This is a genomic window from Megasphaera intestinihominis (assembly GCF_040096415.1).
GTDB classification, from domain to species: domain Bacteria; phylum Bacillota; class Negativicutes; order Veillonellales; family Megasphaeraceae; genus Megasphaera; species Megasphaera intestinihominis.
Genome location: NZ_JBBMEU010000008.1, coordinates 1 through 49,207, shown reverse-complemented (window position 1 = coordinate 49,207; position 49,207 = coordinate 1). Strand labels below are relative to the sequence as shown.

44 protein-coding genes and 1 pseudogene are annotated in these 49,207 nt (G+C 48.9%); 13 read left to right on the top strand and 32 right to left on the bottom strand.

The features are described from left to right. Nucleotides 1–44: 44 nt before the first annotated feature. From WMO23_RS02540 to WMO23_RS02515, 6 genes are read right to left on the bottom strand one after another with little or no spacing between them, the layout of a single operon-like run. Nucleotides 45–533 carry a cytidylate kinase-like family protein gene (locus WMO23_RS02540; protein ID WP_349173175.1) on the bottom strand — a complete coding sequence of 163 codons (489 nt, stop codon included), beginning with the start codon at nt 531–533 and terminating at the stop codon, nt 45–47. A 29-nt stretch (nt 534–562) separates the two neighbouring features. Then, on the bottom strand, nt 563–1,528 hold the full coding sequence (locus tag WMO23_RS02535) for a C-terminal binding protein (protein ID WP_302491245.1): 966 nt from the start codon (nt 1,526–1,528) through the stop codon (nt 563–565). 15 nt (nt 1,529–1,543) lie between these two features. Continuing rightward, a complete protein-coding gene (locus WMO23_RS02530; protein ID WP_302491246.1) occupies nt 1,544–2,326 on the bottom strand; it encodes a 5-deoxy-glucuronate isomerase in 783 nt (260 codons plus the stop codon). A 15-nt stretch (nt 2,327–2,341) separates the two neighbouring features. Next, nucleotides 2,342–3,616: a TRAP transporter large permease gene (locus WMO23_RS02525; protein ID WP_302491247.1), complete on the bottom strand. Its 1,275-nt coding sequence runs from the start codon at nt 3,614–3,616 to the stop codon at nt 2,342–2,344. A 1-nt stretch (nt 3,617) separates the two neighbouring features. Further along, the gene (locus tag WMO23_RS02520; RefSeq protein ID WP_302491248.1) at nt 3,618–4,133 is read right to left on the bottom strand and encodes a TRAP transporter small permease; all 516 of its coding nucleotides are present in this window, start codon (nt 4,131–4,133) and stop codon (nt 3,618–3,620) included. A 14-nt stretch (nt 4,134–4,147) separates the two neighbouring features. Then, nucleotides 4,148–5,167 (bottom strand): TRAP transporter substrate-binding protein, encoded by a 1,020-nt coding sequence (locus tag WMO23_RS02515; protein WP_302491249.1) that lies wholly within the window; start codon nt 5,165–5,167, stop codon nt 4,148–4,150. A 314-nt stretch (nt 5,168–5,481) separates the two neighbouring features. Between WMO23_RS02515 and WMO23_RS02510 the strand changes: the two genes are divergently transcribed. From WMO23_RS02510 to WMO23_RS02495, 4 genes are all read left to right on the top strand, one after another. Beyond that, the gene (locus tag WMO23_RS02510) at nt 5,482–6,249 is read left to right on the top strand and encodes an SDR family NAD(P)-dependent oxidoreductase (protein ID WP_302491250.1); all 768 of its coding nucleotides are present in this window, start codon (nt 5,482–5,484) and stop codon (nt 6,247–6,249) included. 24 nt (nt 6,250–6,273) lie between these two features. Next, nucleotides 6,274–7,212: a sugar kinase gene (locus WMO23_RS02505; RefSeq protein WP_036201170.1), complete on the top strand. Its 939-nt coding sequence runs from the start codon at nt 6,274–6,276 to the stop codon at nt 7,210–7,212. Nucleotides 7,213–7,221: 9 nt separating this feature from the next. Further along, on the top strand, nt 7,222–8,184 hold the full coding sequence (eda, locus tag WMO23_RS02500; protein ID WP_302491251.1) for a bifunctional 4-hydroxy-2-oxoglutarate aldolase/2-dehydro-3-deoxy-phosphogluconate aldolase: 963 nt from the start codon (nt 7,222–7,224) through the stop codon (nt 8,182–8,184). A gap of 242 nt (nt 8,185–8,426) precedes the next feature. Further along, on the top strand, nt 8,427–9,266 hold the full coding sequence (locus WMO23_RS02495) for a PD-(D/E)XK nuclease family transposase (protein WP_020311769.1): 840 nt from the start codon (nt 8,427–8,429) through the stop codon (nt 9,264–9,266). Between the two features lie 66 nt (nt 9,267–9,332). On the opposite strand, the gene WMO23_RS02490 is transcribed toward WMO23_RS02495, so the two are convergent. The 6 genes from WMO23_RS02490 to WMO23_RS02465 form a co-directional block, all read right to left on the bottom strand. After that, complete coding sequence (locus WMO23_RS02490; RefSeq protein WP_349173171.1) at nt 9,333–10,652, bottom strand: L-cysteine desulfidase family protein; 1,320 nt, start codon at nt 10,650–10,652, stop codon at nt 9,333–9,335. Between the two features lie 44 nt (nt 10,653–10,696). Further along, entirely contained in the window at nt 10,697–11,956 is a 1,260-nt protein-coding gene (locus WMO23_RS02485) for an SLC5/6 family protein (RefSeq protein WP_020311771.1), read from the bottom strand. Nucleotides 11,957–12,352: 396 nt separating this feature from the next. Next, on the bottom strand, nt 12,353–13,645 hold the full coding sequence (locus WMO23_RS02480; protein WP_303267872.1) for an ATP-binding protein: 1,293 nt from the start codon (nt 13,643–13,645) through the stop codon (nt 12,353–12,355). Nucleotides 13,646–13,901: 256 nt separating this feature from the next. After that, complete coding sequence (locus tag WMO23_RS02475) at nt 13,902–15,575, bottom strand: SWIM zinc finger family protein (protein ID WP_020309625.1); 1,674 nt, start codon at nt 15,573–15,575, stop codon at nt 13,902–13,904. A 5-nt stretch (nt 15,576–15,580) separates the two neighbouring features. Continuing rightward, nucleotides 15,581–16,273 (bottom strand): helix-turn-helix transcriptional regulator, encoded by a 693-nt coding sequence (locus WMO23_RS02470; RefSeq protein WP_349173169.1) that lies wholly within the window; start codon nt 16,271–16,273, stop codon nt 15,581–15,583. Nucleotides 16,274–16,563: 290 nt separating this feature from the next. Further along, nucleotides 16,564–16,932 (bottom strand): RidA family protein, encoded by a 369-nt coding sequence (locus tag WMO23_RS02465; protein WP_020309623.1) that lies wholly within the window; start codon nt 16,930–16,932, stop codon nt 16,564–16,566. 175 nt (nt 16,933–17,107) lie between these two features. On the opposite strand from WMO23_RS02465, the gene WMO23_RS02460 reads away from it, so the two are divergent. Further along, entirely contained in the window at nt 17,108–17,473 is a 366-nt protein-coding gene (locus tag WMO23_RS02460) for a DUF134 domain-containing protein (RefSeq protein WP_071601810.1), read from the top strand. Next, the gene (locus WMO23_RS02455; RefSeq protein ID WP_020724034.1) at nt 17,466–18,302 is read left to right on the top strand and encodes an Mrp/NBP35 family ATP-binding protein; all 837 of its coding nucleotides are present in this window, start codon (nt 17,466–17,468) and stop codon (nt 18,300–18,302) included. The genes WMO23_RS02460 and WMO23_RS02455 overlap by 8 nt, the downstream gene beginning before the upstream one ends. Before the next feature lie 243 nt (nt 18,303–18,545). Here the strand turns inward: WMO23_RS02455 and WMO23_RS02450 are convergent, their stop codons facing one another. Then, a complete protein-coding gene (locus WMO23_RS02450) occupies nt 18,546–20,390 on the bottom strand; it encodes an alkaline phosphatase (protein WP_296820524.1) in 1,845 nt (614 codons plus the stop codon). 117 nt (nt 20,391–20,507) lie between these two features. Between WMO23_RS02450 and WMO23_RS02445 the strand changes: the two genes are divergently transcribed. Then, nucleotides 20,508–21,395, top strand: coding sequence for an ROK family protein (locus tag WMO23_RS02445; protein ID WP_020309619.1), 888 nt, complete (start codon nt 20,508–20,510; stop codon nt 21,393–21,395). On the opposite strand, the gene nagZ is transcribed toward WMO23_RS02445, so the two are convergent. The 4 genes from nagZ to WMO23_RS02425 form a co-directional block, all read right to left on the bottom strand. Continuing rightward, nucleotides 21,389–22,540: a beta-N-acetylhexosaminidase gene (gene nagZ, locus WMO23_RS02440; RefSeq protein ID WP_020309618.1), complete on the bottom strand. Its 1,152-nt coding sequence runs from the start codon at nt 22,538–22,540 to the stop codon at nt 21,389–21,391. The genes WMO23_RS02445 and nagZ overlap by 7 nt on opposite strands. Then, nucleotides 22,527–23,681, bottom strand: a complete 1,155-nt coding sequence (nagA, locus tag WMO23_RS02435) for an N-acetylglucosamine-6-phosphate deacetylase (RefSeq protein ID WP_292282076.1) — start codon at nt 23,679–23,681, stop codon at nt 22,527–22,529. Before nagA ends, nagZ begins: the two co-directional genes overlap by 14 nt. A 461-nt stretch (nt 23,682–24,142) precedes the next feature. Continuing rightward, the gene (locus WMO23_RS02430) at nt 24,143–24,430 is read right to left on the bottom strand and encodes a hypothetical protein (RefSeq protein WP_020309616.1); all 288 of its coding nucleotides are present in this window, start codon (nt 24,428–24,430) and stop codon (nt 24,143–24,145) included. 25 nt (nt 24,431–24,455) lie between these two features. After that, complete coding sequence (locus WMO23_RS02425) at nt 24,456–25,631, bottom strand: DNA polymerase IV (protein ID WP_020309615.1); 1,176 nt, start codon at nt 25,629–25,631, stop codon at nt 24,456–24,458. A 230-nt stretch (nt 25,632–25,861) separates the two neighbouring features. Here WMO23_RS02425 and WMO23_RS02420 point away from each other — a divergent pair, with 230 nt between their 5' ends. Together WMO23_RS02420 and WMO23_RS02415 are read left to right on the top strand one after the other, a co-directional pair. Further along, nucleotides 25,862–26,803 carry a LysR substrate-binding domain-containing protein gene (locus tag WMO23_RS02420; RefSeq protein ID WP_036201079.1) on the top strand — a complete coding sequence of 314 codons (942 nt, stop codon included), beginning with the start codon at nt 25,862–25,864 and terminating at the stop codon, nt 26,801–26,803. A gap of 6 nt (nt 26,804–26,809) precedes the next feature. After that, nucleotides 26,810–27,583 (top strand): hypothetical protein, encoded by a 774-nt coding sequence (locus tag WMO23_RS02415; RefSeq protein ID WP_292282073.1) that lies wholly within the window; start codon nt 26,810–26,812, stop codon nt 27,581–27,583. Between the two features lie 113 nt (nt 27,584–27,696). Here WMO23_RS02415 and WMO23_RS02410 read toward each other — a convergent pair whose 3' ends face one another. The 8 genes from WMO23_RS02410 to WMO23_RS02375 all read right to left on the bottom strand — a co-directional run bounded on the left by WMO23_RS02410 (nt 27,697) and on the right by WMO23_RS02375 (nt 36,210). After that, nucleotides 27,697–28,317 (bottom strand): response regulator transcription factor, encoded by a 621-nt coding sequence (locus WMO23_RS02410; protein ID WP_020309612.1) that lies wholly within the window; start codon nt 28,315–28,317, stop codon nt 27,697–27,699. Then, nucleotides 28,298–29,740: a HAMP domain-containing sensor histidine kinase gene (locus WMO23_RS02405; RefSeq protein WP_020309611.1), complete on the bottom strand. Its 1,443-nt coding sequence runs from the start codon at nt 29,738–29,740 to the stop codon at nt 28,298–28,300. Before WMO23_RS02405 ends, WMO23_RS02410 begins: the two co-directional genes overlap by 20 nt. Nucleotide 29,741: 1 nt before the next feature. Then, nucleotides 29,742–30,662 (bottom strand): substrate-binding domain-containing protein, encoded by a 921-nt coding sequence (locus WMO23_RS02400; RefSeq protein ID WP_020309610.1) that lies wholly within the window; start codon nt 30,660–30,662, stop codon nt 29,742–29,744. Between the two features lie 99 nt (nt 30,663–30,761). Then, complete coding sequence (locus WMO23_RS02395) at nt 30,762–32,111, bottom strand: MFS transporter (RefSeq protein ID WP_020309609.1); 1,350 nt, start codon at nt 32,109–32,111, stop codon at nt 30,762–30,764. 129 nt (nt 32,112–32,240) lie between these two features. Then, nucleotides 32,241–33,179, bottom strand: a complete 939-nt coding sequence (locus WMO23_RS02390; RefSeq protein WP_292282070.1) for a C40 family peptidase — start codon at nt 33,177–33,179, stop codon at nt 32,241–32,243. Nucleotides 33,180–33,570: 391 nt separating this feature from the next. Further along, entirely contained in the window at nt 33,571–34,581 is a 1,011-nt protein-coding gene (locus WMO23_RS02385) for a GGGtGRT protein (RefSeq protein WP_020724030.1), read from the bottom strand. Nucleotides 34,582–34,593: 12 nt separating this feature from the next. Then, nucleotides 34,594–35,286 carry an iron-sulfur cluster assembly scaffold protein gene (locus WMO23_RS02380; RefSeq protein ID WP_349173168.1) on the bottom strand — a complete coding sequence of 231 codons (693 nt, stop codon included), beginning with the start codon at nt 35,284–35,286 and terminating at the stop codon, nt 34,594–34,596. Nucleotides 35,287–35,340: 54 nt separating this feature from the next. Beyond that, entirely contained in the window at nt 35,341–36,210 is an 870-nt protein-coding gene (locus WMO23_RS02375; RefSeq protein WP_020309606.1) for a LysR family transcriptional regulator, read from the bottom strand. 220 nt (nt 36,211–36,430) lie between these two features. On the opposite strand from WMO23_RS02375, the gene WMO23_RS02370 reads away from it, so the two are divergent. The 4 genes from WMO23_RS02370 (at nt 36,431) to WMO23_RS02355 (ending at nt 40,490) form a co-directional block, all read left to right on the top strand. After that, nucleotides 36,431–36,910 (top strand): hypothetical protein, encoded by a 480-nt coding sequence (locus WMO23_RS02370; RefSeq protein WP_020309605.1) that lies wholly within the window; start codon nt 36,431–36,433, stop codon nt 36,908–36,910. Between the two features lie 282 nt (nt 36,911–37,192). Then, nucleotides 37,193–37,990, top strand: coding sequence for a DUF4116 domain-containing protein (locus tag WMO23_RS02365; RefSeq protein ID WP_020309604.1), 798 nt, complete (start codon nt 37,193–37,195; stop codon nt 37,988–37,990). Nucleotides 37,991–38,000: 10 nt separating this feature from the next. Continuing rightward, nucleotides 38,001–39,077, top strand: coding sequence for an AAA family ATPase (locus tag WMO23_RS02360; RefSeq protein ID WP_303267881.1), 1,077 nt, complete (start codon nt 38,001–38,003; stop codon nt 39,075–39,077). 6 nt (nt 39,078–39,083) lie between these two features. Continuing rightward, a complete protein-coding gene (locus WMO23_RS02355) occupies nt 39,084–40,490 on the top strand; it encodes a vWA domain-containing protein (protein ID WP_020309602.1) in 1,407 nt (468 codons plus the stop codon). A 654-nt stretch (nt 40,491–41,144) separates the two neighbouring features. On the opposite strand, the gene WMO23_RS02350 is transcribed toward WMO23_RS02355, so the two are convergent. From WMO23_RS02350 to WMO23_RS02320, 7 genes and pseudogenes are all read right to left on the bottom strand, one after another. Further along, nucleotides 41,145–42,293, bottom strand: a complete 1,149-nt coding sequence (locus WMO23_RS02350) for an iron-containing alcohol dehydrogenase (protein ID WP_303267880.1) — start codon at nt 42,291–42,293, stop codon at nt 41,145–41,147. A gap of 181 nt (nt 42,294–42,474) precedes the next feature. Then, complete coding sequence (locus WMO23_RS02345; RefSeq protein ID WP_303267879.1) at nt 42,475–43,617, bottom strand: MFS transporter; 1,143 nt, start codon at nt 43,615–43,617, stop codon at nt 42,475–42,477. Between the two features lie 213 nt (nt 43,618–43,830). Beyond that, a pseudogene (locus WMO23_RS02340) lies at nt 43,831–44,807 on the bottom strand (hydroxyacid dehydrogenase). A gap of 22 nt (nt 44,808–44,829) precedes the next feature. After that, nucleotides 44,830–45,708, bottom strand: coding sequence for a 4-hydroxy-tetrahydrodipicolinate synthase (dapA, locus tag WMO23_RS02335; RefSeq protein ID WP_226885813.1), 879 nt, complete (start codon nt 45,706–45,708; stop codon nt 44,830–44,832). Between the two features lie 35 nt (nt 45,709–45,743). Next, nucleotides 45,744–46,727, bottom strand: a complete 984-nt coding sequence (gene pdxA, locus WMO23_RS02330; protein WP_292105721.1) for a 4-hydroxythreonine-4-phosphate dehydrogenase PdxA — start codon at nt 46,725–46,727, stop codon at nt 45,744–45,746. A gap of 278 nt (nt 46,728–47,005) precedes the next feature. Continuing rightward, on the bottom strand, nt 47,006–48,217 hold the full coding sequence (locus tag WMO23_RS02325; RefSeq protein WP_349173165.1) for a four-carbon acid sugar kinase family protein: 1,212 nt from the start codon (nt 48,215–48,217) through the stop codon (nt 47,006–47,008). Nucleotides 48,218–48,229: 12 nt separating this feature from the next. Continuing rightward, entirely contained in the window at nt 48,230–48,997 is a 768-nt protein-coding gene (locus tag WMO23_RS02320; protein WP_074786936.1) for a DeoR/GlpR family DNA-binding transcription regulator, read from the bottom strand. Between the last annotated feature and the right edge of the window lie 210 nt (nt 48,998–49,207).

The following is a 49,207-nucleotide window of genomic DNA, read 5'->3' as shown; positions in this document are numbered from 1 at the left end:
CCAATTTTCGTTACTTAATACTATATCATGCACTCTTAAAATTTTCAGTACTGGTCTGAATTCACAGGCCCATTATATTCATCCTTTAATTCCCTAAGGGATTTACCATCATACACCGTTTTTCCGCGCTGTGTACGATAAGCATCATCTGCACACACATAAAAAGAATAGGCTTCAGGAAAATTTTTTAAAACATAGTCTGCGCAGCGTCCTAAAATAATGCAAGACCCGTCTTTAGCTAATTGTCGAATAGCTTCGGATTCAGCTTCAAACATTTTATTGTTCAACGGCTTTTCACCTTGCATGCCAAAAATATAAAACGGCATAAATTTCAAGGAAAGGGGTGGAATTTCTTCTTCCAATTGTTTCAAATCCCCTTCTTTCATATCATCAATGCCAATTTTAGCAGCTGCAATATGAATCAATTGACGATCATACAGATGCAATCCTAACTTTTGAGACAAGATTTGAGCTAATTCTCGTCCCCCACTGCCGTACTGACGACTAATGACAATAACAGTTCCATCCTTCATTCTCTCATCCCCTTTTACATCAAATTCAACTAAAGAACGTCACGATTCACAAGATACTTAGCTTTTTTACCACTTAATACGTCAGCTACGCCTTGTGCCACTTTCGTTTTTAATTCCAGCTCTGCTTCTTCAGAATACCAAGCAACATGAGGCGTTATCATAACATTATCCAACGTTAATAAAGGATTATCTTCTTGAATGGGTTCCTGCACCGTAACATCTAACCCGGCATAGCCAATTTTTTTATCCTTCAGTGCATGGTACAGTGCATTTTCATCAATTAAAGGCCCGCGCGAAGTATTTATAATAATAGCTTCCGGTTTCATCCAAGAAAGTGTCTGTTCATTTAACAGGTTTTCGGTATCCTTTGTCAAGGGTACATGCACAGAAATAATATCTGCTTTTTGTAAAACATCTTTTAAGGGAAGTATCGTAACATCATATTGTAATCCAACCTCTGGTTCAACATAAGGATCATAAGCAATAATATTCAGGCCAAAAGCTTTGGCTTTCTGTGCCACCATTTTAGGAATACGTCCAAACCCCAAAAGTCCCAATGTCTGCCCCTGAAGGCGATGAATGGGTTTCGCAATCTTATAATCCCAGCCATGGTGATGTACTTGAGAATTTAATATATTTAACTTGCGATGGCAAGCCAGCATTAATGAAATAGCTTGATTAGATACTTCATCCATACAATAATCCGGTACATTTAATACTTGAATCCCTAATTCAGTCGCTGCGTCCACATCAATGGTATTTACGCCTACTCCATATCGGCCAACAACTTTTAAATCAGGCAAAGCCTCCATAACTTTACGTGTAATCGGAGCATACTGATCAATTAAACCATTTGCATCTTTACATTCACGAATTACATCCGCTTCGGTCTTACATTGCTTAGGAAACATTACAGCACCAATTTTATCTAATTCTCTTTTTTCAGGTTCTAATGTTGCATATTCATAATCAGTTACATAGACTTTTATTGACATTTTGAGACTCCTTTCCTATACTCGTGCAGGATCCAGCTCTGCTAAATCATATTTCCGTACAATAGGGTCAAAGGCGGCTAATACCCAAAGATAAGCATTACGGCTCCCCGGGCTGCCTGCCGTCGGATGATAACCATAAGGAGCTTGAACCATAGTTCCGGAATAAACAGTATGTACTACCATATCATCTACATCACCGCTATTTTTATAGCTGATGTGAAAACCAAATTTAGGTTTAGGCATATCAAAGTAACAATAGACCTCTTCTAAATATTTTTCATGCTGATGAGGAGGCCAACTAGTCCAAGTCCCTTCTCCACCCCAAGTAAGTCCACAAATCAACCTTGAAGCTTTATCCGTCGGAGCCAAAGTAAACATGACTTCCCGCCGGCCAGCGCCCTCACCATGAATTTGATGCATATCTCCTATGGGCAATGAAGAATCAAATTTCCGTACAAAAGCTTCTCCAATACCTTCATAAACAGCTCCGGCAATATAAAAGATGCATTCTTCTAATGCCTTAATCTGAACCGTGTTTTCAGAGGGGATATAAAAAGAGTCAAATTTATTCAATTCAACATTCCCCAATACAGGATGTTGAATCGTTGCTTTTCCTTGAATTAATACGGGATGCAATTCCAATTCATTAGATTGCAATGTATAAGAAGCTCCTTTAGGCAAATTCAAGCGAAAAATTTGTGCAACCTGACAAGCTGATTGATTCGAGGTAATGACCTTATGAAATCCCATTGTATTAGGAGATTGTACACGCCAAGTTTTCATATCATCCGTATCCATTTGAAACACCTCATTTTATAAAAATAATGTAGTGACCTTCGGGAATAGTACAACAGCAAAATATACAGCTACATACCCAATAAAGAAAGGAATTTCACCTTTTACAATATCGCCCATATCCAATTTAGTAACTGAAGCCGCTGCAAAAATATCAACCGCGACAGGCGGGGTCATTGTACCTACAACATTTGCAATACAAACAATCATCCCAAAATGAATAATATCAATGCCTAATACATGTGCTAATGGCCAAAGAATCGGCACTAATAAAACACAAGTAGCAATGCCTTCCAAGAAAGTACCGAATGCCAACAACAGTAAGGCAATCAATATACAGAATAATGTAGGATTTAAATTTAATCCTTTAATAAAAGCAACCATATCTCCTGAAATACCGGAGTAAGCAAAAATCCAAGAAAATGCTGTCGACGTAGCAATAATAAACAAAATCATAGCTGAACCTTTAGCAGAATCGAGGAAGATCTGCCATAAATCCTGTACCTTCATTTCTTTATAAACAAAAAGACTAACAACTAACGCCCAAACGACGGCAACAGCAGCAGATTCGGTTGGTGTCATAAGGCCCGAATAAATACCACCCAAAATAATAACTGGGAGTAAGATAGCCGGAATAGCATGTACAAAAGATGAACCAATTTCTTTCAAGCTTATGCGCTTAGCATTTTTAGGCCACTGTTCCTTATGCGCATAGAATAGGCAAACTGCCATCAAAATAACCATGATAATGATACCTATGCCCACCCCTGCTTTGAACATCTTACTAATGGAAGCTCCAGTAATCGTACCGTATACAATCATAATGATACTTGGTGGAATAATCGGTCCCATGCCACCAGATACAACCAAAAGGCCGGCAACACGTTTTTTAGGATAGCCTAACTTAACCATATCTGCATAAAGCATTACCCCAATAGCAACAACGGTAGCAGGAGCAGATCCAGATAAAGCGGCAAAGAAAGCACAAGCTAAGACCAATACCAATGACATGCCACCTCGGATATTGCCGATAATGGAATTACAGAATTCTACGATACAGCTAGAAATCCCACCTTTGGTCATGATATTGCCAGCCAGGACAAAGAAAGCAATGGCCATAATCGATGTCGATTCCAAACCACCAAAAATTCGTTGAGGGATAATACCGGGGCTAACCGTAAAATCCGGGGCTAAGAAAATAGTAGCCATAACAGCAGCTCCCAAGGTAAAAGAAATAGGTACACCAATGGCTAAAAATACAATCATACTGCCAAACAATAACGCTGTCACCATATCAATTCCCTCCTTTCTCATCAACTGTATGCGAATTGTTTAAATCATTGAAGTGGATAAGCATGGTAATAACAGTAATACCTTGAACGCAAGTAATAATGGCAAAGCTGATAACTAATGCCAAATATGGGATTGCCATCGGAATATGAAGTGCTGCAGTAAGCTGTCCAGAAGCCGCCTGCATAGCTGCCATATGACAACTGTAGTACAAAACAATGGCAGAAAAAATAGTAACAACTATTTTTGCAATAATTTCTAAAACAACTTTAGAGGCTCCGTGAAATTTATTTACAAGGGCTGTTACAGCAATTTGTGAACCATCCCTAAGACCTGCTTCCGTCCCCAAAAGTGCCATATAAATCATGGCAAACGTAGACAATTCATCAAACCAGGGAATTGATAATTTTATAAAATTCCGGTTTACCACGGAAAGAAAAGAACAAGTGACCATAATCGCAAAAGAAACTACAATGATCAAGTTCTCAATATATTGCAATTTTTTTAATGCTAATTTCATACTTACACCCCCTATTACATTGATTTTGCAGTTTCAATAGCTTGATCAACAGCTTGCTGCCATACAGGATCAAAAGTAAAGCCTTTAGCAGCTGCTTCTTTCTTATATAAAGCCTGCAATTGAGCAGTATCAATATCGTGGAAAGTAACGCCCTTTTCTTTTAGCTTTTGCGTTGCATCGGCATTCGCTTCTACTAAATAACCTCTTTCAGCATCGCAGCCTTCTTTAACACCTTCTAAAAACGGTTGGCGTAAATCATCTGGAATCATATTCCACGATTTATCCGACATACATAATAAAATATAAACAAAAGCATGATGGGTATTAGTAATATTTTTCGTAACTTCATAAAAACCATTTGTATAACAACCGCTTACACCATTTTCACAAGCATCGATTGTCCCTTGTTGCAGCGCTGTAAACTGTTCTCCAAATGGCAAGGCAACAGGCATAGCTCCAAAAGATTTAAAAGCTGCCATATGATAGCGATTTTGCATCGTACGAATTTTTACCCCTTTAAAATCTTCTACCTTTTCAATAGGTTTTACAGAAAAGACATCTCGGAACCCAGATTCCATATAGCCGATAACATGGACGCCCATTTTTTTCTGCGCTTCTTGTTCAATCAATTTTCCGACCGCTCCATCAACAGCTGCATGAGCTTCATTGCTGTTTTTCCAAAGGTAGGCTTGGTCTAAAATCGCCATCTGAGGAATCCAGTTAGTAAGAACAGAATTTGCCGAAGTAGCAATATCCAAATCACCATTCATGACCAATTCAACAGTACCACGTTCGCCGCCTAATGCTCCACCAGGAATAACATTAATTTTAATTCTTCCATCGGTCTTATCATAAACTCTTTTTGAAACTTCCTTGGCACCTTTATAGTAACAAGTCGCTTCACCATCAACCAATGCCATACGCAATACCAAAGGTTTTTCTTTGGTGTAGACACGTTGTTCTTTTTGCCCTGAACAACCACTTAATGTGATAATTAAAAGAACTGTCATACAAAGACATAAGAACTTTTTCAAAACAACCTCCTCCTTTTCATCCGATGTATTATTTTATGTCTTAATAATACATCGGATGAATATTCCCAGTCAAGAGAATATGTTAATTTTGATATATTGTAATTACCCTGGTTTTTTTATAACTTTTTATCATTTTTCGCAATTATTTCAGCTGGTTTCTGCAAAATAATTGCTTTAACGCGAATTTCCGCACTTTTATCTATTGAGTTTTCCATAATTATCGTTTAAAATAAAATTAATTCATTTGTAAATTCATATGATGAATATCTATTTAGTGAAATATTTCATCTTATCATTTTTAGGAGGCGTATCTTATGTCGATATTAAATGCTTTTAATTTAGCAGGGAAAAATGCAATCGTAACTGGTGGTGGCCGTGGCTTAGGACGCGGCATGGCTGAAGGACTAGCCGAAGCCGGGGCAAAAGTCTTAATCATTGGTTCCAGCGCCAGTGTTGAAAAGACAGCCTCAGAATGTCAAAAAAAAGGATTAGACATGATTGCTTTACGCGGAAACTTAATGAATCAAGAAAATGTCCCTGCCGTCTTTGAACAAGCGCTGAATATTTTAAATGGACGCGTCGATATTTTAATCAATAACGCGGGAGTACAACGTCGTCATCCTTGTGAAGAATTCCCCCTAACTGATTGGAATGATGTGTTAAACCTCAACTTAAATACGGTATTTCAGCTTTGCCAGCTTGCCGGACGAAATATGTTACCTCGAAAATCAGGAAAAATAATCAATCTAGCTTCCATGCTGAGTTTCTTTGGTGGATACACCGTCCCAGCTTATGCAGCAAGTAAAGGTGGTGTAGCTCAATTAACGAAAGCACTGGCTAACGAATGGGCTGGTAAGGGAATCAATGTAAATGCAATTGCGCCTGGATATATGGCAACAGAAATGAATACGAAACTAATCGAAGATCCAGTTCGCAGTAAAGAAATTTTAGACCGAATTCCGGCAAAACGATGGGGTACACCGGAAGATATGAAAGGAACGGCCGTTTTTCTTGCCAGTACTGCATCAGATTATTTAAATGGCGCCATCATCCCTGTAGACGGAGCTTATCTGGTTCGTTAAATCAGTTGGAAAGGATGAAGAACTATGAAATCTGGATTAATTCTTGCAGGTGAACCCATGGGCCTCTTGATTGCTCAAAGTGAAGGTTCCCTTGATAGTGTAAGTGGCTATGATTTGGCCGTTGCTGGCGCAGAATTCAATGTAGCTGTCGGTGTGGCCCGTCTGGGGCACCGTGTTACCTACATGACGAAACTGGGCAAAGATCCTTTTGGCCAGCGAATCATCCATGTACTGAATGAAAACAAAATCGGCAATGAATTCGTTGCCTGGAGTGATACGAAAAAGACAGGGTTCATGCTGAAAGGCCGTGTCAGCCAAGGCGATCCGGATATTTTTTATTTCCGCGCTGGCTCGGCTGCCTCTACGTTATCCGTCGAAGATGTTGAAAAAATCCGCTTCGATGAATACAGCCACATCCATTTGACAGGGATTTTACCGGCCCTCAGTGAATCGACGCGGGCTGCTGTCAACTTAATGTTCGATAAGGCTCGTCAGGCAGGTTTACTGATTACCTTCGATCCTAATTTACGGCCTCAGCTCTGGCCTAGTCAGGATGTCATGATTCAGTCTATTAATGACATGGCGTCCAAAGCTGACATCGTTCTCCCTGGGACAGCTGAAGGCAAAATTCTCATGGGCAGTGATGATCCGAAAAAAATCAACGCTTTCTATCGTAACCTGGGAGCCAAAGCCGTTATTACCAAAGTCGGCAGCCAAGGCGCTTACGTAACGACAGCTACCGAAGAATATCTCGTCCCTGGCTTTAAAGTCGATAAAGTCGTCGATACGGTCGGTGCCGGCGATGGTTTCGCAGCCGGGGTCATTACGGCATTGATGGAAGGACTTCCCTTGAAAGAAGCTGTACGCCGCGGCAATGCTATCGGCGCCATCCAGGTTACCAGCCGGGGAGACAACGAAGGCCTCCCCTATCCGGATCAGTTAAAAGCGTTTATGGAAAAATAGGAGGCAACCATGATTAGCAATAATATGAAGAAAATATTTGAAATCGGACTGGTTCCACTCATCGTCTTAGAAGATGCACAAGACGCAGTCCCCTTTGGTCAAGCTTTGGTCCGTGGGGGAATCCCGATTGCTGAAGTTACCTTCCGTACAGATGCCTGCCTGGACATCATCTGCGCTATGAAGACCATTCCCGGACTCATCGTCGGAGCTGGCACGGTACATAATGTAGCACAAGCGCAAGCCGCTGTAGAAGCAGGTGCTGAATTCATCATTACGCCGGCCTATAATCCTCAGGTCACCCAGTGGTGTATCGAAAATCATATCGATATCATGCCGGGAACCGTATCTCCAGCCGACATCGAAGCGGCCAATGGATTAGGACTGGAAGTTTGCAAGTTCTTCCCAGCCGGAGTCTATGGCGGTCCGAAAACTTTAAAAGCCCTTGCCGGTCCTTTTGCTACCATGAAATTCATTCCAACAGGCGGCGTAAATTACGACAACATGAATGAATATCTGGATTTACCGAATGTCGCAGCTGTCGGCGGCAGTTTCATCACCCCTTCGGATTTAGTCAAGGCCAAAGATTGGGATGCCATCGCAGCACACTGCCAAAAAATCATCCGTCACATGCTGGATTTCACACTCGGTCACGTAGGTCTGCATGTACCTGGCAGAACGGAAGCTGAAGCCGTAACCGACGGTCTGTGCCGATTAATGGCTCAGGACAAAATTCCCGGTGCCGACAATTTCTTTGCAGGACCTATCGCCGAAATCTGCGACCATGAAATGCCCGGTACAAACGGCCACATCTGTATTGATACACGCGATATGCCCCGCGCCTTAGCCTTCTATCAACGGCAGGGGATCGCTTTGGATGAAGACCATTGCTATCGCGACGAAAAAGGAAATATTAAAGTCGCCTTCTTAAAAGAAACAGTAGGCGGTTTCTCCATTCATCTGCGCAGAAAATAAGAAAATCCCCTGATACTATCCCTACATCATGACAGTATCAGGGAATTTTTTTGTACAAAACCAAATAACATTGGTTCGCGCGACTTTTCATTTATGCATATAAAACATTTGTTCAAATTATATATCCATGTTATAATGAACATATATTCGGTAGAACGCGCGTTTATCTACTTATTTTCTTTCAAATAATCTATTGTAGTAATTTTCTGAACTAAGTATAATGGAAATGAAAGGGATTGCTGATGAACGATAAATCAGATAATAAGCAACAGGCAAGACGCCATCAGCGAGCACTGAATCTTATCAAACGATGGCGTTTAATGGATGACGATTTCATGAAGCGGTGTTTGAAAGATAATATTCCTGCTGTTGAATGTATTCTTCGGATTATTATGGAACAGCCTGACCTAGAAGTGCAAACACTCCATGTGGAGGATACAATTCCTAATTTACAAGGACACGGCGTCAGGCTGGATGTCCATGCTACTGATGCTATGGGTATAGAATACGATATTGAGATACAGCGTTCAGATCAAGGTGCTGGAGCTCGACGGGCCCGTTTCAATGGCAGTGTGTTAGATCTCAACAATCTAAAAAAAGGGTTCGACTATGACCAGCTACCGGAAACCTACGTAATCTTCATTACGGAAAATGATATATTAGAGCATGGGCTATCCCGATACCATATTAACCGCATCATCGAAGAAACAAATCAACATTTCGAGGATGGGTCCCACATCATTTACGTCAACGGGGCTTATCGGGGCCAAGATGATATAGGTAAGCTAATGAATGATTTCCGTAGCACAACTGCTGAAGAAATGTTTTGGCCCCCTTTGAAAGAAGTTGTCAATCGTTACAAAAATAATCCTGTGGAGGTGGCTAAAATGTGCCGAGAATTAGAGAAATGGAGCATGGAAGAGCGTCAGGAAGGTCTTGTCGAAGGGCAGCGCAAGGGCGAAGATAATCTGGCAAAATTGCTGAAATTGTTGAAGGCTGATGGCCGCTTACATGATTTGGATTTAGCCATAGAAGACGAAGCAGCCCGAAAAGCATTATACAAGGAATATCACATTGACTAAAAAAATTCCCCCGATGCTATCGAAATAATGGATAGCATCAGGGGATTTTTTATTTTGTCATGGAAATTATGCCCCGGCAACTTCTTTATTTTTGTTCAACATGATGTGCAAGACTTCACAATCGGTCTGCTGCATCCCATTGGAGGCTAAAAGACCTACGTTACGGATACATTCATCAGCCGTATCAGCGACGAGTCCATCCGTACCTTCTACGCGGATACCGGCTAAGGCCATGAGGACTGAACGATAGGCGATTTCTACTGCCGAAGCGACTTTCATGGCACAGCTATCGGCAGCGCCATCGCAGACCATGCCGACGATGCCGCCATTCATGGACGAAATGGCTTTGCAAATAGTCTGATAGGGCGTCTTGCGGTCAAGGAGCCAGGCCATGCTGGCCGCTGCCCCCATGGCAGCCGTAACGGTCGCGCAGAAGGCAGACAACTTGGGCAAATAGCTGTGAGCATAGATAGCTACCATACTGGCCAAAGCCAGGGCCCGGACGCGTTCTTCGCCAGAGGCTTTGATATGGTCAGCGACAACCGTTACCGGCTCGGACACGGTAATCCCTTGGTTGCCAGAACCGGAATTGGTCATGGCCGGACAAGCAGCGCCACCCATGCGGGCATCCGAAGCGGCTACCGTGCGGACTTGGATTTCACGGGCCAAATCGCCTGCCAGCAAGCCTTCTTTAATGTGTTTTTCCATGGTGCAGCCAATGCGCAGGCCATATTTCCCAGTCACCCCTTCTTTAGACAAGGCATCATTCAAATTTTCTGCATTCTTGATGAACTGGATATTGGCAAGGGGAATATTTTCAGCAAATTCCAAAATATCTTTGATCGAGAGGGACTGCAAAAAAGCAATTTTATCGGCTTCGCCATTATCACAGCTCGCTTGTTTTTCAAAAATGACCTGCCCATCTTTTTCGATTAAGACGACGTTCGTATGGCTATCGACGATGACGGCGCGGACATGATGGCATTCCCCATAGACGTTGGCTTCCGAATAAAGGATATGTTTTGTCGTTTCATTGACACCAACGGTGACCTTGCCATCGGCTACCATTTGTTTCCCTTGGGCTACCACATCAGGCGTCAAGGATTTCAGGACCTGGAGGCCTGCATCAGCATCACCGCCCAAAGCCCCGACAGCAGCGGCAATAGCCAATCCTGGCATGCCGGTTCCAGGAACCATGACGCCCATCCCATTTTTCATCAAATTAGCGGAAACAAAGGCTTTGACAGATTGTACAGGTTCTCCCAATTCTTTCGCCGCCGTAGCCGCTGCAAAAGCCAGGGAAATCGGTTCCGTACATCCCGTAGCCGGTTTGATATCTTGCTTCATGATTTCAATCATTTTATTCCACATAGTACAGGTTTCCATTATTATCACTCCTAAAAAATCAATCTATGAAATCCGTTACAAGCTTACGAAAAAGCCAGGAATGGCGAGATAATCAGCAAGATGCCCGTTGCAATGATGAGATACAGCGAAACACCTTTCAGGTCATGCAGCCGCGGCACCCGATAGACGAGATAAGCCGGAATCAAGCAGCCAATCATGCCAAAAACAGGACTACAGATGGAAGTAAAGCTCAAAACGGGAGCATTGAGAATAATGGCGCCCCACGACACGAGAACCGCAAAGACCAAGATGCCCAACGAAACGGCACGTACATTAATCTTATCTTCCGGCATGATGCGTTTCAAACAGTTCATGGCAATGCCGCGGCAAGCTTCGCGGAAGCCCAGGAAGACGCCGAAGAAGGCCGTAACGACAGCAAAAATATTTAAAATCAAACTCATGATCTTAATGGAAGTGCCGGGAATACCCTGGGCAGCCAATGCTAAAGCAGAAATATTGTTTTCATAAGCCATAACAGCCTGGTCATGGCCCATAGCCAAGTTGAACGAAATAGCATAGAAAAATACGGTGACAAAGAGTACGCCAAAGGCGATATTCATGGCCCGCAAAGCCTTGTACCGGGCGACTTCAATCGACTTATTATGGGAACGATAAGAAATAACCATCGGGCTCAAACTCTGCAAGAACAAAATAGATGTCAGCGTGAAGGGCAGCATGATGATGGTCTGCTTAATGAGATAGCCAAAATCGGGGAAGCTGCCTACATTCGCTAAATTCCAGTGCTGAACCATGATGATACCCAATACAGCTACGACACACAACTTCGTCAAGACCATCAGCGTCGAAATTTTGAAGAGTACTTTTTCACCACGAGATGCAATGGCGACAAGAGCACAAATAATGGCCAGCCCGTATAACGGATTTTTAGCCAGCGAATGATCTGTCACACCAAAGGTGACTAAAAAAGACGCACTGTCATTATTGATGGCCGTTGAATAAACGAAGACCCAGATAATGAGCATCAGGAAGTAGAGAAGGCCTAAGAACAAGCCCCAGTTCTTGCCCAGGTAATTGCCAATGACACTGGGATAATCTTCGCATCGTTCAGATTTTGCCAATGTATTAATGAATAATCGCTGGAAAAGATACATAGCTGGATAACCGATAATAGAAGATAAGAGATAAATCCAAATTCCTGCCAAGCCTACCTGTACCGGTAAAAATACGATGCCGGCACCGATAGCCATGCCGATACTCATAATGACCCAGCCCCAGTCGGTACTATCAAATTTTACAGCTTCTTTCCACTGTGCTTTGGTCATACCCGCTTTTTCCCATCGGGTCAGCTTTTCCTTTCCCAAAGCGTGTCCTTTGTCAGGACACTGTACTGTCTGTTCCATTCTATCAATCTCCTTTTATAGTATAATCCCTTCATTCCACACAAGATACAGTCATTACGTATGGCTTGTATGCCCCTCTTTGTTGTTAATAAAATATTATCACAGTAATAATTATTTTGCAATATTTATCGTTTTGTCTTTTTGTAATAAACACATATTGATGGTTGTTCTTTTGTAATGCACTTATGAGGTCAAAAAAATATCCTGCCAAAAATAAAATATTTTAGCAGGATATTTATATTTTCGTTATATTTAGTTTCCTATAAAAGGACAATCTCAAAAAATCAATAAAAAAAGAAGCTGATTAGTGGCTAGTCGTTAGGTAAGCCAGCGAATTGCAAATAAGGGAATATTCGTTACCCATTCCTGTTCCTGATAATCACTCATAGAAAATCGGATAGCTTTTGCTGGATGGTATTTTTCAACATAGGCCTTTAAGCTCTTGGATTGTAAATTCTGTTCCGCTTTAACTTCCAGTGGAATGACCTCTCTCCCTTTCTGAATCATGAAATCGATTTCATACCGATTACTGGGAGACGTAAAGTAATAAGGATTATACGATGTTTCAGAAAGTAGTTGCTGGCAAACGTACTGTTCTGTCAAAGCCCCTTTAAACTCTACAAAAATATCGTTTCCATCCAGAAGGGAACGCACGTCCAATTCACTAATGGCCGCTAATAAGCCCACATCTAAGAAAAAAAGTTTATATGCGTTCTGTTCGGCATAGGCTTTGAGTGGCATGGCTGGTTTGGAAACACGATTCACCTTAGCAATCAATCCACAATCGACAAGCCATTCTATGGCAATTTCAAAATCTTTAGACCGTGCTCCTTTTTTTACCTGTCCAAAGAAAAATTTCTTATTTTCCTTTGCTAATTGAAGCGGGATGGCGTTCCATACCATTCGGACACGAGGAATCTCCGCTGTAATGATATGCTTACTAAAATCCGCTTCATACAGGGGAATCAAGTCATTTTGAATCTGCCGCACAACACTATAATCAGACGTTTCTGCAAAAGTGGCTACCGCTTCCGGCATACCCCCGATATAATAATAATTCTTGAGCCAGGTGACAAAACGGTCATGAAATACTTTCAGCATAGCCGGATCGCGCTGGTCCAATAAATCCGCTAATCGCTCTTCATGGACAGCCCGTAAAAATTCATAAAAAGATAGCGGATACAATTGCATTGTCGTCACTTTTCCAACAGGGAATGAAATACCTTTATGCAGAGCAATCCCTAATAAAGAGCCGGCAGCTATTACAGGGTACTCCGGTGCATTTTCACAAAAATACTTTAACGCAGAAATCGCTTGTGGCGCTTCCTGGACTTCATCTAAGATGATCAAAGTTTCTTGAGGCCGGATACTTTCACCAGTTTCTACCTGAAAAGCTAATAAAATGCGACGGATATCATAATCTTGTTCAAAAATCTGCTGCATCCGTGGATTATTATCGAAGTTGATGTACACTATATTCTGAAAATATCGGCGTCCGAACTCTTTCATGAGCCAAGTCTTGCCAACTTGGCGAGCGCCTTTCAAAATCAACGGTTTCCGACGAGGCGCCGTTTTCCACTTTACCAATGATTTCATTAATTCTCTTTCCAAGATTCCACCCCCTAAACAGAAAATCTTTTCCTTATTATAACATTTTTTCGCGCGACTTTTGCGTCTATCTCTACATTTTTATGCGCGACTTTCGCGGTATTCACCACATTTTTCCGCACGACTTTTCATTCTTGCATAAAAAAATTCCCCGATGCTATCGAAATAGTGGACAGCATCAGGGGATTTTATATGTTATCAAGGAAATCAACCTCTCAGACCGCCTCAGGCGGTCAGCTCTCCTATGAGGAGAGCCTTTTTAGAAGCCCGCTTTGGATAGTTCGTCTTTCATGGCCCGGCGGTTCCGGTAGGTTTCCCGCCATTCTTGGGCAATTTTGCGGGCCAGGTGCAGGCCTTCGGGATAGGTGCTGAGTTTTTTCAGGTAAAAGATGCAGTTCCGATATTGAGCGCGGCTATTCAGGCCAGGCATGGTCTTTTTCACATAGTCTGCATAGTAATCCCGGATTTCATTGCCGTATTTGTTCTTCAATACGTCTGCATATTGATCTACGTCATAGGGATTCAAATTTTCCTGCAAATCGGCCCAGAGTTCGTCGACCATTTTTTCTTCTGCCCAAAAGCGTTGACGCAGATATCGGCAAGACGGCAGCTGAAGGATTTTTGTTTTCAGTGTATTCCATTCGTCCGCATCGCAGCAGGCCTTCAAGGCTGAGACTTGCTCCAAATCATCCTGGTTGAAATGCTGAATATTTTCCCATAAAGCCTGTTTGTATCCCTCATCGTCTCCCAATGCTTGGTAGGCATGAATGAGCTTGGTGCTGTAATCCTGCTGGCAATAATCCTTATCGTCATCGATGGCCTGAGAATCACGGAGCAGTTTGACGGCTCTTTGGTAATCATTGTCTTTAAACGCATCGGAAATCAGCATGTTCCGTACCTGTCTGTTTTCATAATGGGCCTGGATATATTGCTCAATATCGGTTTGCGGATAGCCTAATTGCTGCATCGTATGAATCCGCATGACCAGATTGGTGCCATAGGTATAGCCGTAATTCCAGTCGTTGGGGTCGGATTTCGCCGATTCATGATGCTCGATTTCCGCATCCAGCCGTGCAAGCTTCCATTTCAAGGACGCCGGGTCATCAAAATCATTGTACAGCACCTCTTCGTAATAGCCGTATAGCTCATTGCCCTTGTTTTTGATTGCATCCATCTGCTGTATAAACCATTGATGCAGCTTCGGCACGTCTTCCGGTTTGGCATGACCAATGATATCGGCCCAGTAAGTTCGACATTCATCCAGACAGAGCTGCTGGTCATCTTCATCTTCAAAAGATATATCCGCCACATTGGCCGCCATGATATTGACCAGTTCCAACGCTTCCATCGTACAGGAGCGCTTAATCAGCGGCGGTATGGTGCTGCTCAAATAATCAAGGACCTTGTCCGCGAAAGCCTTACTGGCATTATATTCAATATATCCCAAGAGGTCGTAAGGAGCCAATACCCGATCTATTTCGCGTTCATATCGATGCATTTCCTGAGCAGACGGTTTGCCCCTGGAAAAATCCAGTACGATTTTCTTCTGCAAATCCCGATTGTCTTCGGCTAGCTGAAAGACGAAGTTGCGCAAATCCGATTCAGACAGCTTTTGTAAAATATCCTGCCACGACGCTTTTCCCTTGCCAGCAACAGTCGTTTCATCCAGCTCTTCATCTTCGGCGGCCAGCAGTACGGCGACCATATGCTTGCAATATTCTCCCTTTTCGGCATAGGGACAGGTGCAGTCCATTTCTTCGACCCGGCCGTCGTCCAAATCAATGGTAACTTCATATATATCACTGCCATAGACGTCGGCCGTTATCTGCTTCTCCGTGCACTTCAGATTGGAGACGTCGCCTTCTTCGTAATAGCGTTCGCCACGCTTATAGATTTTAGATGAAAAGAAGTCTCTCCAATTCCCTAAATCCATTTTTCTCACCCCTGCACGTTGTGATTTTCTTTCTTGATGCGGTTCAAATAGCGGTAAATTGTCGGTTCTGAAACGCCCAGGATCTGGGCCAGGGCATAGACGCTGCCTTTGAGGACGAAGAGGCCGTTCTTGTAGAGGTCTTCGACGACAGCCAGGCGTTCTGCCTGAGATAGGCGTTTGGCCTCGGTCCCGTAAGGGGCCAGGGTCCGCTGGATGAGATGCTGGATGGCATCGTCTACGGTCGGATACATGCTTTCTGAGATTTCGACGCTCAGGAAATGGTCATCTTCCTTCTTAGCGTTATCCTGAGGCATGCCGTCGATATGCTTCCCCGGGTCCATCAAGATGAAGGCATCCAGTTGTTTCCGCACGTCCAGATAGCGCTGGACATCGTAATTCAGACAGAGGGCCCCGATGATATTGTCTTCCTCATCATGAATAAAAAAGGTCGAAGACCGCAGGGTATGGCCGTTGACGCTCTTCCCGTAGTAATTGGTCATATATTCCTGGTCCCTTTTCTTACCGACCTGCATGAGTTTCAAAATAAAATCCGTCGCCGGCGCTCCCAGTTTACGGCTGCTGATGTCGCCATTGGCAATGGCGATGACCGATTCATCGGGATAACGCAGATCATGAAGGACGACTTCACAGTCCTTGCCCAAGGCAGCTCCCAAAAAAGGCACGATACGTTTATACATCTCTAAAATGGACATGACGTCACTTCCCCTATGTAGTATAAGAAAATTTTATCACAATGAGAATGTATAGGGCAAGAAAAAAGAGGCCGCCCCATAAAGACAGTCTCTTTTTACGTTAATCGTAGGTTGTTCATCGTTTGTCGTACGGGATTAAAAATATCACCCCATCGCAATGACCGATGAACTACGAACGCAAAACGTTTAAGCGGCTAGCAGTTAGTGGTTAGCCGCTGGTTTTAAATTTAAAGCCATTTTCTACAAACTACAAACTCCGAACTCCAAACTAATACTTACACTTCTGCAATGACTTCGATTTCGCAGAGGAAATGAGCCGGAAGTTCTTTGACGGCTACGCAGCTGCGGGCCGGTTTGCTGATGAAAGCTTTTTCGTAAATGGCGTTGAAAGCGGCAAAGTCTTTCATGTCATAGAGGAAGCACGTCGTCTTGACGACTTTCGAGAAGTCCGAGCCGGCTGCTTCGAGGATAGCGGCAATATTTTTGACAGCCTGTTCCGTCTGGGCTTCAATGCCTTCCTGGAGTTTGCCCGTCTGCGGATCGACACCAGCCGTCCCGGAAATATACAACATACCATTCGATACCATAGCCTGCGAATAAGGACCGATAGCTTTCGGTGCATTAGGGGAAACAATTACGTTCATGGAAATACCTCCTGTAAGATAGCTTTATTTTTACTAATAAAATATTATCGCGATAATAATTGATTTGCAAGCGTTATTTCGACATTTTTTATCCGAAAATGCGTCATAGCCCCCTTACAATGTTGACATATGTCATCTATAAATCTATAATAAAAGGCGTAAAGGAGGGGGTACTATGCCGAGACCACCGCGGTGCCGACGGGTCTGTTCGTTGCCTGTTTCGGCGGCTTTCGAGCCTATAGATGGCGCACAGTCAGACGATGTGATTGTCATGGGCATTGACGAATACGAAGTCATCCGCCTCATCGACTGGGTCGGCCTGACGCAGGAACAGTGTGCCGCTCAGATCAATGTGGCGCGCACGACGGTAACCGGCATTTATGATTCGGCCCGACACAAGTTGGCCGACGCCCTCATCCATGGCAAACGCCTCGTCATCGAAGGCGGCCATATCCAAGTTTGTGAACGTTCCGGCACGTGTTGTCATACCTGCTGCCGCGCCGGAAAAAAGAATACAAAGGAGAATGATCCCAATGAGTGAAAATTGTACACACGACTGTTCCAGCTGCGGCAGCTCCTGCGCTGAACGCACACAGCCCCAGAGCCTGCAGGCCGCCCCTCATGCCGGCTCGCACATCAAGCATGTCATCGCTGTCGTCAGCGGCAAAGGCGGCGTCGGTAAATCCCTGGTAACGTCCCTTATGGCCGTTGAAATGCAGCGCCGCGGCTTCAAGACGGCTATCCTCGACGCCGATATCACGGGCCCGTCGATTCCGAAAGTCTTCGGCCTGACCGACCACGCTACGGGCGATGAAAACGGTATCTATCCGGTAACGACCAAGACGGGCATCAAGGTCATGTCCATGAACCTCCTGCTCGAAGACGCAGCGGCTCCTGTCGTATGGCGCGGCCCGGTCATTTCCGGTGCGGTAAAGCAGTTCTGGACCGATGTCATCTGGGGCGATATCGACTACATGTTCGTCGACATGCCGCCGGGAACGGGCGACGTCCCGCTGACGGTCTTCCAGTCCCTGCCAATGGACGGCATCCTGGTCGTCACATCGCCGCAGGAACTCGTTTCCATGATTGTCGAAAAAGCACTGAACATGTCGGAAATGATGCACGTCCCAGTCCTGGGCCTCATCGAGAACATGAGCTATTTTGAATGTCCTCATTGTCATGAAAAACTGTCCATCTTCGGCAAGAGCCACGTCGAAGAATCGGCACAGAAATATGATATCCCCCATACGGCAAAACTGCCGATCGACCCGGAATTCGCAGCCCACTGCGATAAAGGCGATATCGAAGGCTATGAAGCCAGCTATATGGCAGATACCGCTTCCTTCCTGGAAGGCGTGTTAGGGAAATAATAAAAAGGCGCTGTCGCACGAAGACAGCGCCTTTTCTTGTAGGGGCGCCACGTGGGGCGCCCGCTCTGGGATATGTACGATTTCCTGCCCTGTTTGCTAGAAGAATCATCCAAATCCCTAACGGGTCGCCCACGTGGCGCCCCCTACATACTCCGAATTACAAACTATAAAAGAGCAACCTTTCAGTCAGCTTCGCTGACAGCTCTCCTATGAAGAGAGCCACTGCGGGCCACGAGCCACTAATTATTTCACATTTTTCGTAGCATCGATGCCGAGGGCTCTCATGATGCCAAAGAATACTTCGGTGTTGTCCATGACGCCCTGGAAGTATTCCGAGCCAGGACCTTCAGCGTTGAGCGGTACGTCGTCGGCAGCATGGCATTCGTCACCGATGGTATCGGGAATGTTGGCCGGTACGAGTTCCCAGGGATCGCCGTCGTGATGGCGGGACGGATTGGCTTTTTCGACGACTGTCGATACCTGATGGTATTCGGTCTTATCGCCAGCCTGCTGAGCTTCCTGTTTGGTAACGGTCTGAGAAACAGTCGGCAGCGTCGGTTTCTGCTGGAAGTGGAAGTTTTCGTAATATTCCGGATGGTTGGCATACTGGATGGCCAGGGTGACATCGGGATCCGGATTATCCGGGAAACCATCGTGGTTGGCATCTTTGAAGGTCGGGAAGATGGAGTCGGCATAAGTGCGGACAGCTGCCAGGCCCTTCTTGCCATCCCGTTCATGGTAGGTCCCGGTAATGGAAGCGCCGTGAGCATGGTCGGCGACGACGATGATCAGGGTGTTGTCCCCGTGTTCTTTATTCCATTTCTGGGCGTATTCGATGGCCTTGTCGAATTCGATGGTGTCATACGTTGCGCGCTGCCAATCCATGGCGTGGAGCTGTTTGTCGATGGAAGCGCCTTCAATCATGGCAAAGAAGCCTTTCGGGTTCTTGCTGAGGATATCCAGGGATTTCTTGGTCATGTTAATGAGGTTCGGCTGGTCCGTATATTTGCCGAGGACTTCCGGGTTCTTGAGTATTTCACGGTCGACATAGACATTCATCGTGCTCGGATGGAACAGGCCCAGGAGCGGTTTATTATCCGGAGCGGCCATCATTTCCTTAGAATTGCTGACAAAGGTATAGCCTTTATCCTTGAATTCCTGGATGACGTTCTGGTTGTCATGGCGCTTCGAGCCCTGTTCGGACTGCGGGATGTAACGGCGCGAACCGCCGCCCATGATGACGTCCGGGCGATGATAATCTTCGAGGTATTCCGAAGCGATGTAATCCTGGTTGGCACGGCGGCGCGTATGACCGACCATGGCTGCCGGCGTGGCGTCTGTCGATTCGGCCTGGGTGATGATACCGACAGACATGCCGCGGCTGCGTTTTACGATTTCCGAAATATTTTCGACGCGCGGATCATCGAAGGGGTCTTTCGTGGAGTCTTCATAGACGCCCAAGGCGTTGACGACGGATTTATGACCTGTTGCATAGGTAGACGCCGAGTTGGCACTGTCTGTCGTCAGGGAATCGTAACCGCTGGTCGTAATCAGGCAGTTATGGGGCATTTTTTCCATGGCCAGTAAGTCATTGTACTTGCCGTTAGTCATGCCTTTGGAAATAATACGGGCCATTTCGCGGGCCTGCAGGGACATGCCGTCGCCGACGAAGAGGATGACGTTCTTGGCCTGGCGCTGAGCTTTGTCCTGAACGACGGTATAGCGGGCATCGGCCGAATTAGCGCCATCGGCATCGGTAGCCGTCGCTTTTACCGTATAGGCACCGGCTTTGGGGAAATTGACCTGATTGGCACGATATGAAATGACGCCGTTGCCTAAATCTTTAGCATCTAATTTCTGACCAAAGAATTTATCAGCCTTCTGTCCATTGACCGTAATGTCGACATTCTTCAGATTCTTTGCTTTCGATACTTCGATGTCGAAATCGAATTTGGCACCAGCCAGGAATTTCGCATTATCGACGGGAAGGATGCGGACATCTGCCGCCTGTACTCCGGGAATGAATCCTGCTAATGAGCCGCAGGCTACCATGGAAAGAATTGCTCGTTTTAACCATTGTCGTTTCATATCGTGACCTCCTGAATTTTGTAACATATTCGACACGATAAGTATAAAGTCCCTATACATAGAAAAGGTCAAATCTATGTATAATTTATGTATAATCTCAGGAAGGAGTGTATACTCATGATTTACAGCTGCATAGATATCGGTGGTACAGCCATCAAATTCGGCCTCATCGACGAAACGGGCCGGTTCCATAAGAAAGGCAGCCTGCCGACAGAAGCGGCGACGGGCGGCGGTCCGGGCATTGTCCACAAAGTCCGCTCGCTCATCCAGCGCCAGCTGGCCGACCATCCCTTAGCGGGCATCGGCATCTCGACAGCCGGCATCATCGACACGGAAAGAGGGGCCGTCGACTACGCCCTGTCCATCCCGGACTATACGGGGACGGCCTGGAAATCGCTCTTGGAAAATGAATTCCAGCTCCCCTGTATCGTCGAAAACGACACGAACTGCGCCGCCCTGGGAGAATGGTGGCTCGGCGCCGGCCGGGACATGGACTCCCTCTTCGCCGTGACCGTCGGCACCAGTATCGGCGGGGCCTTCATCGAAAAGGGCCATATCCTTCACGGAGCCTGCCGGTCTGCCGGGGAAATCGCCTATATGCGCGTCCCTGCCGGCCGCCTCCACGACGTCGCTTCGGCGACATACCTCTGCCGGGAAATGGCATGCAAAAAAGCCGCCGACCCGGAAAAGGTCGACGGCCGTACTTGCTTTGCCTGGGTCCGTCAGGGAGATGCCACGGCAGCAGCTGTCCTCGATACATTCTGCCAGAATCTGGCCGATGGCCTGGCCAATATCGCCTGCCTGTGCAATCCCGATGGCATCGTCCTCGGCGGCGGCATCATGGCCCAAGAGGATATCCTGAGGCCGAAGCTGGAAACAGCCCTGGCGGCGCGATTGCCGGCCATGATGCTGCCGCCTAAGAGACTGGCCTTCGCCAAACGGCAGAACGACGCCGGTATGCTGGGCGCGTTGTATCTATTGCTGCATCGAAAAGGCAGCTATTGATGATTCAGTTTCGTGCGGACGATGCGGGTTACTTTTTCATCGACTAAGGCCCGGAATTCCGCGTTGCTCTTATATTCCTTCAAGAGGCCGTCATACGTTTCCCGTTCGTGGGCATATTCATGGCAGACCAGGACCATATCGGCACCGGCCTTGATGGCCATGACGCCCATGTCGGCAAAGGCATAGTGCTTGGCCATGGCGCCCATTTCCATATCGTCGGAAACGATGAGTCCCTGGTAGCCGAAAGTGTTGCGCAATAAATCGGTCATGATTGGCTTGGAGACACAGGCCGGAAGATTGGGGTCCAGCGCCGGGAAGGTGACGTTCGAGACCATGATGAACATTTTCTGATTGTCTTCGCTCTTGATGAGGTTTTCAAAAGGCTTCAAATCCTGCTTCATCAAGTCATCCTTGGAACTGTTGACGCTGTCGCCGTCGATATGGGGATCCGTCTTGACTTTGCCGATGCCCGGGAAATGCTTGAGGGAACACCAGATTCCCGTCTGTTCGTAGCCGGCAATGGCTTCATGGGCGAATTGGGTCACGACGCCAGGGTCGAGGCTGTACGACCGTTCAGCCTGAGAACCGAGGTCGACGACAGGCGCAAAGTTGACGTTGATGCCCAGCTTTTTCAGGGCATCGCCCGTCGTGACGGCCCACTGTTTCGCCTGGGCCGACTGGCCGCTCTGGCCGATGGACTGTTCAGACGGTACGGGCGGGAAGGCCTTGCGCATGCGCAGGACCTGGCCCCCTTCCTGATCGAGGGCAATGAAAGGCATGACGCCGCTCTTCTTGCGGATCGTCGTGTCTATTTTTTTTGTCAAATGCTGGACCTGTTCGGGTGTATCCATATTGCGGTCGAATAAGATAACATTCCCGGCATGGCAGTATTCCAGCTGGCGCTGGCCCTGGTCGTCGATGGTCGTCCCGGCCAGGCCGATCATCATGAGCTGGCCGATTTTTACTTCCGGTGACATCTTGGCGACGAGCCGCGATGCTTCATCTTCCTGAACAGCGCCTTTAGAGGGCCCTGCCGGGCCCGCTGGCGACGGCGAACGGTCCCAGAAGAACCAGGCGCCGATGGCTGCCAGCACCAGGATAGCCAGTGCCAGGAAAATGCCGCTCTTCGTATTAGGCTTCTTCATTATATGCCAGCTCCCCGGCGATGACCGTCTGTTTTACATGGAAATCGTTGCTGTCCAGGATGGTAATGTCCGCCTGCTTCCCTTCTTCCAGAGAACCGATGCGGTCGTAGACACCGAGGGCTTTGGCCGGGTTGACCGTAGCCATGGAGACGACATCGGGAATGGAGGCGCCGGAATTGATGAGGAAATGGAGGACCACTTCGTTCATGGGGGCAATACTGGCAGCCAGGGTCCCGTCAGCCAGGCGGGCTTCACCATTCTTGACGAAGACTTTCTGGCCACCCAAGCTGGATTCGCCATCGCCCTGCAGGCAGGCCCGCAACGAGTCGGTGACCAGGATGAGGCCGTCGCGGCCTTTCATCTGATAGGCCAGTTTCTGCGCTGCCGGATGGACGTGCAAATCGTCGCAGATCAATTCACAGCAGGCGCCCTTATGGAGCAGGGCCGCGCCGACGACACCGGGTCTGCGATGGTGGAACGGCGTCATAGCATTATATAAATGCGTAACATGGCAGCTGCCGAGGGCGTCCATGCAGTCCATGGCCTGGTCGAAATCGGCCGCCGTGTGCCCGATGGACACGATAATACCGTGGTCCTGGCAGTCCTTCAGGAATTTCTTGTTCTTCAATGTTTCCGGTGCCAAGGTGATGATCTTGATGACGTCGGCATATGGTTCGAGCCAGGAAAAATCGGCAGTCTGGATATTTTCTTCCGCCTGGGAGCCTTTGTAGGCCGGGCTGATGAAAGGCCCTTCCATATGAGCGCCCAATACCTGGGCGCCGCCCTGATAGTCGTCCCGGGCCTGACGGATCCGGCTGAGGGCTTTCTCGATGCGTCCCTGTTCCATAGTCATCGTCGTCGGTACGAAGGACGTAACGCCCGTCGCCGGCAGGGCCTGCTGCATGGTCTTCAGGGCCTGGTCATCGTCATCCATAGTGTCGGCACCGGCACAGCCGTGGATGTGTTCATTGATGAATCCCGGTACGACGAAGCCGCCATTGGCATCAATGAATTCCGAGCACATGCCGGCCCGGAACTGCTTGCGCGGTACGATGCGCCAGATATCCTTTTCATACATAATGACGTGACCGTTAATGATTTCGTTCGGCAGGACAATGAGTCCGTCGATGATAGCTTTCATGTTGATTTCCTCCTAATTGTGTTCATTGCCTCCAGTATACCACAAACGGCAAGGCTGTGGAAATTGTGGATAAATGAAGTGGATAAGTTGTGTACACACTGTCAGAATGGCTATTTTATGCTTTGTCCACCTGTGTATACCTTTCCACAATGTATCCACATATTGTGCATAACTTGCCGAGAACATTTATCCACATTTTCTCAGGAATTATGCACATTATCTGCGCCATTTGTTCGTCCATTATAAATCGCGTAATCATCCCGTTTTCAGGCTGTTTTCACCGGAGGTACACATTTATCCACGAAAGTTATCCACATTTCCCCTGCGAATCCCCAAAAAGTATGCACCTGAAAAAATCAGCATAACCGTGCGCTTCACAAAAAAAATATCCACATTTCTGTCACCCTTGTGCACATGAAATGTGGATAAATTGTTCATAGATTATGGTGGAGGCTTATCCCTTAATCGACAGGGCGGCTCCAGTCAATGTGGATGCCCGTAGCCCGCCAGATATAGCACAAGGCCAGTTTCAGCATTTCCAGGCTCGATGTCGGGACGGTGCTGATGGTCTTATACTGCGCTAAATCCGTATACTGGTGCAAGACTTTTTCTGTCGTCAAATACTGGCGGGCCCGTTCATTCATGACGTCGTCGTTCAAGTGGACGCCGAGTTCTTTCGTCTCTGTATCGTATTCGATGTACCCGTTGTTGTTATCACCCGTGTGGGCAGCTACTTTAAAAATTGCCATAACAAAAACTCCTTCTTTATCGTTCTTATGTATCTTTTTCATGGGACATTTCCCAAAGAAATCCTTTCATGATGGCCGTGCGGCCAAAGCGTTTCTGCAGCTTGTCGATGGCTTCCGTCACTTTCGCCTTCGTCTCTTCATCTTCCGAGAACAAGTCGCCCTGCACCTGATAGGCCTGGAGCTGGCTGACCGTCAGGCCCAGGAGGCGGATGGGCTCATGACCTCTGCTCTTATTATACAATTTTTTTGCCGAAAAATATAACTGTTCTTCCGAACAGGTCCCTATGCTGTGCAGCGTCAAAGAGCGGGTAATGGTCTTGAAAGAGGTATAGCGTATCTTGATGGTGATGATCCGTCCCATGAGCCGGTTCTGCCGCAGCCGCCACGACACTTCGTTGGCCAGGAGGCGGAACTGTTCATCCACTTCGGCGTCGCGCGTCAGGTCATGGCTGTACGTATGCTCATTGCCGACAGACTGGGGCCGCCGCCGTACTTCCAGCGGCCGGTTATCCTGGCCCAGGGACAAGCGGTAAATCCGCTGGGCCTGATTGCCTACGATGGGCTGGAGCGTTTCGGGACTGGCCGCGGCGATGTCGCCGATAGTATGATAGCCCGCTTTTTGCAGGGCCTCTTCGGTCACCTTGCCGACGCCCCACAGGCGGCTCAGCGGCAAGGGTGCCAATATCTGCCGCTCAGTCCCATAGGGAATCCAGACCAGGCCATCCGGTTTGCGAAGGTCCGATGCCAGTTTGGCCAGGAACTTATTCGGTGCTATCCCAGCCGATGCGACGAGGCCCGTCGTCCGCCGTATTTCTTCCTTTACGGCTTTACCCATGTCGACGATATCCGGATAATGGCGCTCCATGCCGGAGACGTCGAGGAAGGCCTCATCCAGGGCCAGCGGTTCGATGAAGGGCGAGTAATGGGACAGGATCAGGCGTATCTGATGGGAAATACGCCGGTAATGGGACATGCGCACAGGCAGGAAGACGCCATTCGGACAGAGCCTGCGGGCCAGTTTCATGCTCATGGCCGAATGGACGCCATAAGCCCTGGCTTCATAAGACGCCGTCGCGACGACGCCCCGCTCCATCAGGCCGCCGACGATGACCGGCAGGCCCTTCAGGGCCGGATTATCCCGTTGTTCTACAGAAGCATAAAACGCATCCATATCGACATGCATGATCCATCGCCGTGCCATAACCATCCCTCCTCCATTCTACTTTATATTATACAACGATTGGCCGCCCTAAATATAGAGGGGCGCATTAATTCGTACAAATTATTGTTAACAATTAGACAGTCTACAGAAACACAGATTGCTTTAAAATGGCTTAGTACCGCCATTTATAAAGAAGTATACATCATTGGATTTTCATTCCGTAATATGGTAAACTATAAGAATACTAAAGAGAGGTGAAACATTATATCATGGATTTATTCCAACTGACATACTTCATCGAAGTCGCTCACAAAAAAAGCTTTACCAAAGCTTCAAAATCGCTGCACATCAGCCAGCCGTCGATCAGCAAGGGGATCAAAGCCCTGGAAGAACACTGGGGTGTCCAGCTCTTCGACCGCAAGGGGAAAAATGTAGAGCTTACGGAAACGGGTTCCTATTTGCTTCCTAAAATCGAAGAACTCATCAAGGGATTCACCCAGCTGAATGAAGAAATGGAGTCGCCACAGCTGCTCAATGCCGGTAAATTGTCCGTCGGCGTACCGCCTATGATCGGCTCTTCCGTCATCGCGCCGTTCATCGCCCATTTCATCAACAAATATCCCAAAATCGAACTGGAAATGAAGGAAGTCGGTTCCCAAGACGTCGTATTCGCCATTGATGACGGCCTCATCCAGGTCGGGTTCGTCGCCCTGCCGATTACGACAGAAATTCCTTATGAATTTTTCATCTTCCACGAAGAACCTCTCGACGTCGTTCTCTGGCCGGATCACCCCCTGGCCTCCCAGCCATCGCTGACCTTGTCGGATATCAAAGACGAAACGTTCGTCTTCTACCCAAGCGGATTCTCCCTGAATCCCTACCTGCGTTCGGCTTTCCAGGAAATCATGGCCCATCCGAAGATCGTCTGCCGTTCCAGCAACTGGGACTTCCTGGCCCAGATGGTTGCCGGCCGCCTGGGGATTTCCCTAATGCCGCACACGATCTGTCAGCGGATTTCACCGGACCTTGCCGTCTCCGTCCCCCTCGTCCAGCCCCATCTCTATTGGACCCTGGCCCTGATCTGGAAAAGCAAGGGCTATTTATCGCACCCATCCCGGACATGGGTACAGTCGTTTAAAGATTATTTCAAGGATGCCAACGCGGCCATCCAGAGTGCCGCAGCCGAACATCCTTACCTTTCAGAGGAGTAGATCACGATGTCCACATCATTGCTATCGGCAGCAGAAAAAGACGAAATTTTTTCACATCAGCATGATAACGGTCCCTTCAGCGCCCTGGCCCTGGAAACGGCCTGCCTGAACTATCTGGACCGGCTGAACCGTACCTTCCGCAATCCCCTGGCAGCCCCGGCCGACCGCCGGGCAGCCCTTAAAAAGGGGATGGCCCTGGAAGAGAAACTGTTCGAGTATATCCGCCACGAGACGCCGATCAGCTATTTTGACAGCGATTTCCGCAAACAGACGAAACAGTATATCCGCATGCGGGAAATCTATGTCGACGCCGTGAACTTCACCTTCAAGCGCCACCGCTTCTGCTTCGTCCTGGACCTGCTGCGCCTGTACAGCGAAGATCCGTGCCAGATTCTCCCTGAACGGGATATCTTTAAGGCAAAATGGGAACAAGTCCTGCTCTACGACTACCTGCTCCTCGACATGGGCCAGAAGAACACGGAAGACATCGGCCGCGAAGCCGTATCCAACGGCTATCACGAATGTGACTATACCCTGGAAATCGAAGAAGTATGGAAACAGCCGATGAAAGCCGTTCCCCGCTCCCACTTCCGCTACGTCAAAGCCGCCTTGCCCTATAGCCAGGGCGCCCGGGCCATCGCAACGTGGATGAAAGACCACGCCGCCGAACTGGCACCGGCCCTCTGGGTCGTCGATACCCAGGCCATCGAAGCCCTGCGCCAAGGACCGGACCTGACCGTCACTGATGAAGATATCGCGATTATTGAGAAAACATTTTAAAAAAAGGCTTGTTGCATGTGCGACAAGCCTTTTTTTCGTAGGGGCCGTCCCAAAGGGCGGCCCGTTGTAGCTGGCTGTTAGCAGTCAGTGGATGGTTTCAAATTTAAAAGCCATCACATTAAATGGTGTTTCAAGGCGTAGTCTACTAGTTCGGCTTTGGTCTTGCAGTTCAATTTCTGCATGAGTCTCGTCTTATAAGTCGACACGGTCTTGACCGAGAGGTGCAGTGTGTCGCCAATGGCCGACAGGGAATGGCCATGGACCAGGGCCACGAGGACTTCCTGCTCCCGCGCCGACAGGGCCGGATGCTGGCCGGCACCATCGAGGACGCCATCGAGGAGGCTCCGGGCTTCGCGTTCACTCAGGTAGCGGTGTCCGGAAACGACAGAGCGCAACCCTTTGAAAAGTTCCGCATCGAGCGTGTCCTTGCAGAGATAGCCGTCTGCACCGAGCTGCATGAGTTCCGTGACGTACTGCTGCTCACTGTACATGGTCAGGACCAGGACTTTGACATCATAATGGCGGCGCCGGATTTCCCGCAGACAGTCGATGCCATTCATGACCGGCATGGAAAGGTCCAGCAGGACGACGTCGACAGGCGTGTCTTCCAGCCGCTCCAGGACTTCCTGTCCGTTCGAGGCTTCGGCGACGACATGGCAGTCGTCCTGAGAGGCCAGCAATAGTTTCAACCCCGTCCGCAAGATACGGTGGTCATCAGCCAAGAGAATGTTCATGTTCTTCCTCCTCACTCAAATACAACGGTAGAGAAATGGTCAGCGTCGTCCCTTTACCAGGATGGCTGTCGATGGCAAAGGTCCCGTTCAATACATCTGTCCGCTCGCGCATACTGACCAGTCCTAAATGGTTATCCAGGCGAGCCCGTTCGGCCCGGTCCGCACTGAAGCCGATGCCATCGTCGCGGACAGACAAGGTCAGCTTCGACGGCAGGACGTGGAGCCCGATGGTCACGGTATGGGCCTGGGCATGACGGGCAATGTTGGTCAGCCCCTCCTGGACCATGCGATAGCAAAACAAGGCCACTGGCCGGGACACGCGCGATATGTCGCCGTCATGATGGAAGATCACGGTCAGCCCCGGCTGTGTCTGGCGATACGTGTCCAGGTACTTTTCAATGGCTACGACCAGGCCCAGGTCATCCAGCAGGGGCGGATGGAGATTGACGGCGAGATGGCGCAGGCCTTCCAAAGTCTCGCGGGTCAAATCGCGGACACCGGCGACGAGTTCCCGGACCTTTGGCTCTTCTGTCTGGTCCATGATGAGCCGCAAATAGGCCAGCATCGATACCATGGACTGGCTCGTCTCATCGTGCAGTTCCCGCGAAATGCGGCGCCGTTCGTCTTCACGGGCAGAAAAGAGCTGGTCGATGAGCCAGATACGGGTCTTCTCCTTTTCCCGCAGGGCGGTCAGCAATTTCGAGTTCTCCCGGTCTTTTACAGCCAGGCGGTTGCTCATGACATTGAAGGCTTTCGCCAGGCGCCCGACTTCATCTTTCGTCTCGACGGGCACGCGGACACTATAATTCCCGCGGCCGATTTGGCGGATGGCCTGGGCCAGGGTCTGGACAGGCCGCAAAAAAGCCCGGGCATAGCGCGTAGCCAGTACGGAAGCTGCCAGACAGATGGCCAGGATGACCAGCATGGTCTGGACGAAGCGCTTCCACATGAGCTGCATCATCGGCCGTTCCGACAAGCCGATGCGGAAATAGCCGACCAGGCCGCCATCAATGGGATAGACGACTTCCCGTATATATCCTTCCGTACTGTCGAAGGTCACAGTCTTATCGGCTCTGTCGTGCTGCACGTCGCGCCGTTCCGGCAAGCCCTTTGGCAGGCCGTCCGTAAACGTGCTGGCCAGGATACGGCCATCGGGATAAGTCACCAGGATATACCGCACCTGGTCATTCGTCTGCTGAGCATGGAGCAGCTGTTCCGTCATGGCAAAGCGGTCATCGACGAGGATATCGTTACTGATGACCTGACTGATTGAGGCCGCCAGTTCCCGCCCGGATGTATCGAGTTCGTAATTCATATAGGTGCTCGTCGAGTAAAGGAACAGGGAAGCAGCCAGCAGGCCGCAGACAAAGATTGTGCCGACGATGAGGGCGTTAAATTTTACATAGAGTGTATAGTTTCTCATATCAAGTCCCTGCCAATCGTCTCTGTTCCGCATACTGCCGCTTGAACTGCTCATAAGCCGCCGTATCGGGAGCTACGAAGCGGTCGATGACAATAGTCTTCATGGACCGCGATAAATCGGGGTTTTCGTGCATCGTATAGAATATCCGCCGCAAGGACGCCTTTTCTTCCGAGTCCAAGCTGCTGCGCACGACGATAGGCCCTGTCGGCGCTTCCGGCATCTTTTCCAGCACCCGCACCTGCCGGGCCAGCTGGGGATTCGTCTGCTCTATGAGCTCATAAATCTGGCTGTCCACGCCAGCCGCGTCGGCCAAGTGATTGGCCACGGCCCAGATGGACTTGTCATGGCCGTGAGTGAAGAAGAAGCGCTTAAAGAACTGCTCTGGCGTCGTCCCCTGCTGGGCCAGGCGGAAAGTAATGGCCAGGCAGCCAGAATAGCTCAAGGGGTCCGTAAAAGCAAAGACCCGCCCCTGGAGCTGGTGTTTATCGGTGATGTCGCTGTCTGCGGCCGTAATGATGTACGTCTGATAATACGACGAGCCATTCGTTTCGGTCATGGCCAGCAGTTCAATGGGCTCATGACCTTGATAAGCCGCATAGGCCCCAGTCGAAGAAAAGGCCACGTCGGCATCGCCATTGGCCAGCAGCGTATTCAGTTCTTCATAGGTCCGGCGCTGGATGAGGATGGCCGGCCGGTTTTCCTGCTGCGAAATATAATTGACGATCTGCTGGTATACCTGCCGCGTTTCCTTCGGCGACATGACCGACGCAAAGGCGATGCGCAGCGGCTTCGTATCCGGTTCCTCTGCAGCCGGATGCGTATCCTGAGGCTGGGTGAAGTCGATATAGCCCTGCGGACGGGCACAGGCTGCGCAGAACAAAGAAAGCATGACCAGCACGATCAGTGAAAGGACCCGTTTCATCTGTTACCTCCATAAATCATTACGTTTACTATATCATACAGGATGGAGATGCGCAAAAAGAGGTTGTCACATTAAGACAACCTCTTTCAGATTAACGAATCAATCTTCTTTCGGTTTGGCGTTCCATACGAGGAGGGCCAATACGGTCGAAGCGATGGCGGCACCGACCCAGAATTCCGTAGCCATGCCGAAATCATAGGTCTTGACGCCGTTGACGACGGTAATCGTCATGAGCTTCCCAGTGATGAATTCCTGGATAGCTGCACCGGCATAACTGAGCAGGCCGATCATGCCCATGGCTGCCCCGGTGACGCGCTTCGGTACGATATCGACAGCCATGAGGCCGCCCATGTAGCAGACCAGGGCGCCCATCGTGAAGCCGTAGAAGGTCATGCACAGCATATCCATGGTGAACGACTGCGGTGCCCAGAGGAAACCGGCAATCGACAAGGAGTAGAAAATCCCGTACAGCAAGGCCGGCATGTTGCGCTTGTGGTTAAAGAATTTGTCAGAAATGACGCCGCACAACAGAGCCCCGAAGATACCGGCTACCTGCATGTAAGCCATGACGCCGGCAGCGCCCATGATGTCATAGCCCTTCTGCGAGGTCAGATAGACGACGCCCCAGCTTTCGATGGCATAGCGGGCAATATAGACGCAGAGCGAGGACAAGCCGAGGATCCAGACGGCCGGATTCTTGACGACAGCATTCCACTGCATGGCACCGACGGATTTTTTCTTTTCTTCGTCGATCTGTTCCTGTGTCTTTTCCCCATAGTAGACAGCCCCATTCGGCAGGCCCTGCGTTTCCGGGCGGTCACTCATGCCAAAGTAGATGAAGACCGTACCGACCAGGGAAATGATGCCGGCCGAAATGAATCCCATAGACCAGTTATACATGGAGACGATGGCAGCAATGGCAAAGTAAGCGAAAGAAGAGCCGAGATTGTGGCTCGTGAACCAGATGCCATATAAGGTCCCGCGTTGTTTATTGCTGAACCACTGGTTAAGGGAAACGATAGACGGCCCGGCACCATACGACTGGAACCAGCCATTAAAGCCCCACAAGACGGCCAGGGGGACAAAGGAATTGACCAGCCCCATGCCGACCATGGTAAGTGAGGAAATGAACAGGCCGAATGAGAAAAACCGTTTATTGTTCATCCGGTCTGCCAGGAAGCTGTTGGTGAACTTCCCAAGACCGTAGGTCACAAAGAAAATAGAACCGATGATACCGATTTCCGTCGGCGTGACGATCCCCGAAGCCAGGAGCGGCTTCTTGATGACCGAGTAACTCTGGCGGATGATGTAGTAAAAGGCATAGCCGATGGTAATGGACGCAAAGACGCGCCAGCGCATGGCATTGAATTTCTTCTTAATCGCCGCGGCATCCGTCATCTGCGGAGCATCCGGAGCGGTCTTGAAAAAATTCCAAATCAGGTTGAACATAGTGAAAAACTCCTTCCGTTGCAAAAATCCGTAATCATAATTCCGCAATTTACGGTTTCTATTATAAGGAACGGATTTTGCTGACGGTAGCCGAAAAATTCTGATTTTTCTGTAGGATTTTTTCTGACATTACATGACGCGTTTGGCTCCGATGTAGCGGGCAGCCCAATAACTGCTGTCCATATCGGAGATGCTGACGCCATCGCTGGCGGCATTGATGAACTGGTGATTGCCGATATAGATGCCGACGTGGGAAATGCCCGAGTCGTACGTCGAGAAGAAGACCAGGTCGCCAGGCTGCAGGTTAGCCATGGAAATGGAATAACCTACGCCATACTGTTCGTCGGCACTGCGCGGCAAGTCGATGCCGGCTGCCGAATAGACGTAGCGCGTGAAGCCGGAGCAGTCGAAGCCGGACGGCGTCGAACCGCCAAAGATATAGGGAACGCCGATATACTGGTTGGCAATGTCGAGGATATGCGTAGCCGCCGGACTTTCGACGCGGGCCAGGCCATTATATCCGCCATTGCCGAAACGGCGGATAGGACCGTTGGGCAGGCCCTGCCCGGTAAGGGCATAAAAAGTCGACTGGCCGACGATGCCGTCCGTTTCCAGCCCATGGTCGGCCTGGAACTGGCGGATGGCCTGCTCCGTCCCGACGCCAAAAACGCCATCGACATCGACGGTATAACCATTATTGGCCAGTGCCTGCTGGATCACGCGGACTTCATTGTCTGCCGTAACAGCCGGCAAAGCGTCCGAAGCCGCCCCTCCCTGCGAAGTCCTGTTTTCCGGCATGGCTTCCCCCATGAGGGCTTCATACGTAGCGGCGCCGATGATGCCATCACAATCCAGTCCGTGGTCTGCCTGGAACTGACGGACTGCGGCCTGGGTCGAATCGCCATAGTCGCCATCCGCATCCGTATCATAACCATGCGCCGTCAAAGCCTGCTGGATTTCAGTAATCTGATGTCCCTTGTCACCGGGATGGAACGTCGCACCAGCCACCGACAGGGACGTCATGAAGCACACCCCCAGCATAACGGCTATCTTCTTTGTCGTATCCATGGAATACCCCTTTCCCAAATTTGTAACATAGATAATTAATTATACCATTTTTTTCGCCACATTTATAGTATGGGGCCATTGTCGCACGAAGGCTTATACCATCATGCGAGATTCCTTTCACTTTATAGCTTGTAGTACGGAGTTTGTAGTTTTTAGCGAAAACCTTTAAATTTAAAGCCATCTGCTGACGGCAAAAAAGGAACTGTCGCACGAAGATTTTTGCCATCATGCAAGGCCCCTTTTACTTTATAGTTTGTAGTACGGAGTTTGTAGTTTGTAGAAGATTACTTTAAATCTTTTACCATTTGCTGCAAACTAAAAACTACAAACTTAAAGCTCAAAAAGAGGCTGTCTTAATGCGACAGCCTCTTTTTTTTACATACGGATTTTATTAGAATTTGCCAGCTTTGGCAGCGCCTTCTACGGCTACAGCTACGGCTACGGACGCGCCAACCATGGGGTTGTTGCCCATGCCGAGGAAGCCCATCATTTCTACGTGAGCCGGTACGGACGAAGAACCAGCGAACTGTGCGTCGCTGTGCATACGGCCCATGGTATCGGTCATGCCGTAAGAAGCCGGGCCGGCAGCCATGTTGTCCGGATGGAGTGTACGGCCTGTGCCGCCGCCGGATGCAACGGAGAAGTATTTCTTGCCCATTTCGATACATTCTTTCTTATATGTACCGGCAACGGGGTGCTGGAAGCGGGTCGGGTTGGTCGAGTTGCCCGTAATGGAAACGTCGACGCCTTCGTGGTGCATGATAGCGACGCCTTCGCGGACATCGTCGGCACCGAAGCAGCGGACATTGGCCTGTTCGCTCTTGGAATACGGGATTTCACGGACGATGTTCAGTTCACCCGTTTTGTAATCGAACTGGGTCTGAACATAGGTGAAGCCGTTGATACGGGAAATGATCTGAGCAGCGTCTTTGCCGAGGCCGTTGAGGATGACGCGGAGAGGCACTTTACGAGCCTTGTTGGCATTGCGGACGATGCCGATAGCACCTTCAGCAGCTGCAAAGGATTCGTGGCCTGCGAGGAAGCAGAAGCATTTCGTTTCATCCTGCAAGAGCATCGCTGCCAGGTTGCCGTGGCCGCGGCCGACTTTGCGGTCTTCAGCAACCGAACCGGGGATGCAGAAGGACTGGAGGCCGATGCCGATAGCTTTCGCAGCTTCTACAGCCGTGCGTGCATTGGTCTTGATGGCGATAGCGGCGCCAACGGTGTATGCCCAGCCGGCATTTTCAAATGCGATAGGCTGTACGTCTTTGACGATTTTATAGGGATCCAAGCCGGCAGCTGCACAGATATCGCGACATTCTTCAACGCTGCCGATACCGTATTCTTTCAGTACGCCGAGGATCTTATCAATTCTTCTGTCGTAGCTTTCAAATAATTCCATGTTTTTGCCCTCCTATTGCTGTCTCGGATCGATATACGAAGCTGCTTCTTCAAAGCGGCCATAATGGCCTTTTGCGTCTTCCATGGCTTTTGCCGGTTCAACGCCTTTCTTGATGGCTTCCATCATTTTGCCGAGGTGGATGAATTCATAGCCGATGACCTGGTTGTCTTCATCGAGTGCCATGCGGGTGACATAGCCTTCGGTCATTTCCAGATAACGCGTGCCTTTGGCTTTCGTACCGAACATGGTGCCGGTCTGGCTGCGCAGGCCTTTGCCGAGGTCGTCCAGGCTGGCGCCGATGGGGAGACCGCCTTCGGAGAATGCCGTCTGGGTACGGCCATAGACGATCTGGAGAAAGAGCTGGCGCATAGCGACGTTGATAGCATCGCAGACCAGGTCGGTGTTGAGGGCTTCAAGAAGCGTTTTGCCCGGAAGGATTTCCGAAGCCATAGCAGCAGAATGAGTCATGCCGGAACAGCCGATAGTTTCAACGAGGGCTTCTTCGATGATGCCGTCTTTGACGTTGAGGGTCAGCTTGCAGGCGCCCTGCTGCGGAGCACACCAGCCTACACCGTGGGTCAGACCGCTTACATCTTTGATTTCCTTTACCTGTACCCATTCGCCTTCTTCCGGAATCGGTGCCGGTCCGTGATATGTGCCTTTCGTGACGGGACACATATTCTTAACTTCTGTTGAATATAACATGTTCTCTTCACCCTTTCAAAATGTATGAGAAATAAAAAGTAGCACGTATAGGACTCAGTCCTTCAACTGGTCGTATATCTGTGTGAATAAAGCGCGATACATGCTGCCTTTGCGCCACAAGAATGAAAATGCGTGCATGACGGAAAAATCCTTGACGACAATGCGCCGCAGCGTCCCGTCAGCCAGTTCTTTCTGAACCGATTTTTCATATAGAAATGCAATACCGCAGTCGCGGCAGGCCAGCCCTTTGACGGCTGACAAGCTGCCTACTTCATAGCGGGCCGGGAAATGTTCCAGTGTGTACCCCTGTTCTGCCAGCTTATGTTCTAAAATCCGGCGGGCGCCGGCATGGCGTTCGCGGACGATGACCCGATAGCGCATGAGTTCAGACAGTGTCATTTCCTCCGGCGCTTCATAGCCTGTGCCGCAGACAGCGACAATCGGTTCATTAGAAAATAAGAGCGATTCATAGCACCCCTGGTCAAAGGAGCTTTCGACGATGGCGAAATCAATGGCACCATCATCCAGGGACTGGAGCAGTTTTTCAGCATCGGCAATTTCCATGCGGAGATTCATATCGTCGTTATGCTTGAGCAGGTCAGCCAACTTATCGAGAATCCCCACGCCAGCCGTTGGCGTCGCACCAAAAGACAAGGAGCGGTTATGCTGCAAATCACGGAGATGCTCTTTCAAGATGGCATCGTCATGGCTGATGGCAGTCACGGCATTCCAAAGGATGTGACCAGCCTGGGTCAGCTGCAGGTGTTTCCCCTTGTAACTAAAGAGTTTGGTCCCGTATTCGCGTTCTAAATAGCGAATATGCTGAGAAACGGCAGGCTGTGTGATGTGCAGTTCCGCAGCAGCCCGGGTATAGTTCATGTGACGGCAAACGCACAAAAATGTATGGATACGAAAATCTAACATAGCACCCTTTCCTTTCTTTGCGTTTTCCATAAGATAATTTTATGATATTTCAAAATTTTTATCAAGAAAAAAGTGGGCATTTTATGTATACACATGGGACGACTTCGCTCCCATCGATTTCGATGCCGGCCCGTTTCCGTCCGCTTGTAGTAGACGAGGCCCTCATGGTATAATAAGGATAAACGATTAACTTATCAAATACAAGAAAGGATGAATCATTATGATGAAAAAAATGACGACACTCTGCGCGTCCCTGCTCCTGGCCCTGGGCTGCCTGACAGCCAATGCCATGGATTCCCAGACCCTAGTCAATAATCCCAGCCGTTACCGGGTCATCAGCACCAGCCCGGACGGCATCGTCTATGCCGATATGGATTCCCTCCGGGCCATGCAGACCATGGACTATCCAAACAGCATCGAAAACATGAACCTGACGCTGTACGTCGAAAAATACGCCGGCATCCGCGACGACCTGGTCTTCCAGATGGGCCAGGAAATCCACCAGATCAACGAATACAAAGCGGCCCTGCACGCCAACAAGCGCAAAGGGACATACGACCTGAAAGCCGATCTGACCAAGGTCTACCGGCCCGATGGAACAGACTATGCCGTCAAGATCGACACGGTCCAGTTCAAAAACGTCCGCGACATGTACACGGCCCTGCATCACTTTGCCGCCCTCACGCCGCAGAAGGATTAGTGGCTCGTGGCTAGTGGCTCGCAGTGGCTCTCCTTATAGGAGAGCTGTCAGCGAAGCTGACTGAGAGGTTTCTCTATCAACATCGTTTACAGAAAAGGGGCTGTCGCATGTGCGACAGCCCCTTTTTGAGTTTTAAGTTTGCAGCAAATGGTAAAAAATTTAAAACCATCCCCTGGCCACTAGCTGCTAACCACCAGCCACTTAAAATATTTCCCTCCGGCCCGCAGCTATTGTATAATAGAGGCAATGAATCTTTATTATATGAAATGAAGGGGACCTGACATGACGAATGAAAAATATATGAATATGATCCGCAACAATCCCTATGTAATCGACCGCATCGAAAATCCGTCGGAAGAAATGCAGCTCCTGGCTGTCCAGATGAACGGCCTGGCCCTGCAATACATCAAGCATCCTTCCGAAGCCGTCCAGAAAGCCGCCGTCGCCAACACGGCGCGGGCCATCCAATTCATCGACCATCCCTCGGAAGACATGCTCCTGCAAGCCGTCCAGTCCGGCTGGAACAACTTGAGCTATATCAAAAATCCGTCACCGGAACTCATCGACGCCGCCCTGGAACAGTCCGGCTGGGCCATCAAATACGTCAAAGACCCGGACGAAGACCTGCAGCTGCGGGCCGTAGAAAAGAATTACGACGCCATCAAATACATCCAGCATCCGACACCGGCCGTCCAGCTGGCTGCCATCCGCGGCAATTACGAAGCCCTGCGCTACATCGAAAAACCGACAGAAGAAGCGAAAGAACTGGCCATCAGCGAAAATGAACAGGCCATCCGCCTCATCCCGGACATCAGCAAAGAAGAGTTCCTCCACTTCCTCAGCCGCAACGTCCTGGTCAGCAAATATATGCCCAAGGGCATTTCCCTGACGCCCGATGACTGGCGCAACACCTTCAAGGCCGTCTTGTCCCGGGATGACGTGCCGGAAGACTACGTCCGCAACTTCATTACCTGCAGCGCCGTCGACCTGACGCCAGCTGATAAAGTCCTCCTCGTCGACGATTGCGGCAGCAAGAAGGCCCGCCGCATCACAGTAGATGAAAAATTGACATTGAAATAGGAGCGAAATCATGAACTTTACAGATACTTTCAAAAGCGTAGAATTAGTCCTCAAAGCCGGCGAAGTCCCACTGCTCGTCGGCGAAACGGGTATCGGCAAGACCTCCCTGGCCCGGGAACTGGCTGCCAAGAACGACTGGAGCCTCGTCGGCATCGACGGCAACCTCCTCAAAGAAGGGGAAATCGGCGGCCTGCCTACGGTCGAAGCGGGCACGACGATTTACGCCGTTCACCATAAACTCCGCAAAATCGACGAAGAAATCGCCAAGGGCAAGACGGTCCTCTTGTTCATCGACGAAATCAACCGCTGCGACCACGCCGTCCAGCAGGAACTGATGAACCTCATCCTCAACCGTGAAATCAACGGTTACGTCTTATCACCGTCAGTCCATATCATCGCCGCCATGAACCCGGCCGATTCCTACGACTACGAAGTCGTCGAAATGGATGCGGCCCAGCAGAACCGCTTCGTCTGGCTGTATATGGAAGCCGATTACCTGCAGTGGCTCGATTGGGCCTCGACAGCGGGCATCGAAGAAAAAGTCATGGAATTCATTTCCACCTTCCCGGAATACCTGGACAAGACCAACGAAGACGATATCAATGCGACGCCGCGCAGTTACGAACGCATTTCCAAGCTGTACTACATTTATAAACAGGACCCGTCGGCCATCCCGCAGGGCGTCTTCTACAACGTCATCCGCGGCAACGTCGGCAAACTCATCGCCCAGGAATTCGTCCATTTCGTCACGTCCGACGCCCAGCCCCTCATCGCTTATGACGACGTCTTCGGCGGACCGTCCCTGGCCCCGGCCCTGTCCAGCCGGATTGCCAGCGAAAGCCACACCCGCCTCTATCTGGCTGCCAAGAATATCCTTAAACAGCTGGAACATGAACTCCGCCTCGACGACAGCCAGGCCCAGGTGCTCCTGTCCCGCTTCGTAGCCTTCCTGGCCCTCTACCCGGTCGACCTGCGCCTCGGCGTCATGAAGGACATGAAATCCGCCAACCCCAAAGTCTATGCCTGCGCTTTGGATAACGACGACTTCATCGACAGCTACTTCGCCGCCTTCCGCTCCCTGCGATAACAGCTTATGGAACAGTCACTGCCCATTGCGGCCAATCTACTCTATCAGCAGGCATCTATCGTAGCCGACGCCGTCCTCGCCGAACAGCGCCGGACAGGGAGCGTCCCGGACGTGCCGGCCGATTTCCAAAAGAAATTCTACGCCTTCCTGGACCGCATCACCGGTCACTTGATGGAAGACAAAGACAATTTCTTCGGCTATTTCCTCTTCCAAATGGTCAAGGACATCCGCTTCGACATGGCTTCACCGACGGGGACCAACTTCAAGGGGACGCGGTATCACCTCTATTTCAACCCCATGCTCTTCCTGCCCCTGTCGCCGGAACAGATGGAGAGCACCATCAAGCACGAAATCCTCCACGTCGTATCGCTCCACCTCATCCGGGCCAAAGAACTGCGGCAGCAATACAGCAAGCTGGCCGTCAATCTGGCCATGGACGTCGTCGTCAACACCTACCTCGACCACCTGCCGCCCTTCTCGACGACCCTGGAATGGGTGAACATGAACTATGCCCTGCTATTAAAGCCCTTTGAAAGCCTGGAATACTACGTCGATAAGATTCAAGGCGCCCTGGACCTGCGGACCGACAAGAAGGACCTGCCCGAATCGGACAGCGATTCCGACGAATCCATCGCCGTGTCCTACGACCCGGCCAAGACCCATGATTTATGGGACGAAGGCGACGACATCGACGAAGAGACGCTGCGCAAATTCACAGAAAAATACATCGACGCGTCATGCAAAGGCGAACTGTCGAACTATCTGGAAAGCATGATTGCAGCCCTGAAAGATGCCCAGGAAGATCTGCCCTGGCACTGGTACCTGAAGAAGCTCGTCGGCTCCGTCACCAGCACCTGGAAAAAGACGACCATGCGCCGCAACCGCCGCCAGCCAGAACGGCTGGACCTGCCGGGCTGCCTGCGCTCCCATACGGCCAAAATCCTCATCGGCCTGGACATCAGCGGCAGCATCACCGACGCCGAATTCCGCCAGGCCATCGGCGAAGTCCTGCACCTGGTCCGCTGCTACAACCATGAAATCATCGTCGCCGAATGTGACGATGAAATCCGTCGCACCTACCGCATCCGCACTATAGACGACGTCCGCGGCCGCCTGGACATCCGCGGCGGCACAGCCTATTCCCCGGTCTTCGCCTATGCCAATACACAGCGCGTCGACCTCGTCGTCTACTTCACCGACGGCAAAGGCGAAGAAAAACTCCAGACGCCGCCCAAAGGCTACAAAGTCCTCTGGGTCCTCTCGGGCAAAGGAGATAAACTCTCCCTGAAAAAGCCCTTCGGCCTGGTCAAACGCTTGACCAAACTTCCAGAATACGACCCGTCCCTCGACTTCGACGACGTAGAAAAAGGCGGCTTCTCCATGAACCACCAGGAAGGGATCAGTATGCCGTGAGTAAAAAGGCGCTGTCGCACGAAGACAGCGCCTTTTTGAGTGGCTAGTTGTTAGTAGCTCGTGGCTCATAATTCGTAAAACCTGCCATTATACTCGAATGGGCTGTGGCGAAATCTCCCTAGCGGGCTCGCCACGTGCGAGCCCCTACGTGCGGCCGCTGGCCGCTTTTTGCGACCTGCAACCGGCCGCCTGCGGCCTGCGTTTATTTTCTCATCACCGATAAAAGAGAGCATTTTATTTTCGTTTACTTCGTTTCCTGTTTTAGCGAATCAAAAATGTAACGCCAATGCAACGAAAAAACTTTCGTTGCATTGGCGACTTCATTCAATGATTATTCTCCAGGAACGAAAGAAACGGGAACATTGACGATTATCGTCATTTATGTTATGCTACATATAGAAAAAGGTGTTGCCCGGAAACGGTCAGCCCCATTGTTTAACGAAGTAATCGCCTAGAGTTGTGGAGCTGCAAGGCGATTATTTTTTTATTACAAAGTTATCCATGGGCTTCACCCCATTTCTGGGGCTTGATTAACCGCCTGCCGTTTGGCAACACCTTGGTTCAGTATAGCTAAAAATATAAAATTTGTCAAAAAAGAGCTTGTCGCACAATTTTACGTGCGGCAAGCCCTTTTGGCGTTTCTGATGGATTCAGTTAAAATAATTTTTCGTAGAGATAACGGATATCGTCCAGGGACAATTCCTTGCAGTTGTTGACTAAGAGACGGGTCTGCTGGCTTCCGGCTTTTACCAGGAAATCGAGGTCTTCTTTTTTGACGCCGAATTCGTCGAGTTTCGTCGGGATATGGACTTTGGCGACGACATCTTTGATTTCAGAAATGATATAATCGGCTTTGCTGTCTGCTGTTTCTGCATATTTTTCAGGATAGACGGCATCGCAGAGAGCGGACAGCCGTTCTGTGCAGGCATCTTTGTTGAATTCCATGACATGCGCAATCAGGATAGCATTGGAAACACCATGGGCAATGTGGTATTTGCCGCCTAACGGATAGGAGAGGGCATGGACAGCGGTCGTACCGGAACCGGTAATGGCAACACCACCGTAAAAAGCGCCGATGAGCATTTCCGTCTTGGCATCCATATTATCGCCATCCGCATAGGCTTCACGGATGTTATGGAAAATCTTCTTGGCCCCTTCAATCGCATAGGTATCGCTGAGAATCGTCGCCTTGTTTGACGTAAAACATTCGACGACGTGAGCCAGGGCATCGACGCCAGTGGCAGCCAGGACTTTCGGCGGCAAATGGCGGATCATTTCGGCGTCGAGGATGACATAGTCCGGAATCATGCAATTATTGACGATGCCTTGTTTAGACTGTTCTTCCGGGATGGCGACAATGGAATTGCAGGTTGCTTCCGAACCGGTCCCGCAAGTCGTCGGGATCATCAGGGATTTGATATATTTCTTGGCAATCGTCGGATCTTTCAGCAAGTCGCGGACGCCATAGTCGGCACCGATGACGATGCTGGCCAGCTTAGCCGCATCCATGACGCTGCCGCCGCCTACACCAATGACCAAGTCGATATTGGCAACACTGACTTCATCGATGACGCGTTCCACATCCTGGTAGGAAGGTTCCGAAGCCAAATCATCGATAACCGTCAATTTTACAGCCGAGCAAATTTCTTCGACCCGTTTCGTAAGGCCCGCTCCTCGGACTGCCTTATCGGTAAACAGCAAGACGGACTGTGCCTTTTCCCGCTGCAATACTTCATTGATTTTTTCTACACTACCAGGGCCGGCATAAACCACGCCCGGAATGGTCAACTGACATTGTTTCATAGTATAAAAGCCTCCTTAATATTGAATCATGCAGTCTTTTCTTCCACTTTCATTGGTTCAATTTTACCTAAATAAAAAATGTAATTTAATACTGCACCTAATAACAATAATGCAGTGAAGAGCATCGCAAATTCAAAATGCCCCGTAGCCCCGACAATAAAACCAGTAACAATCGGTCCAACTACGCCACCAAAATTAGCAACACAATTTTGAATCCCAGCAACAATGCCTGTCGTGGTGCAATCTCACTAGGGATAGCCCATGTCTGAGAAGCAGCAATAACAGTACCGGATTTAGCACAACACAATAAGAACAGTGTTACATAAATAGATTCAGTTACGGCCGCAAACCCAATGGTAGAAGCTAAAATCAAGCCACCACACAGAAACATTTTTCGTGTTTTTGTTAATGAGAATTTGCCAGATGAAACGATTTTATCCGAAGACCAGCCTGCAATAACTTCAACAATAGCACCACAAAGTAATGGCAACGAAGCGGCAAAACCCATTTGAGCAAAGCTAAGACCTCTATCTTTCATTAAATACATCGGTAACCAAGTGATAAAAAAATAGGAACTATAGTTAGTTGCAAAAAAGCCAATACACATTGCTTGCATATTTCTAAACTTTAACAATTCATACCATTTACAAGGCATCGCCTTATTGCTTGTTTCATCAGTATCCTGCCCCGACTTAATATATGCCAGTTCGGCAGCATTGACATGCTTATTTTTCGCTGAATCATCTTTAAAAAATGCAAACCAAACAATTGCCCAAATAATCCCCAATACGCCAAGGATAGCAAATGTACCACGCCAGCCAATTTGAATCATCAACCAAGTCAAAATAGGAATCCCAAAAGCTCCACCGAATTTTTGTCCACTATCGAAAATACCTCCAACAGTAGCTCGTTCACTTTTCGGGAACCACTTTCTAGTAATCGCCGCATTACTGGGATATGCACCAGCTTCACCAACGCCTAAAATCATACGCATACCTAAAATAGATTTAAATCCAGTAGCTAGCCCGGTTAATGCGGTAGCAATAGACCACCAAAGTACGGACATGCCCAAAGCTTTGCGTTGCCCAAACTTTTCTGATACAAATCCAGCCGGAATCTGAAGCAACGCATAACAAAGAAAGAAGGCCGACATAACCATGCCCATTTCTTCAGTTGTTATAGAAAGATCTTGCATAATATGAGGTGTAGCAATAGCCAATGTTGTTCTATCAATAAAGTTAATAGCGATAGCTGCCCACATCAATCCACAGACAATCCATCTAACATGAGTTCTTTTTTGTTTTGTAGCTTCCAAAGCTGTCATGCTCATCGAAGACATTCTTATCACCTTTTATACCTTTTTGTTCTTACGGACATGAGAAAACGCTAAGAAATATATTTTCTTTTCCAAGTATATAAGTGGTAAGACTATGGTATAATGAAATCCAGATTAGGCTCTACCTTTTCTGTGAAGCTCTCTTGATGATTATGTTTTCCAGGCGCAATCATCAAGAGAGTTTTTCATATTACCATCACCTTACTTATTCCAACGGGGATGTTCGTAAGCCTTCGGATTGCAAACTTTATCCCATTTTTGACCACTTATAACAGCAACGGTTCCTTCTGCTGCGAGTGTTGCCACTCCAGAAGCAGCTTCCCGTGTCTGGCCAGCCATATGTGGCGTAACGACAATATTATCGTGATGGAAAATCGGATCTGCCGGGTCAATCGGTTCATGTACAACAACATCCGTACCGGCACTGTGAATCCAATTTTCATCCAAAGCTTTGTTTAAAGCAGCTTCGTCTACAATCCCACCACGAGCGCAGTTTATCAAGATTCCATCTTTTTTCATCATTCTTAATTCTGCTTCCCCAATCATATTTTTTGTCTGCGGGGTCAATGGCGTATGGATAGAAACAACGTCTGCTTCTCGCAAAATATCGTGCATATCTTCACGATACCCATATCCTTGCGCTTCAACAATTTCTTTTTAATGAAAGGATCATAAACCAGAACCTTCATCCCAATACCAGCAGCCATGCCAGCAAAAATACTGCCAATATGACCATACCCAAGCAATCCCAGCGTTTTTCCACCTAATTCATAAGCTTTATAGGAACTGCGGATACCAAAATTTCCTTTGCGCATTTCTCTATCACTGCGCATCATATCTTTAGCACAAGCAAACATCATTGCCATGGCATGTTCTGCAACAGACCGACTATTAGCACCAGGAGCAATAACGACAGGAATCCCTAATTCAATAGCCGCTTCAACATCGACATCGTCAACACCAACGCCAGGGCGACCAATAACCTTTAATTTAGGGCATTGTTCCATTGTTTCACGATCAATAGAGCCAATCCGAATAATAACCCCATCCGCATCTTTTAATTCTGGTAACATAACTTTAGGATCGCCACTATTCGTAATAACGACATCTACCCCAGCATTTTCAAGAACAGCCATACCATCATCATGAAGACGATGTGAAATTACAACCTTAGCCATGAGTTACATCTCCTTGCCTTTATTATTCATACAGTTTGAAAACATCTTCCAGCGCTTTTTTAATAGCCGGATCCGTGCAGTTCGACGGCTGGCGAGCCGGTCCTACGTGATAGCCGCGCATGTTGACAGCTAATTTAACGACCGAATTCGGATTGCCCATCTGCATGACATTGCGGAAAGCTCTGATTTTCTTCTGCGATTCATTGGCCTTTTCGATGTTGCCTTCTTTCCAGTAGTTATAGATGCTGACCATCAATTCCGGGAAGACATTGGAGCAGCCCGAAATGGCACCGGTACCGCCGGCCATGAGGGCCCAGAGGATGAGGGAGTCACTGCCGGCCAATACGTTAAGGCGGGGATCTGTATTTTCGATGTATTTCAGCATGTTGTCGAAGTTGCCGCTCGAATCTTTGATGCCGATGATGTTTTCATATTTTGCCAGGGTCTTGACGGTTTTCCAGTCAATGGAATTGCCTGTCCGCGCCGGGATGTTGTACAACAAAATCGGCATATCGACGGCTTCGGCAATGGCACTGTAATGTTCAATCAAGTCAGCCTGTGAAGCCTTTACAAAATATGGGGTGATGATAGATAAGCAATCGACACCGCCCATCTGCTGGACTGCTTTGGACAATTCAATTGTTTCTTTCGTCGTAACACAGCCCGTGCCGGCATAGACGGGGACGCGACCCTGGACGGCTTCGACGGCAGCTTCGATGATTTCCAGTTTTTCTTTAGCCGAAAATGCATAGAATTCGCCGTTCGTCCCCAGCGGGAAAATCCCATGGACGCCGGCTTTGATTAAGTGGTCGATAAAAGCCTGGTATTCTTTTTTGTTGAATTCTTCCGTTTCCGTCAACGCCGTAACAACCGGTGTAATCAAACCTTCTGCTTTAAACATAATGTATCTCGCTCCTTTGTGAATATATGTAAAATTTAATGTTCTGCAAATCGTTTTCCTAAATCGACGGCATAGCACATGCTGTCCGCCTTGGCAATGCCCTTGCCGGCAATATCGAAGGCCGTGCCATGATCGACGGATGTCCGGATGATGGGCAGGCCCAGCGTGACATTGACGCCGGAATCAAAGGCTACCATTTTCATGGGGATATGTCCCTGGTCATGGTACATAGCAACGACGATGTCGTAGACGCCATTATAGGCTTTCAAGAAGACCGTATCCGGCGGGACCGGCCCATCGACATCGAGGCCTTCCTGCTGGGCCGCCTGGACAGCCGGGATGATTTCATCAATTTCTTCCCGGCCAAAGAGCCCGGCTTCGCCGCTGTGGGGATTCAAGCCGGCAACAGCGATTCGCGGCGTTTCGACGCCCAACTGCTTCATCGCCTTATCGGCCAGATGAACACATTCCAGCACCCTGGCTTTCGTCGCTCTGTCACAGGCTTCCCGCAGGGAACAGTGAGTCGATACGTGGACGACAGACATGTGTTCGCTCCAAAGCATCATTGTATAAGATTTCGTCTTCGTCAGGGTAGCGAAGATTTCCGTATGACCGTCGAAGTTGTGACCGCCTTTATGGAGGGCTTCCTTATTCAAGGGAGCCGTCGTGACAACGCGGATATCGCCTTTCAAAGCATCAGAAATGGCCCGGGCAATATATTGATACGCCGCATCACCGGCAACGGGTGATACCTGCCCGATTTCAATATCTTTGCCGATAGCCAGGTCGACGACAGAAATGACGTTGATTTTCCCTGGCTGGAAGTCCTGTACCTTTTCAATGCGTACCAGCTGCGTCGTCAGCTGAAGCCGTTGATGATAGTATTGAAGCACGTCGTAGCTGCCATAAATCAAGACATATTGTTGGTACTCCGTTTTAGCATCTATAGCTTTAAGGGAAATCTCCGGCCCGATACCAGCCGGATCGCCCATGGTAATGCCTACAAAATTTACTGCCACTGTACCTCCTCCTTTGTCACAATCATTTTTTGTTTGATTGTGTTCTTATCTGTTTGTTTTTGTTAATTAGATTATAGGAGAGTTTCTCTAATAAGTCAATGGCTTTTTCGTATATACACCATGCTATTTTTTCATCATATTTCAGAGGCAACTTCCAAGAAAATCACAGAAAAAAAAGCCAGAGATGGCATACTCATGCTCATTCCTGGCTTTTTTCATTTCTCTATATGTATGATTTTATAACACAAAACAACATTTTAGAACTAAAAAAAATGTAATTAATTGTATTTCAGTTCCTGGATACAGCGGAAAATATCTTCTTCCGTACCAAAGGCACCAGCATTGGTGACGATAGGCAATCCTTCCTGGCTGCCTCCCAGCAAACGGCCTTGCACAAAACCGGGCACTATCTCCCGTTCAATATGGGACCCGCTGGCCCCTAACTGCAAAATGACGGCAATGGCCGTATCGCCACCGGTCAAAAACAAACCGCTAACGGCGGTTTCCTGCAAAATAGCCGGCACCATCCGGCTTAGGGTCTGTTTGGTAAATTCGGCCAATTCATCCGTAGAAATCCCCTTTTCCCGGCCATAGGCAGCAAAGTCTTCATAATCCTGGCGGCAGGCAGCCCCCGTAAGGACCACACTTTGGCCAGACTGTAAAAAGTGTACCACTTTTTGAAGTGCTGTATTTCCATCCCGATTTTCATAAAGGGCCCTCATGTCCAGTGCCACGACAGGAAGGCCCTGATTCCGGCAATACGCCAGCTGTTCCATAGTCTTGCTGCTGATACTGCCGATAACGGCCATGGCCGGGAGCTCCCGCTGCTGTATCTGTAATAGCCCCTGGGCCAAGCCGGCCGAACCGATCCACAGGACTTTCTTCCCCGTCTGACCGGCTTTTTCGGCAATCCGTTCCAGCTGCGCCTGCTCCATCGTATCAAAGGAATAAGCTAATCCGGTAAAGTCAAGACGATCGTCCTCGATGGCATCGAGGGTATAGTGACAGACCAGCTGCTGCAGGCACGTCGACAAAATCCGTTGTACGTGATCTTCCTGCAAGGGATTCCGCGGATCACGGGCGATTTCCGTATCCAGCAACGGTGTCCCATGGACGCAAAGCCGCCCCGCTTCGACAGTCCGCCCCTGCTCAGGATAAGCCGGCGCAAAGATGATGAGTTCCGGCGCATAACTATCGACAACAGCCCGGATTTCTTCTTGCAAATGACCGCGCAGCGTCGAATCGACTTTCTTATACAGAAAACGGCAGCCACCGGTTTGCTGTACCTGCTGTACGGCCGCATACACGCGGTCATAGGCTTCCTGGCCGGAAACGACGCGGCTCTCGCTGTCGATGGACAGGCTGTTGCCATTGGCTTCTATCTGTGCCGTATCCAGGATAACATCGACAGGAATCCCGTGCTTGCAAAGCTGGACGCCTGTATCATTGGCTCCCGTAAAATCATCAGCAATGATGACAAAATGATGCATGTGCTCTCCCCCTTAAACGCGGATAAACTGAACCTGGTGTTCTTCAAATAAGGACGCTTCTTCTGCACTGGCCTGATAGTCACTGACGAGGACATCCATATCCCAGAGGTCCAGGATATAATAGAGTTTATGTTTCTTAAACTTAGAATGGTCTGCCAGGAGGACGACCTTATCCGATGCCTGAAGACAAGCCCGTTTGACATCGATTTTCTCAGCATTGGCCGTCATGATGCGCCAATCCGGCGTGATGGCCTGAGTCCCTAAAAAGCAGATATCGAAATGCATGGCCCGGACCATATTGGTCGCCAAGACGCCGCACGTCGAACTGGATTCGACGTCAATATGGCCGCCTAAGAGGATGACATACAGCCCCATGACCGGAGTCAGGACCTGGGCAATGGCTAAATCATTGGTCACGACGGTCAGATTATCCCAGCGCTGTTTGGCCATCAATTCAGCCAGCTCAAAATTCGTCGTACCCGCATCGAGATAGATGCTCATAGACGATTCGATAAGAGGCAAGGCCGCTGCCGCCATGCGCCGCTTTTCTTCAATGTGGACTAATTTACGATTGCGATACGTCGCTTCTTTGACAGAAGATTCTACCAAAACAGCGCCGCCGTGGCTTTTTTCGACTAAGCCGCCTTCTTCCAAATGCTGCAAATCCCGCCGGATTGTCATCGTCGTGACATCAAGCTGCTGGGCCAGGTCATTGACCGTTACAGCTTTGTTCTTGTACAGTTCGTTCAAAATAAACTGCCGTCGTTCTGCTGGTAACATACACTTCACCTCATGTTTATCCTTACATACTTTTCTCATCATATAATGTTTGTATTTGTTCTTTTGTGTTAATTCATTATAACAAGAGAAAAAAAAGGCGTCAAGGAAAAAGGGCTTGTCGCACGACGACAAGCCCTTTAAAGTTGTTAGTGGCTAGTTGTTAGTTGTTAGCGGATGGGTTTAAATTTAAAGGTTTTCTCTGCAAACTAC

What these genes read in the sequence shown, in the direction of transcription:
- WMO23_RS02540 (WP_349173175.1), bottom strand. Translation starts at nt 533, where the DNA reads ATGAAGGATGGAACTGTTATTGTCATTAGTCGTCAGTACGGCAGTGGG.
- WMO23_RS02535 (WP_302491245.1), bottom strand. Translation starts at nt 1,528, where the DNA reads ATGTCAATAAAAGTCTATGTAACTGATTATGAATATGCAACATTAGAA.
- WMO23_RS02530 (WP_302491246.1), bottom strand. Translation starts at nt 2,326, where the DNA reads ATGGATACGGATGATATGAAAACTTGGCGTGTACAATCTCCTAATACA.
- WMO23_RS02525 (WP_302491247.1), bottom strand. Translation starts at nt 3,616, where the DNA reads ATGGTGACAGCGTTATTGTTTGGCAGTATGATTGTATTTTTAGCCATT.
- WMO23_RS02520 (WP_302491248.1), bottom strand. Translation starts at nt 4,133, where the DNA reads ATGAAATTAGCATTAAAAAAATTGCAATATATTGAGAACTTGATCATT.
- WMO23_RS02510 (WP_302491250.1), top strand. Translation starts at nt 5,482, where the DNA reads ATGTCGATATTAAATGCTTTTAATTTAGCAGGGAAAAATGCAATCGTA.
- WMO23_RS02505 (WP_036201170.1), top strand. Translation starts at nt 6,274, where the DNA reads ATGAAATCTGGATTAATTCTTGCAGGTGAACCCATGGGCCTCTTGATT.
- eda (WP_302491251.1), top strand. Translation starts at nt 7,222, where the DNA reads ATGATTAGCAATAATATGAAGAAAATATTTGAAATCGGACTGGTTCCA.
- WMO23_RS02495 (WP_020311769.1), top strand. Translation starts at nt 8,427, where the DNA reads ATGAACGATAAATCAGATAATAAGCAACAGGCAAGACGCCATCAGCGA.
- WMO23_RS02490 (WP_349173171.1), bottom strand. Translation starts at nt 10,652, where the DNA reads ATGGAAACCTGTACTATGTGGAATAAAATGATTGAAATCATGAAGCAA.
- WMO23_RS02485 (WP_020311771.1), bottom strand. Translation starts at nt 11,956, where the DNA reads ATGACCAAAGCACAGTGGAAAGAAGCTGTAAAATTTGATAGTACCGAC.
- WMO23_RS02475 (WP_020309625.1), bottom strand. Translation starts at nt 15,575, where the DNA reads ATGGATTTAGGGAATTGGAGAGACTTCTTTTCATCTAAAATCTATAAG.
- WMO23_RS02470 (WP_349173169.1), bottom strand. Translation starts at nt 16,273, where the DNA reads ATGTATAAACGTATCGTGCCTTTTTTGGGAGCTGCCTTGGGCAAGGAC.
- WMO23_RS02465 (WP_020309623.1), bottom strand. Translation starts at nt 16,932, where the DNA reads ATGAACGTAATTGTTTCCCCTAATGCACCGAAAGCTATCGGTCCTTAT.
- WMO23_RS02460 (WP_071601810.1), top strand. Translation starts at nt 17,108, where the DNA reads ATGCCGAGACCACCGCGGTGCCGACGGGTCTGTTCGTTGCCTGTTTCG.
- WMO23_RS02455 (WP_020724034.1), top strand. Translation starts at nt 17,466, where the DNA reads ATGAGTGAAAATTGTACACACGACTGTTCCAGCTGCGGCAGCTCCTGC.
- WMO23_RS02450 (WP_296820524.1), bottom strand. Translation starts at nt 20,390, where the DNA reads ATGAAACGACAATGGTTAAAACGAGCAATTCTTTCCATGGTAGCCTGC.
- WMO23_RS02445 (WP_020309619.1), top strand. Translation starts at nt 20,508, where the DNA reads ATGATTTACAGCTGCATAGATATCGGTGGTACAGCCATCAAATTCGGC.
- nagZ (WP_020309618.1), bottom strand. Translation starts at nt 22,540, where the DNA reads ATGAAGAAGCCTAATACGAAGAGCGGCATTTTCCTGGCACTGGCTATC.
- nagA (WP_292282076.1), bottom strand. Translation starts at nt 23,681, where the DNA reads ATGAAAGCTATCATCGACGGACTCATTGTCCTGCCGAACGAAATCATT.
- WMO23_RS02430 (WP_020309616.1), bottom strand. Translation starts at nt 24,430, where the DNA reads ATGGCAATTTTTAAAGTAGCTGCCCACACGGGTGATAACAACAACGGG.
- WMO23_RS02425 (WP_020309615.1), bottom strand. Translation starts at nt 25,631, where the DNA reads ATGGCACGGCGATGGATCATGCATGTCGATATGGATGCGTTTTATGCT.
- WMO23_RS02420 (WP_036201079.1), top strand. Translation starts at nt 25,862, where the DNA reads ATGGATTTATTCCAACTGACATACTTCATCGAAGTCGCTCACAAAAAA.
- WMO23_RS02415 (WP_292282073.1), top strand. Translation starts at nt 26,810, where the DNA reads ATGTCCACATCATTGCTATCGGCAGCAGAAAAAGACGAAATTTTTTCA.
- WMO23_RS02410 (WP_020309612.1), bottom strand. Translation starts at nt 28,317, where the DNA reads ATGAACATTCTCTTGGCTGATGACCACCGTATCTTGCGGACGGGGTTG.
- WMO23_RS02405 (WP_020309611.1), bottom strand. Translation starts at nt 29,740, where the DNA reads ATGAGAAACTATACACTCTATGTAAAATTTAACGCCCTCATCGTCGGC.
- WMO23_RS02400 (WP_020309610.1), bottom strand. Translation starts at nt 30,662, where the DNA reads ATGAAACGGGTCCTTTCACTGATCGTGCTGGTCATGCTTTCTTTGTTC.
- WMO23_RS02395 (WP_020309609.1), bottom strand. Translation starts at nt 32,111, where the DNA reads ATGTTCAACCTGATTTGGAATTTTTTCAAGACCGCTCCGGATGCTCCG.
- WMO23_RS02390 (WP_292282070.1), bottom strand. Translation starts at nt 33,179, where the DNA reads ATGGATACGACAAAGAAGATAGCCGTTATGCTGGGGGTGTGCTTCATG.
- WMO23_RS02385 (WP_020724030.1), bottom strand. Translation starts at nt 34,581, where the DNA reads ATGGAATTATTTGAAAGCTACGACAGAAGAATTGATAAGATCCTCGGC.
- WMO23_RS02380 (WP_349173168.1), bottom strand. Translation starts at nt 35,286, where the DNA reads ATGTTATATTCAACAGAAGTTAAGAATATGTGTCCCGTCACGAAAGGC.
- WMO23_RS02375 (WP_020309606.1), bottom strand. Translation starts at nt 36,210, where the DNA reads ATGTTAGATTTTCGTATCCATACATTTTTGTGCGTTTGCCGTCACATG.
- WMO23_RS02370 (WP_020309605.1), top strand. Translation starts at nt 36,431, where the DNA reads ATGATGAAAAAAATGACGACACTCTGCGCGTCCCTGCTCCTGGCCCTG.
- WMO23_RS02365 (WP_020309604.1), top strand. Translation starts at nt 37,193, where the DNA reads ATGACGAATGAAAAATATATGAATATGATCCGCAACAATCCCTATGTA.
- WMO23_RS02360 (WP_303267881.1), top strand. Translation starts at nt 38,001, where the DNA reads ATGAACTTTACAGATACTTTCAAAAGCGTAGAATTAGTCCTCAAAGCC.
- WMO23_RS02355 (WP_020309602.1), top strand. Translation starts at nt 39,084, where the DNA reads ATGGAACAGTCACTGCCCATTGCGGCCAATCTACTCTATCAGCAGGCA.
- WMO23_RS02350 (WP_303267880.1), bottom strand. Translation starts at nt 42,293, where the DNA reads ATGAAACAATGTCAGTTGACCATTCCGGGCGTGGTTTATGCCGGCCCT.
- WMO23_RS02345 (WP_303267879.1), bottom strand. Translation starts at nt 43,617, where the DNA reads ATGACAGCTTTGGAAGCTACAAAACAAAAAAGAACTCATGTTAGATGG.
- dapA (WP_226885813.1), bottom strand. Translation starts at nt 45,708, where the DNA reads ATGTTTAAAGCAGAAGGTTTGATTACACCGGTTGTTACGGCGTTGACG.
- WMO23_RS02325 (WP_349173165.1), bottom strand. Translation starts at nt 48,217, where the DNA reads ATGCATCATTTTGTCATCATTGCTGATGATTTTACGGGAGCCAATGAT.
- WMO23_RS02320 (WP_074786936.1), bottom strand. Translation starts at nt 48,997, where the DNA reads ATGTTACCAGCAGAACGACGGCAGTTTATTTTGAACGAACTGTACAAG.